The 42,603-nt window shown below is 69.0% G+C and carries 50 protein-coding genes and 1 pseudogene (1 of these 51 cut by a window edge); 29 read left to right on the top strand and 22 right to left on the bottom strand.

Annotation, left to right across the window (positions count from 1 at the left end):
- Positions 1-4 precede the first annotated feature (4 nt).
- From ACFVST_RS15165 to ACFVST_RS15115, 11 genes are all read right to left on the bottom strand, one after another.
- Positions 5-841: a fumarylacetoacetate hydrolase family protein gene (locus ACFVST_RS15165; RefSeq protein WP_390150914.1), complete on the bottom strand. Its 837-nt coding sequence runs from the start codon at positions 839-841 to the stop codon at positions 5-7.
- Positions 838-2,052, bottom strand: a complete 1,215-nt coding sequence (locus tag ACFVST_RS15160; protein ID WP_390150911.1) for an acyl-CoA dehydrogenase family protein — start codon at positions 2,050-2,052, stop codon at positions 838-840. The genes ACFVST_RS15165 and ACFVST_RS15160 overlap by 4 nt, the downstream gene beginning before the upstream one ends.
- Positions 2,049-2,627 (bottom strand): flavin reductase family protein, encoded by a 579-nt coding sequence (locus ACFVST_RS15155; protein ID WP_390150909.1) that lies wholly within the window; start codon positions 2,625-2,627, stop codon positions 2,049-2,051. Before ACFVST_RS15155 ends, ACFVST_RS15160 begins: the two co-directional genes overlap by 4 nt.
- A gap of 33 nt (positions 2,628-2,660) precedes the next feature.
- Positions 2,661-4,121: a purine-cytosine permease family protein gene (locus ACFVST_RS15150; RefSeq protein ID WP_390150906.1), complete on the bottom strand. Its 1,461-nt coding sequence runs from the start codon at positions 4,119-4,121 to the stop codon at positions 2,661-2,663.
- A gap of 72 nt (positions 4,122-4,193) precedes the next feature.
- The gene (locus ACFVST_RS15145) at positions 4,194-4,601 is read right to left on the bottom strand and encodes a RidA family protein (protein ID WP_390150904.1); all 408 of its coding nucleotides are present in this window, start codon (positions 4,599-4,601) and stop codon (positions 4,194-4,196) included.
- 11 nt (positions 4,602-4,612) lie between these two features.
- A complete protein-coding gene (locus tag ACFVST_RS15140; protein ID WP_390150901.1) occupies positions 4,613-6,160 on the bottom strand; it encodes an aldehyde dehydrogenase family protein in 1,548 nt (515 codons plus the stop codon).
- A 57-nt stretch (positions 6,161-6,217) separates the two neighbouring features.
- On the bottom strand, positions 6,218-6,640 hold the full coding sequence (locus tag ACFVST_RS15135; protein ID WP_390150898.1) for a cupin domain-containing protein: 423 nt from the start codon (positions 6,638-6,640) through the stop codon (positions 6,218-6,220).
- Positions 6,631-7,395, bottom strand: coding sequence for a ribonuclease activity regulator RraA (locus ACFVST_RS15130; RefSeq protein WP_390150896.1), 765 nt, complete (start codon positions 7,393-7,395; stop codon positions 6,631-6,633). The genes ACFVST_RS15135 and ACFVST_RS15130 overlap by 10 nt, the downstream gene beginning before the upstream one ends.
- Positions 7,392-8,327: a VOC family protein gene (locus ACFVST_RS15125; protein ID WP_390150893.1), complete on the bottom strand. Its 936-nt coding sequence runs from the start codon at positions 8,325-8,327 to the stop codon at positions 7,392-7,394. The genes ACFVST_RS15130 and ACFVST_RS15125 overlap by 4 nt, the downstream gene beginning before the upstream one ends.
- Positions 8,328-8,424: 97 nt before the next feature.
- Positions 8,425-9,990, bottom strand: coding sequence for a 4-hydroxyphenylacetate 3-hydroxylase N-terminal domain-containing protein (locus ACFVST_RS15120; RefSeq protein WP_390150890.1), 1,566 nt, complete (start codon positions 9,988-9,990; stop codon positions 8,425-8,427).
- Between the two features lie 438 nt (positions 9,991-10,428).
- Entirely contained in the window at positions 10,429-11,334 is a 906-nt protein-coding gene (locus tag ACFVST_RS15115) for a LysR family transcriptional regulator (RefSeq protein WP_390150887.1), read from the bottom strand.
- A 199-nt stretch (positions 11,335-11,533) separates the two neighbouring features.
- Here ACFVST_RS15115 and ACFVST_RS15110 point away from each other — a divergent pair, with 199 nt between their 5' ends.
- From ACFVST_RS15110 to ACFVST_RS15070, 9 genes are all read left to right on the top strand, one after another.
- A complete protein-coding gene (locus ACFVST_RS15110; protein ID WP_390150883.1) occupies positions 11,534-12,019 on the top strand; it encodes a DUF1269 domain-containing protein in 486 nt (161 codons plus the stop codon).
- A gap of 231 nt (positions 12,020-12,250) precedes the next feature.
- Complete coding sequence (locus ACFVST_RS15105) at positions 12,251-13,006, top strand: GntR family transcriptional regulator (protein WP_390150880.1); 756 nt, start codon at positions 12,251-12,253, stop codon at positions 13,004-13,006.
- A 184-nt stretch (positions 13,007-13,190) separates the two neighbouring features.
- On the top strand, positions 13,191-14,057 hold the full coding sequence (locus tag ACFVST_RS15100) for a PTS mannose/fructose/sorbose/N-acetylgalactosamine transporter subunit IIC (RefSeq protein WP_390150878.1): 867 nt from the start codon (positions 13,191-13,193) through the stop codon (positions 14,055-14,057).
- Positions 14,058-14,060: 3 nt separating this feature from the next.
- A complete protein-coding gene (locus tag ACFVST_RS15095; protein WP_390150876.1) occupies positions 14,061-14,903 on the top strand; it encodes a PTS system mannose/fructose/sorbose family transporter subunit IID in 843 nt (280 codons plus the stop codon).
- Positions 14,904-14,909: 6 nt separating this feature from the next.
- Positions 14,910-15,404 carry a PTS system mannose/fructose/N-acetylgalactosamine-transporter subunit IIB gene (locus ACFVST_RS15090; RefSeq protein WP_390150874.1) on the top strand — a complete coding sequence of 165 codons (495 nt, stop codon included), beginning with the start codon at positions 14,910-14,912 and terminating at the stop codon, positions 15,402-15,404.
- Between the two features lies 1 nt (position 15,405).
- Positions 15,406-16,512, top strand: coding sequence for an SIS domain-containing protein (locus ACFVST_RS15085; protein WP_390150871.1), 1,107 nt, complete (start codon positions 15,406-15,408; stop codon positions 16,510-16,512).
- 5 nt (positions 16,513-16,517) lie between these two features.
- Complete coding sequence (locus ACFVST_RS15080; protein WP_390150868.1) at positions 16,518-16,991, top strand: PTS sugar transporter subunit IIA; 474 nt, start codon at positions 16,518-16,520, stop codon at positions 16,989-16,991.
- A 105-nt stretch (positions 16,992-17,096) separates the two neighbouring features.
- The gene (locus ACFVST_RS15075; protein ID WP_390150865.1) at positions 17,097-17,357 is read left to right on the top strand and encodes an HPr family phosphocarrier protein; all 261 of its coding nucleotides are present in this window, start codon (positions 17,097-17,099) and stop codon (positions 17,355-17,357) included.
- A gap of 100 nt (positions 17,358-17,457) precedes the next feature.
- Positions 17,458-17,964, top strand: coding sequence for a hypothetical protein (locus ACFVST_RS15070; protein ID WP_390150862.1), 507 nt, complete (start codon positions 17,458-17,460; stop codon positions 17,962-17,964).
- A 3-nt stretch (positions 17,965-17,967) separates the two neighbouring features.
- On the opposite strand, the gene ACFVST_RS15065 is transcribed toward ACFVST_RS15070, so the two are convergent.
- Together ACFVST_RS15065 and ACFVST_RS15060 are read right to left on the bottom strand one after the other, a co-directional pair.
- On the bottom strand, positions 17,968-18,534 hold the full coding sequence (locus ACFVST_RS15065; protein WP_390150859.1) for a hypothetical protein: 567 nt from the start codon (positions 18,532-18,534) through the stop codon (positions 17,968-17,970).
- A gap of 226 nt (positions 18,535-18,760) precedes the next feature.
- Positions 18,761-19,255 carry a PepSY domain-containing protein gene (locus ACFVST_RS15060; RefSeq protein ID WP_390150857.1) on the bottom strand — a complete coding sequence of 165 codons (495 nt, stop codon included), beginning with the start codon at positions 19,253-19,255 and terminating at the stop codon, positions 18,761-18,763.
- Between the two features lie 123 nt (positions 19,256-19,378).
- Between ACFVST_RS15060 and ACFVST_RS15055 the strand changes: the two genes are divergently transcribed.
- Together ACFVST_RS15055 and ACFVST_RS15050 are read left to right on the top strand one after the other, a co-directional pair.
- A complete protein-coding gene (locus ACFVST_RS15055; protein ID WP_390150854.1) occupies positions 19,379-20,062 on the top strand; it encodes a response regulator transcription factor in 684 nt (227 codons plus the stop codon).
- Positions 20,055-21,497 carry a sensor histidine kinase gene (locus ACFVST_RS15050; protein WP_390150851.1) on the top strand — a complete coding sequence of 481 codons (1,443 nt, stop codon included), beginning with the start codon at positions 20,055-20,057 and terminating at the stop codon, positions 21,495-21,497. Before ACFVST_RS15055 ends, ACFVST_RS15050 begins: the two co-directional genes overlap by 8 nt.
- A gap of 34 nt (positions 21,498-21,531) precedes the next feature.
- Here the strand turns inward: ACFVST_RS15050 and ACFVST_RS15045 are convergent.
- Positions 21,532-22,047 (bottom strand): annotated as a pseudogene (locus ACFVST_RS15045) (sugar-binding domain-containing protein); the annotation flags it as partial.
- Between ACFVST_RS15045 and ACFVST_RS15040 the strand changes: the two are divergent.
- From ACFVST_RS15040 to ACFVST_RS14995, 10 genes are all read left to right on the top strand, one after another.
- The gene (locus tag ACFVST_RS15040; RefSeq protein WP_390150921.1) at positions 21,970-22,902 is read left to right on the top strand and encodes a sugar kinase; all 933 of its coding nucleotides are present in this window, start codon (positions 21,970-21,972) and stop codon (positions 22,900-22,902) included. The pseudogene ACFVST_RS15045 and the gene ACFVST_RS15040 sit on opposite strands and share 78 nt — an antisense overlap.
- Before the next feature lie 34 nt (positions 22,903-22,936).
- The gene (locus tag ACFVST_RS15035) at positions 22,937-23,890 is read left to right on the top strand and encodes a transketolase (RefSeq protein ID WP_390150848.1); all 954 of its coding nucleotides are present in this window, start codon (positions 22,937-22,939) and stop codon (positions 23,888-23,890) included.
- Positions 23,887-24,882 (top strand): transketolase family protein, encoded by a 996-nt coding sequence (locus ACFVST_RS15030; RefSeq protein WP_390150846.1) that lies wholly within the window; start codon positions 23,887-23,889, stop codon positions 24,880-24,882. Before ACFVST_RS15035 ends, ACFVST_RS15030 begins: the two co-directional genes overlap by 4 nt.
- A gap of 9 nt (positions 24,883-24,891) precedes the next feature.
- On the top strand, positions 24,892-25,554 hold the full coding sequence (locus tag ACFVST_RS15025; protein WP_390150843.1) for an L-ribulose-5-phosphate 4-epimerase: 663 nt from the start codon (positions 24,892-24,894) through the stop codon (positions 25,552-25,554).
- On the top strand, positions 25,551-26,423 hold the full coding sequence (locus ACFVST_RS15020) for an L-ribulose-5-phosphate 3-epimerase (protein ID WP_390150840.1): 873 nt from the start codon (positions 25,551-25,553) through the stop codon (positions 26,421-26,423). Before ACFVST_RS15025 ends, ACFVST_RS15020 begins: the two co-directional genes overlap by 4 nt.
- 261 nt (positions 26,424-26,684) lie before the next feature.
- A complete protein-coding gene (locus ACFVST_RS15015; protein WP_390150837.1) occupies positions 26,685-27,260 on the top strand; it encodes a helix-turn-helix domain-containing protein in 576 nt (191 codons plus the stop codon).
- Positions 27,261-27,668: 408 nt separating this feature from the next.
- A complete protein-coding gene (gene pucL / locus ACFVST_RS15010; RefSeq protein ID WP_390150834.1) occupies positions 27,669-28,565 on the top strand; it encodes a factor-independent urate hydroxylase in 897 nt (298 codons plus the stop codon).
- Positions 28,558-29,469, top strand: coding sequence for a 2-oxo-4-hydroxy-4-carboxy-5-ureidoimidazoline decarboxylase (gene uraD, locus ACFVST_RS15005; RefSeq protein WP_390150831.1), 912 nt, complete (start codon positions 28,558-28,560; stop codon positions 29,467-29,469). The genes pucL and uraD overlap by 8 nt, the downstream gene beginning before the upstream one ends.
- Positions 29,466-30,833, top strand: a complete 1,368-nt coding sequence (allB, locus tag ACFVST_RS15000; RefSeq protein WP_390150828.1) for an allantoinase AllB — start codon at positions 29,466-29,468, stop codon at positions 30,831-30,833. Before uraD ends, allB begins: the two co-directional genes overlap by 4 nt.
- 142 nt (positions 30,834-30,975) lie before the next feature.
- A complete protein-coding gene (locus ACFVST_RS14995; RefSeq protein WP_390150825.1) occupies positions 30,976-32,382 on the top strand; it encodes a nucleobase:cation symporter-2 family protein in 1,407 nt (468 codons plus the stop codon).
- Positions 32,383-32,450: 68 nt separating this feature from the next.
- Here the strand turns inward: ACFVST_RS14995 and rpsN are convergent, their stop codons facing one another.
- Positions 32,451-32,756, bottom strand: coding sequence for a 30S ribosomal protein S14 (rpsN, locus tag ACFVST_RS14990; RefSeq protein ID WP_390150822.1), 306 nt, complete (start codon positions 32,754-32,756; stop codon positions 32,451-32,453).
- Positions 32,756-32,992, bottom strand: coding sequence for a 50S ribosomal protein L28 (gene rpmB, locus ACFVST_RS14985; RefSeq protein WP_390150820.1), 237 nt, complete (start codon positions 32,990-32,992; stop codon positions 32,756-32,758). The genes rpsN and rpmB overlap by 1 nt, the downstream gene beginning before the upstream one ends.
- A 61-nt stretch (positions 32,993-33,053) precedes the next feature.
- On the opposite strand from rpmB, the gene rpmG reads away from it, so the two are divergent.
- Genes rpmG through rpmF form a run of 5 tightly spaced genes read left to right on the top strand, consistent with a single transcriptional unit; the run spans position 33,054 to position 35,167 of the window.
- Positions 33,054-33,218 (top strand): 50S ribosomal protein L33, encoded by a 165-nt coding sequence (rpmG, locus tag ACFVST_RS14980; protein WP_390150818.1) that lies wholly within the window; start codon positions 33,054-33,056, stop codon positions 33,216-33,218.
- A 52-nt stretch (positions 33,219-33,270) separates the two neighbouring features.
- Complete coding sequence (locus ACFVST_RS14975) at positions 33,271-33,528, top strand: type B 50S ribosomal protein L31 (RefSeq protein WP_390150815.1); 258 nt, start codon at positions 33,271-33,273, stop codon at positions 33,526-33,528.
- Positions 33,525-34,676, top strand: a complete 1,152-nt coding sequence (locus ACFVST_RS14970) for a GTP-binding protein (protein WP_390150812.1) — start codon at positions 33,525-33,527, stop codon at positions 34,674-34,676. Before ACFVST_RS14975 ends, ACFVST_RS14970 begins: the two co-directional genes overlap by 4 nt.
- A 42-nt stretch (positions 34,677-34,718) precedes the next feature.
- Positions 34,719-34,955: a 30S ribosomal protein S18 gene (rpsR, locus tag ACFVST_RS14965; protein ID WP_390150809.1), complete on the top strand. Its 237-nt coding sequence runs from the start codon at positions 34,719-34,721 to the stop codon at positions 34,953-34,955.
- Positions 34,956-34,996: 41 nt separating this feature from the next.
- Complete coding sequence (rpmF, locus tag ACFVST_RS14960; RefSeq protein ID WP_390150806.1) at positions 34,997-35,167, top strand: 50S ribosomal protein L32; 171 nt, start codon at positions 34,997-34,999, stop codon at positions 35,165-35,167.
- 129 nt (positions 35,168-35,296) lie between these two features.
- On the opposite strand, the gene ACFVST_RS14955 is transcribed toward rpmF, so the two are convergent.
- A complete protein-coding gene (locus ACFVST_RS14955) occupies positions 35,297-36,040 on the bottom strand; it encodes a C39 family peptidase (protein ID WP_390150803.1) in 744 nt (247 codons plus the stop codon).
- A gap of 315 nt (positions 36,041-36,355) precedes the next feature.
- Here ACFVST_RS14955 and ACFVST_RS14950 point away from each other — a divergent pair, with 315 nt between their 5' ends.
- Positions 36,356-36,724 (top strand): hypothetical protein, encoded by a 369-nt coding sequence (locus ACFVST_RS14950; RefSeq protein WP_390150800.1) that lies wholly within the window; start codon positions 36,356-36,358, stop codon positions 36,722-36,724.
- A 55-nt stretch (positions 36,725-36,779) separates the two neighbouring features.
- Here the strand turns inward: ACFVST_RS14950 and ACFVST_RS14945 are convergent, their stop codons facing one another.
- The 4 genes from ACFVST_RS14945 to ACFVST_RS14930 all read right to left on the bottom strand — a co-directional run bounded on the left by ACFVST_RS14945 (position 36,780) and on the right by ACFVST_RS14930 (position 39,618).
- Positions 36,780-36,971: a hypothetical protein gene (locus ACFVST_RS14945; RefSeq protein WP_390150797.1), complete on the bottom strand. Its 192-nt coding sequence runs from the start codon at positions 36,969-36,971 to the stop codon at positions 36,780-36,782.
- Positions 36,972-37,128: 157 nt separating this feature from the next.
- The gene (locus tag ACFVST_RS14940; RefSeq protein WP_390150795.1) at positions 37,129-37,875 is read right to left on the bottom strand and encodes an ABC transporter permease; all 747 of its coding nucleotides are present in this window, start codon (positions 37,873-37,875) and stop codon (positions 37,129-37,131) included.
- Positions 37,876-37,879: 4 nt separating this feature from the next.
- Positions 37,880-38,632, bottom strand: a complete 753-nt coding sequence (locus ACFVST_RS14935; RefSeq protein ID WP_390150792.1) for an ABC transporter permease — start codon at positions 38,630-38,632, stop codon at positions 37,880-37,882.
- Complete coding sequence (locus tag ACFVST_RS14930; RefSeq protein ID WP_390150789.1) at positions 38,629-39,618, bottom strand: ATP-binding cassette domain-containing protein; 990 nt, start codon at positions 39,616-39,618, stop codon at positions 38,629-38,631. Before ACFVST_RS14930 ends, ACFVST_RS14935 begins: the two co-directional genes overlap by 4 nt.
- Positions 39,619-39,666: 48 nt before the next feature.
- Here ACFVST_RS14930 and ACFVST_RS14925 point away from each other — a divergent pair, with 48 nt between their 5' ends.
- Positions 39,667-40,893 (top strand): sensor histidine kinase, encoded by a 1,227-nt coding sequence (locus ACFVST_RS14925; RefSeq protein ID WP_390150787.1) that lies wholly within the window; start codon positions 39,667-39,669, stop codon positions 40,891-40,893.
- Positions 40,890-41,564 (top strand): response regulator, encoded by a 675-nt coding sequence (locus tag ACFVST_RS14920; protein ID WP_390150784.1) that lies wholly within the window; start codon positions 40,890-40,892, stop codon positions 41,562-41,564. The genes ACFVST_RS14925 and ACFVST_RS14920 overlap by 4 nt, the downstream gene beginning before the upstream one ends.
- Here ACFVST_RS14920 and ACFVST_RS14915 read toward each other — a convergent pair.
- Positions 41,544-42,603, bottom strand: partial view of an MFS transporter gene (locus tag ACFVST_RS14915; RefSeq protein WP_390150781.1) — the 3' portion only. It continues 200 nt past the right edge of the window; 1,060 of the gene's 1,260 nt are visible here — the last part of the coding sequence; the start codon falls outside the window, past its right edge — the gene reads right to left on this strand; it ends in the stop codon at positions 41,544-41,546. The two genes, ACFVST_RS14920 and ACFVST_RS14915, sit on opposite strands and share 21 nt — an antisense overlap.

The following is a 42,603-nucleotide window of genomic DNA, read 5'->3' as shown; positions in this document are numbered from 1 at the left end:
GCCTTCATGTCCCCGGGCTCGGGGCGACGATCGGGGTGGAGGTGTGGCCGAGGCCGTCGATGGAGACGGTGACGTGGTCGCCGGGTTGGAGGTGGTGGCGGGGGGTGCGGGCGTGGCCGACTCCGCCGGGGGTGCCGGTGAGGACCAGGTCGCCGGGGCGCAGGGGCAGGATGGTGGAGATGTAGGCGATGAGGTGTTCGGGGGTGAAGAGGAGGTCCGCGATGGGGTGTTGCTGCATGACGGCGCCGTTGACGGTGGTCCGCAGGGTGGCCTGGTCGCGGTCGAACCCGTCCGGTGTCACCAGGTACGGGCCGACGGGGGTGGAGCGGGCCCAGATCTTGCCCTGGAGCCATTCGGTGGTGCGGTTCTGCCAGCCGCGCATGGAGATGTCGTTGGCGACGGTGTAGCCGGCGATATGGCGGTGGGCGTCCGCTGCGTCGACATGGTGGGCGAACTCGCCTATGACGACGGCGAGTTCGCCTTCCCAGTCGAGTTCGGGGTCTTCCGGTACGGCCACCACCGGGTCGTAGGGGCCGGTGAGGGTGTCGGCGAATTTGGCGAAGAGGGTGGGGTGGGTGGGGAGTTCGCGGCCCATCTCGCTGATGTGGGCACGGTAGTTGAGGCCGGTACACAGCACCTTGGACGGGTGGGGCAGCAGGGTGGCGAACTCGGCGGCGGCCAGGGGGTGTTGGGGGCCGCGGGCGTTACGGGCGACCTCCTGCCAGTGGGGGTGGGCCAGCAGGGTGCCGAGGTCGGAGTGGCCGGGAATCTCGGTGCAGGTCTCGCCGTCGATTCTGGCGGCGGAGGTGCGGCCGTCGCCGCGGAGGGTGGCCAGTCTCATCGGTGCGGGTCCTCGGTGCGGTCGGCGGTGGTGGTTTCGGGGAGGTCGAGGTCGAAGAGGCCCCAGTGGGTGCCGGTGGGGAGGGTGCCGGTGAGCATCCGTCCGCAGCGTTCGACCACGGCGTGGGCGGTGCCGCGGTGCTGGGTGCCGGCGTGGCTGTCGCGGAAGAAGCGTTGCAGGGTGCCGTTGCGCATGACCTGGACGCCCGCGAAGCGGTGGACGAGTTGGCTGATCTCCAGTGAGGTGCGGGTGGCGAGGCTGCACACCAGGCGGGTCATGGTCTCCTGCTCGTCGCTGAGCCGGGCCCGGAGTTCGAGGGTCGTCTCGCAGTCCCCCCAGGTCTCCCTGAGCAGGGCCATGGTGCCGCGGATGTGGGAGTAGTGGCGGGCGAACTCCGCGAAGAACTCGTCGCTGGTGAGGGGGCGTTCGGGGCCGCCGGCCCGGTGCCGGGCCAGCAGCCGCAGCTCGTCCAGGAGGCGCCGTCCGACGCCCTGGGACCAGGCGGCCTGGTTGAGGCCGGAGAGCAGGGCGGGGCTGAGGCGGTTGACGGCGCCGCCACGCCGCGCGTTGTCCCGGCCGAGGGCGAAGACATGGGTGTCGGGCACGAACACCCCGTCGGCGGAGTAGTCCAGGCTGGCGGTGGCGCGCAGGCCGAGCATGTCCCAGTTGTCGCTGATGTGGACGGCGGTACGGGGGACGAGGCAGGTGAGTTGCTCGCCGGTGTCCTCGACGGTGACGGGGAGATGGAGGTGGGTGGCCATCGATACGCCGGGGGCGAACTGCCAGGTGCCGCTGACCTTGAGGCCGCCGGGTTCGCGTTCCGCTCGGCCGGCGAATCCGGTGGACTGGCCGGCGACGAGGGGGAGGGTGCCGTCGGTGAAGACCTCGGCCACGGCCTCGTCGCTGAGGTAGATGGCCGCGGTGGCGGTCTCGGCGGCCAGGGCGCGGACCAGCCAGCCGAGGGAGGCGTCGGCGTGGGAGAGTTTCTCGATCACGTCGAGGATCTGGAGCGGGGTCGCTTCCAGGCCGCCGAGTTCGGCCGGCACCATCAGGGCGAGGACGCCGCTGTCCTTGAGCAGTTCCTGCACCGCGGGCGTCGGGCGCCGCAGCCGTTCACTGTCCTCGGCCTCGGCCTGGAGGAGCGGGTGGATGTCCTCCAGGCGTGCCAGGAGTTCGGAGACGGGGTCGGCCGTCCGGGGCGGGGCGGTCATGAGGTGTTCCTCTCCGGCCGGCTGTCCTGCCAGGCGAGGGATTCCCACCGGCCGCGGTAGAACAGCAGGGGTTTGGTGTCGTGTTCGCCGTGGGACAGCACCCGGCCCAGTAGCAGGACGTGGTCGCCGCCGTCGTAGCCGGCCCAGGGGGTGCACTGGAAGTAGGCGAGGCTGCCGTTGATGCGGGGCGCGCCCTCGTGGGTGATCCATTCGATCGGGTCGGCGTCCTGGGGTTTCCCGGCGAACTGGAGGGCGGTGGTCAGCTGGTGGTCGCCCAGTACGTTGACCGCGAAGGGCCGCTCCATGAGGTAGGTCAGTGCGCGCGAGGTGCGTTTGAGGGAGAGCAGGATCAGCGGCGGGTCCAGGGACACGGAGGTGAAGGAGTTGACGGTGACTCCGTAGTAGCCGTCGCCCGACTGGTAGGTGACGGCGACCACTCCGGTGGCGAACTTGCCGAGGGTGTCGCGGAGTTGGCGGGGATCGGAGGAGGGTTTCGGGGTGGCCGCGGCCGAGGGGAGAGGCTTCACCTCGGCCGCGTTCTCATAGAATTCGGTGTTCCACATGACTTCGCTCATCTCAACTCACCTCTCTCGTCGGGGGGGTTGCCGTCAGTGGGCTTCACCGAGGGCTTCCTCGTCGGCGGCGAAGGCGGTGCCGGTGCCCTCGGGCAGTACGCGGCGCAGCACCGGGTAGAGCACGACGGCGACCACGAACGAGGCGAAGAAGCCGAGCTTCATGGTGTCGGTGGCGAGGAGCACGATGCCGGTGGCGGCGGAGACGAGGAGGGTGGTGACGCCGGCCCAGTTCCACATCTCGACGCGCTGCTCAGTGGGGTGGAAGCGGCCCCGTCGGACGAGGTAGTAGTCGGCGATCATCACGCCGCACATGCCGAGGGTCATCGCCCCGAGGTAGGCGAGATAGGTGGTGAACTGCTCCAGGATTCCACCGGCGATCATCAGCAGGGCGATGAGGTTGCCGACCACGACCATCACCGCGCGGCCGGGTTTGCGGCCGGTGAGGGAGTCGACCAGGTTCACCAGGGACAGGGAGCCGGAGTAGGCGTTGACGGCCTGGGCCTTGGCCTGGGCGACGTAGATGGTGAGGAAGCCGATCCAGCCGGCGAAGACGACGAAGAAGGCACCGGTGTTGCCCATCACGAAGGCGCTTCCGGCGGCCGCGGCCTGCTCGGGGCTCAGTCCGGCGTCGCGCCGCATCAGGTAGTCGATGACGGCGGGCATCCCGCCGATGACGACCAGGGAGCCGAGGACGGTCATGATGATGTTCTGCGTCAGCGGGCCGGAGACGGCGAGGATCGTGACGTCGCGCCGGGTGCGGCAGTAGCGGGCGAAGTCGGCGGTGACCAGGGCGATGGTGCCGGCGGTGGCGCCCATCACGGAGATCGCCGCTTCCAGTTTGGCGCCGGCGCCGCCCGGGACCACTCCGGGGTAGCGGAAGACCTGCGCGGGGTCGGCGCCGTCCACCAGGTAGATCTTGACGATCATGTAGGCGGTGACCAGCAGGGTGACCACGATGAGGGCGCCGGTGGCGCGCAGGGCCACCTTGAGGCCGAAGATGGCCAGGCCGATCCACAGCAGGGTGAGCACCCCGTAGATGAGGACGCGGTTGGTCCAGGCGTCGTCCAGCTTGAACATCAGCAGGGTGCCCTCGTACAGCAGGGCGGACTCCACGGCCAGGAAGCCGAGGATCATGACCGCGAAGATGACCGACCCGATGGACGAACCGCGCAGGCCGAAGCCGAAGAAGCGCGAGGTGAGGGTGGACGACATCCCGGTGGCGAACGCCATCGAGCCGAGGGCCTTGCCGAGGGCGACCCCGAGGACGGCGATGAGGAGGCCGGCGACCATGCCCCAGGTGAAGCCGGCGAGGACGACGGTGAGGCCGGCGATGGCGAAGATGACGAGTCCGGTGGCGACGCTCACCGGGCTCAGCGAAAGCTGGTAGCCGCTCTTGCGGTCCTCGGCCGGCACGCTGACCAGCGCGTGGTCCTCCGCGGCGGCGGCGAGTGAGGTGTCGACGGGGGCGGTTTTCCTGCTCGTGGGTACGGACATCTCTGGTCCCTTCACGAAGGTGAGGTCGCCTCTCGGGGCGGGCGGTGCGGCCCGCCCCGGGAGGCGGGTTGATCAGCGGGCGCTGCCGCAGCCCGCGACGGCGAGGGCCTCGATCTCGACGAGGATCTCGGGCTTGGCGAGGGCGGATACCTCGACCAGGGTGCAGGCGGGGAAGTCTCCGTCGAAGAACTCCTGACGGGCCTTCCACACCTCGGTGTTGTTGCTGATGTCGGTGACGTAGATGGTCATCTTGACGACGTCGTCCATGGCGGCGCCGGCCGCCTCCAGCAGGCTCCGGATCTTGCCGAAGACCACCTTGGACTGGTCGTACTCCCGGCCGGTGACGGTCTCCCCGTCGGCGCCGCGGGCGGTCATTCCGGAGACCGTCACCAGGTCGCCGATCCGCAGGCAGTTGGACCAGGTCTTCTCGGCGGGCTCGCGGACCGCGTCGGAGCGGACACGCTGCTTCTGCGCGGTCATCTGGGCGGCCCTCACAGTTCGATCCGGTTGTCCCAGGCGGAGGTTCCGCCCCAGTTCACGCAGACGCTCTGGCGGCGCATAAAGCCCTTCCAGGCGTCCGATCCGGCGGTGCGGCCGCCCCCGGTCTCCTTCTCGCCGCCGAAGGCGGAGCCCACATCGGCGCCGGTGGTGCCCATGTTGATGCGGACGATGCCGCAGTCGCTGCCGCGGGCGGACAGGAAGGTCTCGACATGCGTCAGATCGGTGCTGTGCATCCCGGAGGCGAGTCCCTGGGCGACCCCGTTGTGGATCTCGATGGCCTCGTCCAGGTCCCGGTAGGTCAGTACGGAGACGATCGGGGCGAAGGTCTCCGACTGGGCGATGTCGAAGTGCGGCCGGACGCCGGTGACGATGGCCGGTTCCACATAGAGTCCGGGGCGGTCGATGACCTTGCCGCCATGGACGACGGTGGCACCCTCGCGTTCCGCGCCGGCGAGCACCCTCTGGTACTCGTCCACCGCGTGCCGGTCGATGAGGGGGCCGACGATGGTGTCCCGGTCGCGGGGGTCGCCGATGGTGATCTGGTCGAACGCCTTCTTCATCAGCTCGACCAGTTCGTCCGCGATGCTCTCGTGCGCGATGACGCGGCGGGTGCTGGTGCAGCGCTGGCCGGTGGTGCCGACGACGCCGAACGTGAGTGCACGGGCGGCGAGTTCGAGGTCGGCGGTCTCGTCCACGATGCAGCCGTTGTTGCCGGAGCACTCCAACTGGTAGCGGCGGCCGAGGGTGGCGCCCACGGTCTCGGCGACCTTGTGCCCCACAGCGGTGGAGCCGGTGAAGGAGATCATGGCGATCCGGGTGTCCTCGACCAGCTTCCCGGCGATGGTGTCCTCGGGGATGAACAGGGAGAACACTCCCTCGCAACCCAGCTCCGCGGCCGCCCTGTTGACCAGTTTCTGTACGGCGACGGCGGTCAGCGGCACCTTGGGGCTCGGCTTCCAGATCACCGTGTTCCCGGCGATCGCGGAGAGGAACCCGTTCTGCGCCCACACCGCGGCCGGGAAGTTGTAGGCGCTGATCAGCCCGACGACACCCAGCGGCAGCCACTGGTCGTACATACGGTGCTCGGCGCGCTGGGACTGCTGGGTGGAGCCGTACAACATGCGGGCCTGGCCGGCCGCCAGGGTGGACATGTCGACCGCTTCGCGGAGTTCGCCGCGGGCCTCCATGGTGGACTTGCCGGTGTCCAGGGCCACCACGGCGGCCAGGCTGTCGATGTTCTCCTCGATCAACTGGCCGATGCGGCGCACGAATTCACCGCGGCGCGGCGGCGGCACCATCCGCCACCGGCGCTGGGTCTCGACGGCCGCGGCGACCAGCTTCTCGTAGTCCTCGGCGTCCGAGGCCGCGATCCGGCCGACGGTCTCACCGTCGGCGGGGCACTGGGCCTCGATGATCTCGCGTCCCTCGGTGCTTCCCCAGCCGGTCGAGTCCGCGTAGGTGCCGGAGTGCACCCGGTCCAGGCCGAACTCGGCGAGCACCCGGGGGGTGTCGAACAGCGGGTCGGTGCTTTCGCTCATCATCGCTTTCCCTCAACGTCGGGCATCGGGCGGGCAGTTGACGTACGGGCCGGCGCCTCACTCCTGGGCAAGGAAGTCCCCGATCGTCTCGTCGGTGTGGTACTCGGGCTTCTCGTAGTAGTGCGGGCCGTCGTAGATCTCGATGAGCACGCTGCGCTCATGCGCCAGGGTCGGGCCGTGCGGGTGGTCCTTCGGGTTCATGTAGAAGGAGCCGGGGCGCAGCCGCAGGCCGGAGTCGGTGTACTCGTAGTCGCCTTCGAGGCAGTACATGAACTGGTTGGAGGCGTGGGTGTGCCGGGTGGGGATGGTGCCGCCCTGCTCGTATTCCAGGAGGGCGATACTGGCGCCGGTCTGCGGGTTCTTGTACAGGAAGTACTGGCGGAAGCCGTAGTCGGGGTAGTCGATCCACTGCGCCTCGCCGAGGTCGGCGGCGTGGATGAGGACTTCGAGTGACGCCATCGTCCCGGGGGTTATGTCCACGGTTGCTCCTGTCCGGGGCGGCCGGCGGCCACCCATGTGTCGTATTCCGTGCGGCTCTCCGGTGTGGCCGGGAAGAGCCCGTGGAGGGGCCGGCCGCGGCGGATCTCCCGGGCCGCGAACTCCTCGTAGGCGGTGGTGTCGGCGGCCTCCGCGGCGATGTCCGGGGCGAGTTCGCGGGGGATGACGGCGACGCCGTCGCTGTCGCCGACGATCACGTCGCCGGGGTAGACGGCCACTCCCCCGCAGCCCACGGGTTCGTCGAGGGCCACCGGGTGCAGGGCGACGGGGGTCGCCCGGGGCGCGTTGTCCCGGTGGTGGCACGGCAGGCCGGTCTGCCGGATGGCGGCCGAGTCGCGGTAGCCGCCATCGGTGACCGCACCCGCCACACCGCGCTGTACGAGCCGCGCCGCCATCAGGTCGCCCAGGGAGGCGCCACCGGTGCTGCCGAAGGCGTCGATGACGAGGACCGCGCCGGGCGGGCACTCCTCGATCGCCCGCCGGTGCAGGTTGCTGCTGCTGGCGTAGTTGGCGAGGGTGTCGAGGTCCTCCCGCGCCGGGATGAACCGCAGGGTGTAGGCGGGGCCCACCAGTGGTGGCTGGCCTTCGGTGAGCGGCCGTACTCCGGTCATCAGGACGTTGCGCAGTCCACGCCGGAGCAGCAGGTTGGCGACGGTGGCCGAACCGGCCTGCGCCAGTTGCGAGTTGAGGTCCTCCGGCAGAGGTGTGCCGCGGTCCGTGTCCGCCGCGCCGGTCATTGGAAGAACTCCAGGGGCGGGCGGTTGCCCCACTGGGTGGTGTCGCTGGCGGTGCCGTTGAACTTTCCGGGCCGGTGGCCGGCGTCCACCACGTCGCCGTCGGTGTAGTGCTCGATCCGGAAGCCGAAGGGGTCCTTCCAGTAGTCGAAGATCTGGCTGCCCAGCAGGTGGCGGCCCACGCCGACGTCGAGGCGGTATCCCTGCTGGAGGAGGTAGTCGTGGGAGGACATCACCGCGTCCATGTCGGTGACCTCGAACGCGCTGTGGTGGACGCCCACCCAGTCCGACTGGAGCACCAGCATGAAGTGGTGGTCCACCAACTGCTCGCCCAGGTCCAGCCGTACGAAGGTGCCCACCACGGGGCCGTCCTGGCCGGGTGGCAGGAAGTGGTCGGAGGGCAGGAAGTTGAAGCGCTCTTCGAGCCAGGCCATGGTCGCGTCGTGGTCGGTGACATGGAGGACGAAGTGGCCGAGGCGTGCGATGGTGCACGGTGCGACGCTCTGGCGGACCGGGGTGTGCACCCGGTTCTTGTCGCGGATGTTGTTCATCGCGAAGGGTGCGCGGTCCGGGAGCGGCTCGGCCTTGCGGCGGCCCCAGATCGCCCGGATCTCGATGCCATCGGGCATGGCCATCACCACCTCGTGGCCGCCGCCGGGCTCGGTCGACTCGCGCACCGGGGACGATCCCGGTTTGGCGGCGAGTTCGACCAGGTCCTCCCGGGTGGCGACCTCGATGGAGGCGCCGACGAAGCGCTGCCGGTCGGCCTTGCGGGTCACATGGATGTGGTGCTGGGTGCCCGTCCCCCGCATATACAGGGTCCGGTCGTCGCTGCCCTCGGCCCTGGTCATACCGAAGGCGGTCAGGAACTTCTCCATCACCGCGAGATCCGGTGCCTCGTAGGTGACTTGGGCAGCATCGATTGCCGTGGCCACGGTTCCTCCTGTGGTGGGTGTGCGCGCGGCGGCTGGCGGAGAGACCACCGCCGCCGGATGGTCCGGGGCCCCTCTCGTCCGGGAGCCGCGCCGGGGGTCAGCGCTTGAGGATGCTGACGTCCTCGGGGCCGTGCAGATCGGGCACGGTCCAGCCGTCGAGGTCGTACTCGTCCATGGCGCTCTGCGCGAAGTCCTTGCAGTAGTCGAGGAGTCCGCTGCCGCGGGCGCCGAAGAGGTTGGTCTGCCGGGTGACGTCGTTGCTGCCGATGTAGTTGATCTCGTACAGCTCGTGGCGGGCGCCGAACTCGGTGCCGATGGAGTCCCAGAGCATCTTCATGACCTTGACCCGCTCCTGGGCCTCGATGCCGCCGGTGCCCCGGAGGTAGGTGTCGAGGTAGCCGCGGATCTCGGGGGTCCTGAAGTCGTCGGCGTGGGAGTTGAGGTAGATCAGCCCGCTGGCGACGACCTGCTCGATGATGTTCTTGATCTTCGGCATGGCGAGCTGGTTCATCACCCGGTACGCGCCGGCGAACTGCTGGTCGGGCTGGATCATGCCGCCCTTCCACGGCACGGAGCTCTTGGCCATCGCGTCCGACAGCGCCCAGAAGGTGTTGCGCCAGGCGATGACCTCGCCGAGCTGGGACATGACACCGTGGAACTGGCCGGCTCCGGTGACGTCGAGGGCGCGGGCCAGCAGGCCGACCAGGAAGTCCATCTTCACGGCGAACCTGGTGCACCCGTGCAGGGAGGCGCGCTCCAGATAGCCGGAGTGGACGTTGTACTTGTTGGCCTGCTCCAGGTCGTTGTAGATGAAGGTGTTCTCCCAGGGGACGAACACGTCGTCGAGCACCAGGATGGCGTCGTTCTCGTCCAGCCGGCTCGACAGCGGGTAGTCGAAGGGGCTGCCGAGGACCGCGGCACGGTACTCGTTGGAGGTGCGGCAGATCAGCTTCACCCCGGGGGCGTTGGTGGGCGTGATGAACACCGGCGAGAAGGCCGGGTCCTGCACCGCGACCTGCCCCACATGGCCGACGAAGGTGTGGTGGGTCAGGGCCGAGCCGGTGGCCACCACCTTGGCGCCGCTGACGTGGAAACCGGCGTCGGTCTCCCGGGTGACGCGGATGAACACGTCCTTGCCCGCGTCCGCGCCGAGTCCGCGGTCCACCGGGGGGTTCATGATCGCGTGGTTGATGTACCAGGTCTTCTCCTGGGCCTTGCGGTACCAGGCGCGGGCGTTGTCCTCGAAGCCGCGGTAGAACTCGGCGTTGGCGCCGAGGGTGCCGAGGAAGCAGCCCTTGTAGTCCGGTGAGCGGCCCATCCAGCCCCAGGCCAGCCGCTGCCACTCGACGATGGCGTCACGGGCGGCGACCTGCTCCTCCACACTCGTCGGTGCCCGGTAGAAGCGGTGGGTGAAGCCTCCCCACTCGGTGGGGGTGGCGAGGACGTCCTTGCGGGCCGGGTCGTGCAGGGCGTCGTACATGCGGGCGATCATGCGTGCCGAGTTGCGGAAGGCGGGGTGCTGGGCGATGTTCTCCACCCGCTCCCCGTAGATCCAGACCTCGCGGCCGTCGTCGAGGCTTTCCAGATACTCGTCCCCGGTGAACGGGATGTAGTCGCGGCTGGCAGGGTCAAGTGCCGACTGATTCACGCTTCCCACCTTCATTGGCGCAGCCCCTTTCACCCACGGGGAAAGGGAGTTGCCGCCGGTTCGTGCAGTCAATACGCGAGCAGCGATCCGCGGGATTTCCCCTCCGAAGCTGCCTACGGCGTCGAATTGCGAGGAGAGTGGCACCGCCTTCATCCCAAGGCAATAGTCCCGGAACAGTTCTTGGGGCGGTGTACGGCGACGGGTGATCACCGGCCTGTGGGCTTCGGGGCCATGCGTATGCCTTGACCTGGTGATTCATGCCCTTGACGAGCAGGTGGGAACAGCCCGAAACCAGCTAAATGTGATCCAGGTCACATGATTCTCGCCCTATTTAACGATCCGTTCACCTGCCTTTTCGCGGGCCTTTCATACACGCTTCAGCAGGGGGGACCATAGCTTCATGTATAGCGTTCACAGTCGCCTATACGTCTTCGGAAAGCTGTCGAGACCACTTCAGAATGCGTCCTTGCGGCGACGGGTCGCGATCGTCCTGGTCGCCTCGATCCAGCGCTCCATCAACGGCGTCACCTCGCTGCCCTTTCGCCACAGGAGGGTGGACTCCATGGGGGCGAGCCACCGCGGAGGTTCCAGCAGCGCCACCGAACCGCTCTTCTCCGCCATCCGCTGCGTCACCGGCGCCACACCGAGCCCTGCGGCCACAAAAGCCACCGCGGTCTGCGGGGTGGACACCTCCAGCACCTCGAAGGAGGGATCGTCCGAGAGCGCGCCCTCCACCACCTCCGGCATCCCGGAGAACGCCGAGAGCCGGTACGGCAGGATCCAGCGGCCCCACCCCCGCCCGTCGGGATGGCGCTCCTCCGCCCGGTAGTGGGGCACCGCCAGCTTCAGCCCGATCCGCCCGATGGGGTCCCAGTCGCAGAAGTCGGCCACAAAACCAGCGAACTCCCCGGCCCCGAACGGGATACAGCCCAGATCCAGCCGCCCGTCCCTGATCCCCTGGACGATGACATCGGGGGTGACATCGGTAAGGCTGACCCGGGCACCCGGGGCCACCTCCAGGAACTCGGCCAGCACATCGGCGGCGAACTCGTTGATGACCATCGGCTCCACACCGACCCGCAGATCCCCCACCGCGCCCTGGCCCATCAGCTTCAGCGTCTCCACCGCGCGGTCCCGCTCGGCGACCAGGCTCCCGCCCTTGGACAGCAGATAGAGCCCGGCCCGGGTGGGATGCACCCCCTTCGCCGTCCGCTCCAGGAGACGCACCCCCAACTCCCGCTCCAGCCTCGCGATCGCATGGCTCACCGGCGGCTGCGTCATGTTCAGGTTCTTGGCGGCCTGCGACACCGAACCGGCCTCGACCACGGCCTTGAAGTACTCAAGCTGACGAAAGTCCATACGCCCCGCCTCCCACGGCCCATGCCCTCCTCCTCGAAGTATGCGGGTCAGCGCGGAGGCCCGGGCACACCGTACGGCCGGCGCGGGGGCCGCGGAAGGGACGGGAATGCAGCGGCCGCGCCCCGGAGGTTTACTGAAACGGGAGGTTCACCGAAAGGCAGCCGCCACCGCAGGCGCGCCATCGACTCTGGAGGTTCTTGTGGCCACGTTGACCGTGTGGAAGTTCGACACCCCCGGCGGCGCCGAGTCCGTCGAGAGCACACTGCTCCAGTTGCAGAAGCAGGAGCTGATCAAGGTGGTGGACGCGGCCGTGGTGAGCTGGCCGCAGGACACCGCGAAGCCGAAGACCCGGCAGTTGCACAACCTCGCCGGAGCCGGCGCCCTGTCCGGCACCTTCTGGGGGATGCTCTTCGGCCTGCTCTTCCTGATGCCGCTGCTCGGCGCCGCCATGGGGGCCGCAGCCGGTGCGCTCGGCGGGAAGATGGCCGACGTCGGCATCGACGACGACTTCATCGAATCCGTCAAGTCCCAAGTGACGCCCGGGACTTCGGCACTGTTCCTGATGTCGCAGGACGCGGTGGTGGACCGGGTCCGGGAGGCGTTCCCCGCCGGCCACTCCGAGCTGATCAGCTCCAACCTCGACCGGGAGCAGGAGGCGAAGCTCCGCGAGGTCTTCGCCCACTGATCCACCCGCCGACCCCGAGGCCGCCCCATGAGGCGGCCTCGGGGCTGTCGGGCATCGCTTCCCGCTCCGAGAACCGGCTGAAAAGTGACTTTCGAGTAGACCCTTGACTGTGAAGCGGCACGTGGGGATTATCAGCCTTGAACTTGTCAGACATCCGGATGGCCAGCAGGCGAAGTTCCGGCTTCGACTGTTCGTCTATGATTCCGGGGACACCTGGAGGGGGTGCAGATCGTGACAGCGGTTCAGCCGCGCCTGGAGCGTCGTTCCATGGCGCAGCAGGTGCGTGACGACCTGCGCGGCAAGATGCGGAACGGCAAGCTCTCCGCCGGCTCCCGCCTCCCCTCCGAACCGGAGAGCTGCGACATATACGGAGTCTCCCGCGCCACCGTCCGAGAGGCCTACCGGCTTCTGGAACAGGAAGGGCTCGTCGAAGTCCGCCGCGGGTCCGGACGTTTCGTCCTCCCCGGGGCCGGCGTCCTGGTGCAGGGCTCCGTCAACCTCGTCCAGTCCACCACTGCGATCCTGAGCGATCTGGGCTACGAGCCCCAGATCCAGTTGATCGGCACCACCGAGCGCAATCCGCTCCCGGAAGAGGCCGCCGTCTTCGGTCTCAGTGGCAAGGACACGGTGCTGGAGGTGGAGCGCGCCTATGTCAGCCACGGCGAGCTCCTGACCCACGCCATCAACGTCTTCGACCTCGGCCGACTGCCCAAGCCCGCCGAGGAGATGGAGTGGACGAGTTCCGTCGCGGAGGCGTTCGCCGCGGTCGGCCGGGGAATCTCGGCGGGGTTCACCGACATCTCCGCCACCCTGCTGCCCGAGCGCCTCGTGGAACGCTACGCGGTGCCACCGGACACGGCATGGCTCCGGTTCAACGGTCCCCTCTTCGATCAGCAACGCCGCCCGCTGTGGTGGTCGTACGAGACATGGCGTAGCGATGTCCGTGTGCTGCGGGTCGTCAACCGGCGTGATCCGGACACCGTTTAACCACCTGCACAACCGCCTGCCGCGGTAACGAGGCGTCGTTCCTCGGCCGCACGGTCCCCCTGCGCGGGGACCAGTACATCCGCATATCCCCTACCGCGATTCACGCTCGGCGCCCCCTCCGAGTGCGGTCCCTCACTGCCCGAACTTCCTCAGCCTCCATCTCTTCAGAAACGAGGGGAGCCTCATGACCCTTACTCAGGCGATCCTGATCGGCCTCGTCGCCGCTCTCACCCACCTAGACGGTGGCTGGCTCGGAGAGATGAAATTCCGAGAGCCGATCATCACGGGCTTCCTGGTCGGTGTCATCCTCGGTGACGTCTCCCACGGCCTGGTGGTCGGCGCCGCTTTGCAACTCATGTGGATGGGCGTCACCGGTGTCGGCGCGGCGCCGAAAATCGATATCGGGGTGGGCGGCACCATCGGTGCGGCGGCGGCCCTCACCTCGGGCGGCAGCATCTCCAGTGCGGTGCTCTTCGCGGTACCGATCGCGGTGCTGATGCAACTCGTCAACACCCTTATGACATCTGCTTTCTCGGCCTTCATGCCGCTGGTGGAGCAGAAGATCGAACGCCTTGACATCAGGGGAATCATAGGAATCCACTACCTGTGCGGACTGATCTCCGCGCTGGTGTACTTCGTTCCCGCGGCCCTCGGAATGTATCTGGGCACCAGCAGCATCAAGACGGTCGTCGACTCGATTCCGGGCTGGGTCCAGTCCGGGCTCACCGGAGTTGCCGCGGTACTGCCGGCGCTGGGTTTCGCCATGCTGCTGGACGTCATCATGACCCGGAAGCTGATTCCCTTCCTGATCCTGGGATTCGTCCCCGCGGCCTTCGTGGGGCACAAGCTCACCATGGTGGGAATCGCGGCCATCGCCATCGCGATCGCCCTGATCATGTACTCCATCTACACCGACCTGCAGATCGGTCAGACCCCCGCTTCGGCGAAAGCGTCGGGACCGGGATCGGAGTCGGCACCGGAATCCGGCTCACCTGCCCTCGCCACAGCCAACGCCTCGGCCTCGGACCCCGACAACGAATGGGAGGACTGACCCATGACCGAAGTGGCTCAGGAATCTGCCGTCCGGACCCTGCCCAAGAAGGAATTCCGCAGCATCTTCTGGCGCAGCTTCTCCCTGCTGGGATCCTTCAACTTCGAGCGTATGCAGGGCCTCGCCTTCCTCTACGCGATGCTTCCGTCGCTGAAGAGGATCTACCGTGGTGACGACGAGGGGCTCAAGAGCGCCATGTCCCGCCACCTCGAAACGTTCAATATGACGCTGGCGCCGTCGCCGCTGGTCATGGGAACGGCCGTGGCCATGGAGGAGAAGGCGAAAAGCGACTCGGCGTTCGACCCCACGGCCATCAGTGCCGTGAAGGTCTCGCTGATGGGCCCGCTCTCGGGAATCGGCGACACGTTCTTCTGGGGAATCTTCCGTATCCTCGCCGTCTCCCTGGCCATCGGCTTCGCCGAGAACGGCAGCTTCCTCGCCCCGATCATCCTGCTCGTGGTGTTCAACATCCCCAATTTCCTGACCCGTTGGTACACCCTGAAACTGGGGTACAGCCAGGGGCAGGGAATCATGCGCTCGATGGGCAGCGCGAACACCATGCAGCTCTTCACCTACTGCGCCGGAATCGTCGGCGCCATGGCCATGGGCTCGATGACCGCGCTCTGGGTCACCATCAACTCGCCGCTGAAATTCACCATCTCCAAGAACAAGATCGTCATCCAGGACTATCTCGACCAGGTGTTCCCGGCGCTGCTGCCCATCGCCTTCACCCTGGGCATTCTCTGGATCCTCAAGAAGCGGCTCCCGGTCATGGCGGTCATCGGAATCATCATCGCCGTCGGGTTCGTTCTCGGGTCCCTCGGCGTCATCGCAGGGGCGGAGTGATCCGGCATGGCCATCGTTGAAGTACGCATCGACGACCGCCTCATCCACGGGCAGGTGTCCAATCTGTGGGTTCCCCACTTCTCGGTGGAACGCCTCCTGGTGGTGGACGACGCCGTCGCCGTGGACGAGGACCGCAAGGCCGTACTGCGCTTCGGCTGCCCACCGCAGTGCAAACTCTCCGTCTTCGGTGCGGAGAAAGCCGCGGAGAAACTCTCCCGCCGTATCGATGAGGGAATCCGCGTGATGATCATCGCCGCCGGCCCGATCCCGCTCCTGCGTATGCAGGAACTCGGCTACCCGCTCTCGGCCATCACCGTGGGCAATATGTCGCGGCGCGTGGGCACCCGGCAGGTCGCCAATCTGGCCTATGCGAACGACGAAGAACTGGCCGCCTTCGCGAAGCTTCTGGAATCCGGGGTCACACTCGCTTTCCAGCCCACCCCCACCACCCGCCGGGAAGACCTCACGGCGGTTGTCAACCAGATACAGGAAGGACACTGACGTGTCAGCAGAAGCCGAAATCCAGCAGACCGTGCTGGGGAACATAGGCGATCAGCAGGAGATGCTCCAGGCCGCGTTCGACGCACGGGACGAGTTCATCGCACCGTTCCTTGAGGCGTTCCGGGCCGGACCGGTCTCACGTGTGGTGTTCCTGGGCTCCGGCACGTCCTACAACGTCTCCACCCTGGCCGCCTCCCTCTTCTCCCGCGTCGCCGGAGTCGAGGGCGTGGCCCCCTACCCCACCGAGTTCACCCACTACGGCGCAGGCCTCGACCCGGCGCACACCGACCCGTCGTCCATCCTCTGCGTCGGCATCAGCCAGTCCGGTACGTCGATCTCCACCTGCGAGGCGATCGAGCACGCGAAGAGCAGCGGCTACCGCACCCTCGCCCTCACCGGAGACACCACCAGCCGCATCACCACCATCGCGGAGACGGTCACCCCGCTCCTCGTCGGTCTGGAACTCACCGGGCCCGAGACCAAGGGATACACCGCGTCCGTACTGACCGTGTACCTCTGGGCCTTCGCCGTGGCCAAGGAGACGGGCGCGCTCGACGCCGCGGAGGCCGACTCGGGGATCGCGGCGGCCGGTGAGGTCGCCGCCCAGTTCAAGACGGTGATCCGGGAGGCGGAGGAGTGGTACGACCGCAACCGCCCCAGCCTGCTGCACAGTTCGCGGCTGAACATCCTCGGCTACGGCGCCGACCACGCCACCATGCTGGAGGGTGTGCTCAAGGTCGCCGAGATGCTGCGCGTCCCCACCATCGGCAATCTGGTCGAGGAGCATGTCCACGGGCCGACGATGGCGCTGAAGTTCGACCATGCCACCCTCTTCATCGGCTCGGACGAGGCCGAGTTCGAGCGGATGGTGAGCATCCGCGACGCGATCGGCGAGCACGCTCCCGGCGCCCACATCATCACCTGCCGCGACTTCGACGGTGCCGACGACCGGGACCTCGTCTTCTCCGTGAAGGCGAACACCTATCTCGCACCGCTGCTGTACACGGTGCCGTTCCAGTTCCTGGCGGCGAAGGGCGGCGCCGATGTGTTCATCGACACCAATGTGAACCCGATCCCGATCCGCTTCGGGCACTACAAGGACGAGTGAACCGTATGGGGAACCAGAGGGAGGGCACGCCCGCCGCGGCCTCCTGCGGCATCCTGGTGACCGGCCACGGCCGGTTCGCCGACGGGCTGGTCAGCGCCGTCGAGGTCATCATGGGCTCCCAACAGGGCCTGTACGCAGTCGACTTCCCCGAGACGGACACCGCCGCCCAACTGCGGGAGAACCTCGCCGGCGCCCTGGACGGGCTGCGGGAGTACGACACCGTCGTCGCCTTCTGCGATCTGCGGGGCGGGTCTCCGTTCAATGTGATGCTGGAGCTGCGCGGCGGCAGGAACGGTGTCGAGCTGTTCTACGGCGCCAATCTGCCGCTGCTGCTGGAATTCATCGGCAAGCGGGGCGGCGGGGAGCCACTGGCGTCGCTGATCGCCTCGGCCGGTGCGGACGGGCGCTCCGGACTCGACCGGTTCGAGGAACCCGCGACGGACGACGCACCCTCCGATCCGGACGACGACTGGGCCTGAACCCGAACCCGTTGCGGGCGGTGGACCCGGATCCGCCGCCCGCAACGGCACACCGCCACACCACCACACCACCCTCCCAACTCACCTGACACCGAAGGGAGTTCCATGAGAACCCGCACAGTCATCGTCGGATCCGCCTCCGGACTGCACGCCCGCCCCGCGCGCGTCTTCACGGCGGCCGCGGCCGGTACCGGGGTCCGGATCGCCAAGGGAGACACCGAGCCCGTCGACGCCTCCAGCATCCTGCGGGTGATGACCCTGGGGGTGGCGCACGGTGACGAGGTCACCCTCTCGACAGAGGGCGCCGACACGGCCGCGCTGGACAGCCTGGCGGAGCTCCTGGCGCGGGACCTGGACGCGGACTGACCGGCGCCGGACCGGCAGCGGAGGTCAGGCCCGCTGCCGAACTCCCTTGTGCCACAGCCGGGTTGGCGGGCCGCGCGGGCCGTTCGCGTACCGTGGTCCGATGGGAAACGAGTTCGGTGGCGGTGGGCGGTGTCTGTACCTGTCCAACGGCGGTACCGAGGTGTTCGTCGAGGTGCTGATGCTGGCGGTGTCCGATCTCGCCGAGGACGAGTGGGACCACCGCTTCGCCGCCCTGCTGAGCTGGCAGGACCAGAGTGTGATGGGGCGCGGCACCGTCGGCTTCGACCTGGGGGACATCGACTGGGGCGAGTCCCCGGTGGAACGTGCCCGGTCGAAGGAGTTCGTACTCCGCGCCATCACGCTCGCGCTGAGCCGCCACCGGTGGGACGAGTTGGGCTATCAACCGCCCTTCGCCCAGGACTACTTGCTCCAGTTCAGAGCCATGGTCGAGTCCTTCACACCGGCGGACGGCTCCTCCTCCGGCAGCGGTTTCCCATCGCCGGAGGAACGTGCGATCGCCTCCTGCGCACGGCATCGGATCCTCAGCGCGCTCCCCCACTGGGAGGGCTGCATCCGCTGCCATCAGGTGTCCGCGGCCGTGTCGTGACCGTCAGGAGTCGAACCACCAGTAGCGCGTCTTGTGGTCCGAGTGATCGCTGTTGATCTCGTTGCCGTAGCGAGCGCACCACACATGGCCGTCGGTCTTGGCGCAGGCCCGCATATAGCGGTTCTTCACGTCGCTGCTGCTGTGCACATACGCCTTGGAATACACGTCCTTGTCACCGGACTTGGCGCTCCGGGAGCCGCAGGGGACCCAGTTCTTGCCCTTGGAGTGGCTGATGTCCACCCACACCCGATCGCCCTTGCGGGCGTGCAGCAGATGCGCGGCGGATCGGTCGGTGAGGTTCCCGGTGGCGAGTACCAGTGTCCTTCCCCGGACCTTGGTGTAGCCGTTGTTGTACTTCTCGGTGTCCTTGCCCATCCAAGAGCGTGGCCAGCCCACGCTGCTGTAGGCGTGGTAGCGGCACTTGGCCGCCGTCGCCGAGGAAGCCGTGGTGGCCGCCCCCTGTTCCTGTGACGGCGAGGCCGGTGCCGAGAACGGACTTGAGGCCCCCGTACCAAGAACCATGGCTGTCGCGGCGAGTGCCGTCGCGGCGACAGGAATGCGTCGGTTCATGTCTCCTCCAGTGCTGTCCGCACGGTGTGCGGTGCGGTCCAGACTGGTGTGGGGACGCGGTCGCAGGACAGGCATTTCGGGCTGTGCCGAAACCCAAAGGCCAACGGAGGCAGGGGTGTTGGGCCTTCCGCAGTCTCCAACTCCCCGCGGCCCCCTCGGCCCCCGGCACCGGCCGCCGTGTGTCGTTGGCGGCCGGTGCCGAGGGTGTGTGGAACGGCCCCGGAGGTCAGTCCTCCCCGCGGTCGCCACCGCGGTCGTCATGGCCGTCGTGGCTGTCGTGGCTGTCATGGCCCTCGTGGCTGTCGTCGGGGCCGGCCTCGGTGACCTTGCCGGTGGTGGCGTCCACCGTGACCTCGTGCTCGGTGCCCTTGGTGTCGGTCACCTCCACCTCCCAGACGGCCTTGCCGTGCTCGTCGTCCAGATCGGCGGAAGTCGCCGTGCCCGGGACGGACTTGGTGGCGGTGTCCACGGCCTGCTTGATGTCGACCTTGGCGGACTTGAGCAGCGCCGCGTCGCCCGCGTCGCCCGCGTCGTCATGGTCCCCGTGGTCTTCGCCGCCCGTTCCCGCAGTGGCGCCGGCAGTCTTCTGCGCGCCGCCGCGGCCGTGGTCCTCGCCGTAGGCGGCGGTCGTCGCCGCTGCCCCGCCGAGGACCACGGCGGCTGCCAGCACCACGGTGGCGGTGCGGCGGCGGCCGGCGAGTGTCTGCTTGAGCGAGTTCATGATCAGGCCCTTTCTGCCCCGGGGACGGTGCCGTCCCGATGAGGACCACCATCGCCGAACGACCCTGAACGCAAGCTGAAGCCACCTGAAGATCGCTTCAGAAAGGTCTGCGACTCTTGCACCATGCGCCTGCTGATCGTGGAGGACGAAATACGCCTCGCCGCCGCCCTCGCCAAGGGCCTGGGCGCCGAGGGGTACACCGTGGATCTGGCGCACGACGGTGTCACCGGTCTGCGTCTCGCCCAGGAACGCGACTACGACCTGATCGTCCTGGACATCATGCTGCCCGGCCTCAACGGCTACCGGGTGTGCGCACAACTGCGCGCCGCCGGGCATGACACACCCGTTTTGATGCTCACCGCGAAGGACGGCGAGTACGACGAGGCCGAGGGTCTGGACACCGGCGCAGACGACTATCTGACCAAGCCGTTCTCCTATGTCGTCCTCCGGGCCCGGATCCGGGCGCTGCTGCGTCGCCGCGCCGCCGCGCCCCGGGCACTGCGGCTCGGAGACCTGCTGATCGACCCGGCCGCCCAGCGGGTGGAGCGCGCCGGTACGGCCATCGCGCTCACCGCGAAGGAGTTCGCCGTACTGGAGCACCTCGCCCGGCACGCCGGCCAGGTGGTCTCCAAGGCGGACATCCTGGGCCATGTCTGGGACTTCGCCTACGACGGCGACCCGAACATCGTGGAGGTCTATGTCAGCGCCCTGCGCCGCAAGATCGACGCACCGTTCGCACGGCACTCCATCACCACCGTGCGCGGCGCCGGATACCGGATGGACACCGAAGGGGGGCACGATGCCTAGGCTCTTCGCTTCCGTACGGGCGCGCGCGGCGCTGGCGTCCACCCTGGTCGTGTCCATCGCGCTGGTGGCGGCGGGGGTCCTGGTCGTCACGGTGCTGCGGCACAACCTCACCGGCAGGGCGAGCCTCCAGGCGGAGATCGCCGCCCGCACCGTGGCAGGTGCCCCGGCCGCGCTCGACGGCACCTTCAAGTCGCTCGACCTGCCCGACGACGAGGACCACCCCGTCCAGGTGGTCGACGCGGCGGGCCGGGTCGTCGGAGCGAGTTCAGGGGTGCCCGCACACCGGCCGATCGGCCTCTTCGCGCCGGCGCCCGGCAGCGGCAGAGCGGCCGCGGATCACGCCGACGGCGACGACAACCCCGGCGATGACGACACTCCCCGACGCGGCAAGGTCGGCACGGACACCGACCACAAGACGCTCACCGTGCGCATCGGAGACGAGACGCACACCTACCGGTTCGCCGCCGTGCACGGTACGACACACGACGGCCACACCTACACCGTCTACGCCGGGGCCTCCCTGGACGAGGAGCAGGGCACCCTCGACCAGGTCGTCCGTACGATGCTGATCGGCCTGCCGTTCCTGCTGGCGGTGGTGGCGGGCGTCACCTGGCTGGTCACCCGGCGGGCGCTGAAGCCGGTGGAGGGGATCCGCGCCGAGATGGCCGAGATCACCGGGAGCGGCCATCTGGGGCGGCGGGTGCCCGAGGGCGACACCCGCGACGAGATCGCCCGCCTCGCCCGCACCACCAACGAGACCCTCGCCGCACTACAGCGGTCCGTGGAGCGCCAGCACCGCTTCGTGGCGGACGCCTCCCATGAACTGCGCAGCCCCATCGCCTCCTTGCGCACCCAACTCGAAGTGGCCCAGCAGCACCAGGGGCTGCTCGACCTGCCCGACGTGCTCCATGACGTCGTACGCCTCCAGCAACTGGCCGCCGATCTGCTGCTCCTGGCCCGTCTGGACGCCGGAGAGCCACCGTCCCACTCGCGGGTGGATCTGACGGCCGTGGTGCGGGAGCACATCGGGCAGCGAGGCGACGCGGAGGGTGCCGCCCCGGCGGTGCGCCTGCCCGAGCGACCGGTCCAAGTCCTGGGAAATCGCGGCCAGTTGGCCCGCCTGTTGGGCAATCTGGTGGACAACGCCCGGCGCCACGCGGCCACCACCGTCACCGTGGAACTCCGCACGGACGGCCCCGACGCCGTACTCACCGTCTCCGACGACGGCCATGGCATCGCCCCGGCCGACCGGGAGCGGATCTTCGAGCGGTTCGTCCGCCTCGACGAGTCCCGCAGCCGGGACGACGGGGGCGCCGGGCTCGGCCTGGCCATCGCCCGGGACCTCGCCCAGCGGCACGGCGGCACCCTCACCGTCACCGACGGCCCGAGCGGTGGCGCCGCGTTCGTCCTCACCCTCCCCCGCACCCCGAACTGACCGGCGCGGCACGGCAGTTGGCTCCCCGGCCCGCTCAGTCGGGGCGGACCCGTCGGCCGGCCGCGGCCTCGGGGAGGTGGGCGAGGGCCTGGGCCGCGTCGATGTCCACCACCAGGGCGTCGATACAGCCGCGGCGGAGGGCGGCCGCGATGGCGGGTGCCTTGACCGCTCCGGCCGCGACGGCCACCACCAGGGGGATGCGGTGCAGGGTGTCGGGTTCCAGGCCGATCACGCGGCTGTCGAGGTCGGTGGGGATCTTCTCACCGGAGGCGTCCACGAATCGTCCCAGGAGGTGGCCGACGGCGCCGTGGCGGTGCAGGGCGCGCACGGAGTCGCGTGACACGAGGCCGTTGAAGACGCTGGCCGGGTTGCGGAAGCCGGAGCCGATCCCGATCACGGCCACCTCGACGGCCACCTCGACGGCCACCTCGACGGCGGCCGCGTTGCGCGGGGTCCGCGCGATGTCCGGGTTCTGCTTGATGTCCCGGGCGACCCGCTCGGTGCGCGCGAGCAGCGGCGCCACCAGTACGTCCGCGGTTCCGTCGTAGGCGCAGGCGAGGCGAACGTCCTGGCCGGACTGGCCTCGCTGGGCTGGCGGTCGAGCTGGTTCAGCGCCCTCCCGCGGTCCCCGATGGCGCGGCGGGTGGAGAGCAGGCTCCGCTCCTTCGGGGTGGACCTCTCCGGGGTGGTGCGGCGCGACGAGGGCCGCCTCGGCACGTACCACGTCGAGTACGGTGCGGCGCCGCGCCCCACCCAGGTCTACTTCGACCGCAAGGACACGGCGTTCACCAGGATGACGGTCGCCGATGTCGACTGGGACGGCCTCCTGGACACCCGGATCATCCATCTCACGGGCATCACGGCCGCGTTGTCGCCGTCGGTGCTGCGGATCCTGGCCGAGACGATGGACCGTGCGGCGGGCGCCGGGGTGCCGGTGGCGTTCGATGTGAACTACCGGGCCACCCTCTGGTCGCCCGAGGAAGCGGTGGCCGCGCTGCGCCCCTTCATCGAGCGCGCCGAGATCCTCTTCGTACGCAGCGACGATCTGCACACCCTCTTCGGCTGCGGGCCGGAGCCCGAGGGTGCGCTGGAGTGTGCGCTGTCCCTGACGAAGGCCCGGTATGTCGCGGTGACCTGCGGGGACCTCGGGGTGCGGGCCTCGCTGGACGGTCAGCAGGTGAGTGCTGCGGCCCGGCCGGTCCAGATCGTCGACCGGTTGGGAGCCGGCGACGGTTTCGCCGCGGGCTTTCTGCACGCCTGGCTGGACGGGCAGGTCGCGGCGGCGCCGGAGCACGGTGCCGCGATGGCCGCGCTCGCCCTCGCCCAGGAAGGCGAGCAGGTGGTCACCAACCGCGAGGAGCTGGCCGCGGCACGCCTCAACTCCGGCCAGAGCGTGCACCGTTGAGCGGCCACCGCCCCTTCCCTCAAGGAAAGTGCTGATGACGAACACCGAAGAAGCAACGACGACCCAGGCGGAGCGGGCGGACTGGGTGGCGGCGGCGAACCTGCTCGCCCGCCGAATCCGGGCCCGCGCCCTGGAGCTGACGATCCTCAAGGACGGCTGCTATCTGAGCCAGGCCCTGTCCTCGGCGGAGCTGCTGGCCACCCTCTACACCCGCGTACTGAAGCTGGCCGACCTGCCCGGACCACTCCCCTCCGAGCCGTTCACCGGTGTGCCCGGCAGTGCGCGACCCTCCCCGTCCGGTGGCCGGTTCCACGGGGAGCGGCTGCCGGACGGGGACCGGTTCCTGATCTCGCCCGCGCACTACGCGGTGGCGATCTACACGGCGCTGGAGTGCGTCGGACGGCTCGCCCCGGGGGCGTTGGAGAGTTTCAACACCGACGGCAGCACGCTGGAGATGATCGGTGCGGAGCACTCCCCCGGTTTCGAGCTGACCACCGGCTCCTTCGGGCAGGCGCTGAGCCAGGCCTCCGGTATCGCCTTCGCCCGCCGGCTGCGCGGGGAGACGGGGCGTACCGCGGTCTTCATGTCCGACGGGGAGCTTGAGGAGGGGCAGACCTGGGAGGGCGTACAGGCGGCGGCGTTCTACCGGCTCGACTCGCTGATGCTGTTCGTGGATGTCAACGGGCAGCAGGTGGACGGGCTGACGAAGGACGTGATGAACGTGGAGCCGGTCGACGCCCGCTTCGCCTCCTTCGGCTGGGAGGTGCGGGTGGTGGACGGACACGATGTGGCGGCCATCGCGGAGGCCGCGGAGCAGAAGTCCGCCGACGGGCGCCCGCTGGTCGTGCTGGCGTACACCGACACCGCCCGCGGGATGCCGTACCTCAACTCCCGTAAGCCGCACCTGCATTACGTCCGCGCCAAGGACGACGCCGACCGCGATGCCTTCGAGAGGGCGCTCGCCGAGCTGAAGGAGGGCCTCTCGTGATCGAGAAGCAAGTCCACTCCCGGAACATCGTCCGGTGGGCCGCCGACAAACCCGAAGTCGTGGTGCTGTCGGGCGACTTGACCGGCTCCACCGAGATCGCGGAGTTCAAGGCCGCATATCCGGACCGGTTCTTCAGCCTCGGGATGGCCGAGCAGAACATGCTGAGTTGGGCCGGCGGCATGGCCCGCGAAGGGTTCGTGCCCTATCTGCACACCTTCTCGGTGTTCCTCGTCCGCCGCCCCTACGACCAGCTCGCGATGTCGGTGGCCTACCCCGCTCTGCCGGTGAAGCTCATCGGGTTCCTGCCGGGCATCATGACCCCGGGCGGGGTGTCCCACCAGGCCGTGGAGGACATCTCCCTGATGCGGGGCCTGCCGAACATGACGGTGCTCGAAGTGGGGGACGCGGCGGACGTCGAGTCCGTGCTGGACGTCGCCCACGGGGTGGACGGGCCGGTGTACGTCCGGATGCTGCGCGGCGCGCTTCCCCGACTGTTCGACGGGCCGATGGAGTTGGACCGGGTGCGGCATCTCGCGGACGGCGAGGAGGTGACGCTCTTCTCCAGCGGCATCTGCACCCAGGAGGCGATCCGCGCCCGCCAGGTGCTGGAGCGCGCCGGGGTCTCGGTCACCCACCGGCATGTCAGCACCCACAAGCCGTTCACCGACCCGGCGATCGAGGACGCGATCCACGCGGCGAAGTCCCTGGTGGTGACCGTGGAGAACCACAGCGTCATCGGCGGACTGGGCACCGAGGTCGCCGAGCGGATGGCGGAGACCGGCGCCGGTGTGCCACTGCTGCGCATCGGTATCCCGGACACCTTCGCGCACGGTGCGAGCGCCGAATACCTGATGGACAAGTACGGCCTGAGCGCGCCCCGGATCGTGGCACGGGTCGCGGCCGCCCTGGGCCGCGAGATCGACGTCCCCGACGGCCTCGCACACTCCGACGTCACCATCGACATCGGCGCCGAACAGCTCGAAGCACTCTGAGGAGCATCCATGCTGGACGAACTCAAGCAAGAGGTGTGCCAGGCCAACCGCGACCTGCTGGCCGCCGGTCTGGTGGTCGGCACCTCGGGCAATGTCAGCGGCCGGGACCCGGAGTCGGACCTGGTGGTGATCAAGCCCTCCGGAGTCGCCTTCGACCTGCTGCGCCCCGAGGACATGAGCGTGGTCGACCTGCACGGGAACATCGTCGGCGGCCCGCACAAACCCTCGGTCGACACCGCCTCGCACCTCTACGTCTACCGGGAGCGCCCGGACATCCGCGGTGTGGTGCACACCCACTCCCCGTATGCGACGACGTTCGCCCTGCGCGGGGAGCCGGTTCCGGTGCTCACCACCACCCATGCCTGTCTGTTCGGTGGTCCCATCCCGATATCCGGCTATGCGGTGATCGGCGGGGAGGAGATCGGGCGCCAGATCGTGGAGCATGTCGGCGACGGCACCTCCGTACTGCTGCGCTCGCACGGTGTGTTCACCATCGGTACCGACGCACGGCGGGCCCTGCGCGCGGCCGAGTACACCGAGGAGTGCGCCCAGGCCGCGCATCTCGCCATGCTCCGCGGCTATGTCGAGGCCCTGCCGGCGGATGTGGTGAGCGCGGCCCGCGAGTGGTATCTCACCGACTACGGTCAGCGGCCGGTCGGGGCCGGGGCATGATCCGGCGCCACGGGCGGCACAACCGGTGCGGTGTCTACGAGAAGGCCCTGCCCCCGGGGACGCCCGCCGAGACCTCGGCGCACGCCGCGCGGGCCGGGTTCGACTTCGTCGAGATGGCCCTGGACGAGTCCGCCGAGCGGTTGTCCCGCCTCGACTGGACCGGCCCCGAGCGGGCCCTCGTACGCCGCCAGGTCCAGGACGCGGGCGCGCCCATCGAGACGCTCACACTCAGTGCGCACCGGAAGTACCCGTGGGGCAGCGCGGACCCCGAGGTGCGGGCGCGGGCGGCGACCCTGGCGCACGAAACCATCGGTCTCGCGGCGGATCTGGGCGCCGGCTGCGTCCAGATCGCCGGGTACTTCACCTACTACGAGCCGGCCACAGCGACCGCCCACGACCGGTTCATCGAGGGGCTCACCACGGCGGCCCGCTACGCCGCCGAGCGTGGTGTCGTCCTGGCGCTGGAGAACATGGACGGTACGGACGTCGTCAGCGTCCAGGACGCCCTGTCGGTCATCAGGGAGGTCGACGGGGTCCGCCTCTATGTCGACGTGGGCAACCTCGCCGGGAACGGACTGCCGGTGGTGGAACAGCTCGCGACGGCCCTGCCGTACGCGCACGCGGTCCAGCTCAAGGACGCCCGCCCCGGAGAGTTCCGCCGGGTCCCGTTCGGTGCGGGCACCGTGCCCTTCCGGGAGGTCCTGACGTTTCTGCACGACGTGGGGTACACGGCGCCGCTCTCGATCGAGATGTGGAACGACGAGGGCGACCCCGCACTCGCCGCCGGTGCACACGCCTGGTTCGAGGCGCTGCACAGTGAACTCGCGGAGCAGCGGGCGGGGAACCACGGTTGTACCTGCGGACATTGAGGCGTCGACGCCCAGGACTCCGGAGACACCCTAGGACCGACCCTCAACATCCCTTCGGAGGACGGTAGTTGGGCATTCACTGCGGCCTTGGTGTGATCACCTGCGTGGGGCGGACGCTGTCGATCACACCGAGGCCGCAGAGGTGCTTCCGCCTCGGGCCGGTCGGGCGAGCCGCGCTCGTACGGGCCCACGGTACGGGCGTCGAGATCACGCGATAGATTGTGTGTACACGGTATTGATCCGTTCCCCGGGAGGCGAGTTGTGCAAGAGGTCGACGACGACCGCCTCGGCGTGCTGGTCGGCAACGAGGTAGCCACGCGGCGCCGAGCAGGCGGGATGTCGATGCGTGAGCTGGCCGCGCGCGCGGGCATCAGCCAGCCCTTCCTCAGCCAGATCGAGCGCGGGGCGAGTATGCCGTCGATGACCACGGTCTATCGCCTCGCCCGCGCGCTGGGTGCGACGCCGGGCGATCTGCTGCCGGTGCCGGAACGCGAGGTGACCGTGGTGCGGGCCGGGGAAGGCCGCAGGCTCCCCATCACCGAGTCCTCCGCGCACACCGGGATCCGGGCCCTGCTGCTCACGGACTCCAGCAGTCTGACCGTGCTGGAGTACACGCTGACCGGCGACGACGTCATCGACGAGTGGTACCAGACCGCAGGTGAGAGCGGCCTGTTCGTGCTGGAGGGGTCCGTCGCCGTGCACATCCAGGCCGGGTCCACGTTCAAGCTCATGAAGGACGACTTCATCCACCTGCCCGCCGGGACCTTCGACCGCTGGTCGCTGCTGGGCAGTACGCCGGCCCGGGTGCTTTTCGCGTTCAGCGCCACCCGCTCCTGACGCCGCCCGTCAACTCCCTTCTCCGGAACCGAAGTTCGGACACTTCAGCCCTCTCCCGGGAGGGCCGGCAGTCATGTCCTGATGCTGCGCGCCTACTCGACTGCCGGACCCATGACCGCCCACCCGATAGCTGTCATGCATGAAACTCTTGACCCCAGCTATCACCCCCCGTACTCTGCTGCTCAGTGGAAGCGGTATTCCACGGTCCTATTCCAGATTCCAGCCATTCACCGAGGCTGCGGCAGCGAACCCTGCGCACCCGGCCGCGAGCGGGCAAACCCAGACGCCCATCGCACCTTGAGTGACCGGACATTCCCCCCCCGCAAGCCGCGTCATCGAACAGCGGCCAAGTGTGCGTGAAACGCATTCAGAACGTGCCGCACCTATGCGCCGTACGGAGGAGAAGAAGTGACCTCGACCGCCCAGAGCAGCGCCGCCGTGACCGATTCCCGCGCCGACGCCTCTTTCGACATGGGACATATGGACTACGGAAAGTCCGATATCCGCCTTGTGCGCGTCTACCGCGAAGGCGACCGGCAGAGCTTCCGGGATGTCCGTGTCGACGTCCTGATCGAAGGCCGGATCCGCCAGGGGTACACCGAGGGCGACAACACCGACTGGATGTCCACCGACACCATCCGCAACGGCGTGTACTTCGTCGCGGACCAGGGGTTCGAAGGCAGCATCGAGGAATTCGGCAAGGATCTGGTACGCCACTACGTTTCCACCGGACCCCTCAACGAATTCGCGACCGTCAAGATCACCGAGAAGCTGTGGGACCGCTTCCCGGGAAACGACGGCGGCCACGACCACGCTTTCGTACGGGCGGCCGGACTGCGGACGGCTGTCGTCAAGGGTGATGGCGAGAACTTCCAGGTCGACGGCGGCATCACGGACCTTCAGGTCTTCAAGACCACCCAGTCCGGATGGGTCGGATATCTGAAGAACAATCTCACCACCCTGCCCGAGACCACCGACCGCATCCTCGCCACCGCGGTCACCGCGGAATGGAGCTACAGCGAGACGGGCGCAACGGACTACGACAGCATCTGGACCGGCGTCCGGGACCAGATCATCGAGTCCTTCGGCGACCACTACAGCTTCGGCGCCCAGAACGACATCTACCTCATGGGAAAGGCGGTCCTGATGAAGTTCCCCTCGATCTCCCGCATCCACTTCTCCCTCCCCAACCTCCACCACATCGAGTACGACGTATCGCGTTTCGGCCGGGAGAACGCACGCCGTGTGTACCACGCCACGGCCGAGCCGTACGGCCTTCTCCAGGGCGAGGTAGTCCGTGGCTGACCATCCCAATTCGACCGCGGACACGGCGAGTTCCGACGACGCCCTCTCGATCGAGGAGGTCAACGACCTCACCGGCCAAGGCTTCCTGGAACTCTTCGGCAGTGTCTACGAGCACGCGCCGTGGGTCATGGCCGACGCATGGCGGCACCGCCCCTTCGCCCACCGGGACGAGTTGTACTTCGCATCGGCTCTGGCCATCGACGCGGCGCCCCGTCAGGAGCGTCTCGACATCGTCGCCGGGCACCCCGAACTCGCCCGGCCGGATCTCAACGAGGGCACACTCACGGCCTCTTCGCAGCATGAGCAGAAGAGCGCGGGACTCCTCGACATCGCATCAGCCGCCAAGGAGGAACTGAACGACCTCGCGGAGGAGTACCGCGCTCGGCACGGCTTTCCCGGAGTCGTCTGCGTGCGGGAACACACGCAGACCGAATCCATCGTCCGTGAAATCCGCTGGAGAATCGGACGTTCCACGCGCCAGGAGTTCCGGACATCACTGGACGAAGTGAAGAAGATCGCCCGCCGGCGTATCCACTCACGGGTCCTCCCCCCTCCGGATCACGGCGGATATCTGACCACGCATGTACTGGACACCGCGAACGGAACACCCGGCGCCGGTCTCGGATATGACGTCTTCGCCGTGCGGGACGGACAGAGTGCTCCGTTGTGCAGCGGCTACACCGACAGCGACGGCCGGTCCACCGGGGCGGTTCTGTCCGCGGGGAATTTTCAGCCCGGAGAGTACCGGATCACCTTTCGCGTGGCGGAGTACTACGGCGACGGATTCGACCGCAGGTACTTTCACGAAGTCCCCTTGCAGTTCGTCGTGGACCGGCCGGAGGAGCACTATCACGTCCCGCTGATCGTCTCGCGCTGGGGATTCACTACCTACAGGGGATCATGATGGGCGAACCGGTATTCACCATTCGTGGCGCACATGTAGTGGACGGTGACGGGGTCGCGGTACGTGATGTCGTCGTCGAGGGAGGTCAGATCGCCGAGATCGGCGTGGAGGTGACCGCCCGGGGCGAGACCGTGGACGGCCACGGAATGCATCTCATAGCCGGAGTCCTCGACTGCCACGTCCACTTCAACGACCCCGGGCGGGCGCATTGGGAAGGGTGGGCCACCGGCAGTGCGGCCGCGGCTTCCGGTGGCACGACCACGGTCCTTGAAATGCCCTTCAACGCGCTGCCGCCCACAGTCGACCGGGAGTCCTTCCACGCGAAGGTGGACGCCGCGGACGGTCGAAGCCTGGTCGATTTCGGACTCTTCGGCGGAATGCACGGCGGGAATCTGACCCGGCTCGAAGAGCTGTCCGACCTCGGTGTGGCCGGTTTCAAGGCCTTTATGTGCGACACCGGTCTCGATGAGTTCCCCGGTATCAGTCCCGACGAACTCTTCAAGGGAATGCAGATCTGCGCCGGGCTGGGCCGGACCGTTCTGGTGCACGCCGAGACGCACGCCCATCCGCCGGCCGCCGACGCACCGCCCGGGTCGGGGCTGGAGCAGATACGCCGCTATCTCGCGGCGCGGCCGGCCGAGACCGAAGTGGACGCGGTGCGCTCCGCGATCGACATGGCCGAAGCCTCCGCCGCACGCCTGCATATCGTCCATGTCTCGGCCGAGGAGTCCTTGCACGCCATCCGCGCAGGACGGGCGAAAGGCGTGGATGTGAGCGCCGAGACCTGTCCGCACTACCTCTCGCTCGAATCCGGCGATGTGGAGCAGCTCGGTGCCGTCGCCAAATGCTCCCCGCCGATCAGGGACCACGAGAATCAACAGGCGCTCTGGGCCGGGATATCCGAAGGCGTCCTCACCATGGTCGGCTCCGACCACTCCCCTGCCGGGCCGGCGGAAAAACTGGAGCGGCCTTTCGAAGAAGCCTGGGGAGGAATCGCCGGCTGCCAGTCACTGCTGGCCAACATGCTCACCCGGGGCGTGCACGAGCGGGGCGTGGCTCTGCCGACGGTGAGCGAACTCCTGGGACGTGCCCCCGCACACCGCTTCGGTATTCCGTCGAAGGGCGTGCTGGAAATCGGCGCGGACGCCGACCTGGCCCTGGTCGACCTCGACCGCACCTTCACCCTCAAAACCGCTGACCTGCGTTACCGCCACGCGATGTCCCCCTACGTCGGAATCTCTTTCCGAGGGGCCGTCGTACGGACGTGGCTGCGGGGGCGTCCGCTGGTGGTCGACGGGACCGTCGACAAGGCGGCCGCCAATGGCCGGTTCCTTCCTGCAACTCCCTTCGGAGTTCCCCAGTAGTCGCGCACCTCTGCTGTGACTGCACTCGCTCCTGATCACCGCGACAAGAGATTCGCGTACGACCCGTGCTGCGCAGCGGCGTAATCCTGCGGGCACCCTGTTCGGCCGGGACATGATTCCGGCTCCGTTATGAGGAGGTGTGATGCGACGAGGAAGTTTCACCGGCACTGGTGCCGGAGCAGGACGGGTACGCGCCCCCGAGGACACGGTGTATTCGTTCTGGCAGACACTCGCCTACGGAACGCAGCATATTCTGTCGATGTACGGGGGCGTGATAGCGCCTCCCATCATCGTCGGGACGGCTGCCGGTCTCAAAGCCGGGGACATCGCCCTGCTGCTCACGGCAGGACTCTTCGTCTCGGGTGTGTCAACCATGCTTCAGACGCTGGGTATTTGGAAGTTCGGTTCGCGTCTGCCGGTGGTCCAGGGGATCTCCTTCATCAGCGTCTCCTCCATGACCGTGATCGTCTCCGACGACGGAATGCCCACACTCTTCGGAGCGATCATCGTGGCCGGCCTGATCGGACTTCTGATCGCGCCGCTTTTCGGTACGGTGCTGAGGTTCTTCCCGCCGGTGGTCACCGGGTCGATCATCGTGGTCATCGGGATCTCCCTGATGCCCGTCGCGCTGACCTGGATCCAGGGCGGACAGGGAGCTGAGAACTTCGGCTCCCTGTCGAATCTGGGGCTCGCCGGAGCCACCTTTCTCGTGATCATGCTTCTGAGCCGTCTGTTCCAGGGCGTCGTCTCCCGGCTTTCCATTCTGCTCGGCATCGCCGCCGGGACGGTCATCGCCGGTCTCGTCGGCAAGGCCGATTTCGGCTCCATCGGCGACGGGCCGCTGGTCTCCTTCCCGAGCATTCTTCCGTTCGGCGCCCCCGAGTTCAGGATCAGCGCCATCGTGACGATGACCATCGTCGCCCTGATCATCATGATCGAGACGGCGACAGCGGGAATCATCACCGTCGGCGAGATCATCGGAGCCGAGGTCGACTCGGAACGCGTCGCCTCCGGGCTGCGGGCCGACATGCTCTCCACGGCGGCGGCGCCCGTGTTCGGCGCATTCCCGGTGGGGGCGTTCGCGCAGAATGTCGGCCTGGTGGCGTTGACCGGTATCAAGAGCAGATATGTGGTCGCGGCCGGCGGGGCCGTGATGATGCTGCTCGGTTTCCTCCCGGTCGTGGGACGTGTGGTGGCCGCAATTCCCTATCCGGTACTGGGAGGCGCGGGGATCGTACTGTTCGGGACGGTCGCGGCGAGCGGTATCCGGAGTCTGGCGACCGTGAAGTTCGAGGGGAATCTGAACCTCGTCCTTGTCGCGGCGACGCTGAGTGTCGGCATCATTCCGCAGCTCGCACCGGATTTCTGGCACGCGGCTCCCAGTTGGCTGGGCGTGGTCCTGCACTCCGGTATCACCTCCGCCGCGGTGCTGGCGGTCGTGCTGAACCTGTTCTTCAACCAGTGGAAGTGGCGCTCGGAAAGCTCCGGCTCGGCCGACCAGGCGGAGTCGGACACAAGGGTGGAACCCGCGGATCACGCCGCGATGTGAACCCCGTGCCGGACGAGGAAATCCGCCGCCGGAAATCGGCGGCGGATTTCCTCATTGCCGTCGGGGACTTACCAGGACGACTTCGTCACCCCGGGCAGGTATCCGGCATGGGCCTGTTCGCGCATCCTGACCCGGGAGAGGCCGAAGTGGCGCAGATGGCCGCGGGGGCGGCCGTCCACGCTGTCGCGGTTGCGTACCCGGGTGGCGCTCGCGTCACGGGGCTGGCGGCCCAACTCCGCGCGTGCGGCGGCCTTTTCGTCGTCGGTGGTCTGCGGGGAGGCCAGGACGGACTTCAGTTCGGCGCGCCGCTCGGCATAGCGGGCCACGATCTGCTTCCGCTTCTCGTTCTTCGCGATCTTGCTCTTCTTCGCCATCAGACACGCTCCCCGCGGGCTCGGATGCGGGCGACGGCGGCTTCGATGCCGATGGCGTCCACGGTCTTGATGCCACGGGCGCTCAGCCGGAGGCGGACGTGCCGCCCCTCGCTGGGCAGCCAGTAGCGCTTGCGCTGGATGTTGGGGTCGAAGCGGCGCGAGGTGCGCCGGTGTGAGTGGGAGATCTTCTTGCCGAAGCTCGGCTCCGCGCCGGTGAGCTGGCAGCGAGTGGACATCAGGTCTGGGCCTTCCTGTAGCGCCTATCGATAATGGAAATCATTGTCGTATACTAGCCGCATGGCTCGCAACGAACTACGCCCGATCATCAAGCTCCGCTCCACCGCCGGTACCGGCTACACCTACGTGACCCGCAAGAACCGGCGGAACGACCCGGACCGGCTGGTGCTGCGGAAGTTCGACCCCGTCGCCGGCCGCCACGTCGAGTTCCGCGAGGAACGCTGAACGCCGGCCTCCCCCAGCGGCCCCACCCCGAACGAGTACAGGAACACACCTCATGAAACCCGGAATCCACCCCGCCTACCGGCCGATCGTCTTCCGTGACAAGGCCGGTGGCTTCGCCATGCTGACCCGCTCGACCATGTCCAGCGACAAGACCGTCGAGTGGGAGGACGGCAACACCTACCCGGTGGTCGATGTCGAGATCTCCTCGGCGAGCCACCCCTTCTACACCGGTACCGCGCGCGTCCTGGACACCGCCGGCCGAGTCGAGCGCTTCGAGCGCCGCTACGGACGGGACGGGGCCCGCCGATGACCTTCGAGGGGCCGATGCCCGTGGTGATCGTCGGCGGTCTGCACGCCGAGGCCCGCCGGGGCACGGTCGAACAACTGCTGCGCGAGGTGCCCGACAGCGTCGCCCTCCACCACGACCTGTCCGGCGGCCCCGCGCGCACCGTGCGCCGCAGCGTCCGCGACGCCACCGGCATCACCGACCTCGGGGACACGCCCCTGGTCAACGACTGCGCCTGCTGTGCGCTGCGCGAGGACCTGGTGCCCGAGCTGGAGCGGCTGGCCGACGGCCGCCTCACCCGCCTCGCCGTGGTGGAGCTGTGGGACTCCGTGGAACCCCGCGGTATGGCCGAGGTCATCGCCGCCCACGGCGACTGCGGCTTCCGGCTCACCAATGTGCTGACCGCCGTGGACCCCGCCCTCGTACTGCCCTGCCTGGCCAACGGGGACGACCTGGCGGAGGCTGGTCTCGCCGCGGCGCCGACGGACCAGCGCACCGTGGGCGACACCTTCGCCCGGCAACTGGAGTACGCCCCCGTCCTCGCTCTGGCCGACGGGCCCGCCATCGGGCTGGACGACCTCGCCCTGTTGCGTCAGCTCCACCCCACCGCGCGTCAAGTCCCCATCGAGTCAGGCCAGTTGGGCGCCGTCGCGGTGGCGGGCTTCGATGTGGACGCGGCCGCGGCAGCGCAGCACCCGGCGTGTGCGCGGCTCCCGCAGGACAGCGACGAGGCGGGGGTCCGCACGCTCGTCTGGCAGCGCCGCCGCCCCTTCCACGCCGGGCGGCTCTATGAGGCGCTGGAGGACCTGTGCTGCGCCGCGGTCCGCAGCCGGGGCAGGTTCTGGCTGGCGGACCGGCCGGACAGCCTGCTCGCCTGGGACGCCGCCGGTGGCGCGCTCTGCGTGGAGAGCGCCGGCCCGTGGATGGCCTCGCTCCCGGACGCCGCCTGGGAGTTGATGCCCGCCGAGCGCCGTACCGCGGCCGCGCTGGACTGGCACCCCGAGCACGGCGACCGCTGCCAGCACCTCGTCTTCACCTCACCCGACCTGGACCGGGCGGGCCTGCTCTCGCTGCTGGACTCCTGCCTGCTCACCGACGACGAGCTGGCGTACGGACCCGCGGCCGCGCACCGGCCCACCGGGTTCGACCAGCTCCTCGACATCGCCGTCTGACCCCGTAACCACCGAACCACCCGATCCACCCAGGAGGTCTCCATGCCCCGCCCGGCCAGGGCCGTGCTCGCGCAGCGGAAGCGGCGGAATCCGCTCGACGCCGCCGGCATCACCTACATCGACTACAAGGACACCGACCTGCTCCGCAAGTTCATCTCCGACCGCGGCAAGATCCGCAGCCGCCGGGTCACCCGCGTCAGCCGGCAGCAGCAGCGGCAACTCGCCACCGCCATCAAGAACGCCCGCGAGATGGCCCTGCTCCCCTACTCCGACCGCTGACCCGCACACCACAGTCGCTAACCGAGAACGAGAGGACCCCCATGGCCGTCCCCAAGCGCAGGATGTCCCGCAGCAACACCCGTCACCGCCGCGCCCAGTGGCGTGCGAACACCCCCGCACTGGTACCCGTCACCGTCGAGGGGCGCACCCATCTGGTGCCGCAGCATCTGCGGAAGGCGTACGAGCGCGGTCTGCTGCGTCCGGAGGGCTGACGCGGTGTGCCGGGCCGGGGGCTGCCCGGCCGCGTCCTTACTCGGCGCTCGCGCGTACGGCGGTGCGCTCCCTGGCCTGGGGAGTGCACCGCCTCAACTCGCAGTGTCCACCGGCGAGTTGGCCACCGGTCAGGCGGAGTAGCCCTTCGGCGGGATCAGGGTGGCGAGCTGGGAGAAGTCCAGCCAGTAGATCTGCCAGCCGTTGAAGGAGGCGGAGTCGGCGATGAGCACGGTGTTGTAGTCCGTGTCATAGCCGATGACCGTGAAGTAGTGGTAGATGGTCTGGTCCGAGGGATAGCCGGGGGGCTGGTTGCCGGGGGGTGCGACGATGTTGGCGACGACCGCGTAGTTGTTGTCGATGTCCGCCGTCACGTCCGACCACAGCAGGTTGATCTGGTCCTGGCTGGGCGGGTCGTTCGGCATATAGCGGGTGTAGTACTCCCCCGCGTCTATACGGGAGTTGAGGACCGCGGTGACCTGGCTGATGTCGTCGGTGCCGCCGGTGTGGGTGCCGAGTTCGGCGGCGAGGGTGGCCTGGCTGGGGGCCGCCACCCGGGCCGAGAGGGCGCAGCGGGTGGCCGCGGGGCCGCACCAGTAGCCGGTCTCCTGGACCTGGTACTCGACGGAGAGGACGTGCTCGCCCTTGGTGTGCACCTCCTTGGTGCGCAGCGTGGGGAACGCGGTGCGGACGCGGCCGACGGTCTCGGTCTCGACCTGGATGCCGTTGGGGTGTGCGGGGCTGGGCGGCAGCGGGGCGATCTGGCGGCCGCGTCCGGCGGCCCGTGCGGTACCGGCGGCCTGTGCGGTGCCGGTGGACAGGAGTGCGCCGGTGGCGCCGAGCGCGAGTGCGCCAGCGAATGCTCTTCTTCGCATGTTCGGCTTCCTTCTTCTGTGGGGGGAGCCATGAGCATGACATATCGAAGAAGCGGTAGGGAGGGGGCAATCGGCCGACCGACTGTGCTGCTGCCCGTCAACGCGCCGTCTACACCGGCCGGTTGCGACCGACCGAAAGCGCCCAGCGGGTCGCATGACGGGGATGCGACATACGACGGCGGGACCGTTGAGAGCGTACGGTGGTGGCCGCTCTCGGCGACGGGGCATCGAGGGTTCCGTGGTCCTCGCGCTGGGCGACGGCCACCGGCTGGCCCGTACGCTGATCCCGCTGCTGTCCTGCGGGGGCGGGAGGCGGTGCGGGGTGAGGACGCGCTGGTGGTGTGCACGGCGGGGCGCCGCGGCGGGACGCTCGCCAACCGCTTCCCGGTGACCGTCCAACTCGCCGCGGACGGAGGGAAGTCGACCGTAGGCGCCCTGCCGCGGCTCTCCGCTCTCGACGGCTACGGGGCGACGGGACGGTGGCTGGTGGCGGCGGAGGTTCGGCGGGACGGGAAGGTGTTCCGTACCTATGACGCGCGGGGCCGGCAGGTGGGCGAGGCGCTGCCCGGTCGACTCCATGCGGTGGACGGACGGTACGCGGTGTTCACCCGGGGCGAGTGTGACCGGACCGGGTGTGCCCTGGCCGATTACCTCGCCAAGTCAGGCCGGTGGAGCGGTAGTTGAGCAGGTAGCCGCTTCGGCCCCGGTGGGTGGGTGTCCAGGGTCGTCGTCACACCGCTCAGGAGCCCAGATACATCGCGGCCATCTGGAAGGCGATGACCGGCATGGCCCGTGCGGGCCGGTCGGCGGTGAGCGCCTTCTGGAGTACCGGCACACCGGCCCACCCCGCCGCACCCCAGAGAGGCGCTGCGGACAGCCACACCGCGGGCGGCGCCGTCAGCCAGAGCGTGCCGAAGCTGAGGGCGAGCACCAGCGGGAGGGCGATCAGCAGCGGTGTCGGCCGAGGCGGTCGAGCGGTCCGCCGATCAGTGCGGCACCGGCGACACCACCGATCTCCCACGCCCAACTCCGGGTGCTCATAGCCGCGTGGGGGTCGTCAACCCGACCACCGGCTGTACGCGGCCCGGCTACCGGAGTTTGACCCTGCGGAGCACCACGAGGGTGAGTGCGACGGCGACCGCGGTCAGGGCCAGTGCGGTCGCCAGCAGCGGTAGGGCGTCGCCGGTGGTGAGACCGCCCGAGCCGGCCAGTGCGGTCGAACCCAGGTTCAGGGCACGGGTGTTGAGGGCCTGGGGCAGGACATGGCTGAGTGGCCGGAGTCCGTCGGAGGTGACCGAAGCGATGCCCACCACGCAGCCGAGGACGCACAGGGCGACCGGTGCGGCGAAGGACTTCAGCAGCAGCGACAGCATTGACTGGATAGCGACCAGGGGCAGCGCGGCGACCACGGAGAGGCACCCCACGAGCGCGAACCGCCAGGGGATCGCCCCGTCTAGCCGCAGGATGAGGCTGCCCGAGACGAACGTGCCGACGACCAGCACCAGTTGCATGAAGGCGACCGGCACCGCGATCACGGCGATCTTCGCCAGCACCAGCCGGATCGGGCGCCGGGTCGAGGTGAGCAGCAGGTTGAAGTTGGTGCCGCGGTGCTCCATCCGCCAGGCGGTCGCGGCCAGCAGCCCGATACCGGTGGAGAAGAACAACAACCCGTAGAACAAGGTGACTTGGGAGGTGAAGGACGCCCAGCCCGAGTCGAGGGCGTCGGTGTGGTTGCCGAGGTTGACGGTGCCGGTCGTCACGGCCAGCAGCGGCAGGATCAGCGCGATCAGCCAGGTGGTGGAGCGCTTCAGTTTGACGAGTTCTGCGGAGAACACCGCGTTACCTTTCCAGTCGGTCCAGACGGCGGGTGACCTGGGCGAACACCACGCCGACCAGGAGCAGGAAGCCGGCGATCCACCCATAGGGCGGGGAGGTGTGCACCACGTCCGCGTCCTGCTGCCTGGCGTGGGAGATGACGGCGTAGTAGCCCCACGGGATGATCCGGGAGGTGGCACCCGGCATGAGGAGGGTGAACACCGCGAGGAAGGCGCCGAGCATTCCGACGCCGACGCTGACGAGTTGGTTCTCCACCACCGAGGCGAGCCAGATGTGCAGCGCCAGGAACGCCGTGTCCACCAGGAACAGCAGTGCCGTGTAGCCGGCCCAGGGGCCGAGGTCGAGCGGGGTGCGGATACCGGCCAGCGCGCCCGCGCCGAGGACCAGCAGGCTCTGCACGGCGACGGCCGGCGCCAGCACCAGGCCGAGCGCGGCGAGCTTGGCGCGGCAGAGGGTGCCGGGTGTGTGACCGGCGGTGGAGGCGAGCGTCCAGCCGGCGCCGGAGTGCTCGATATCGGTCTGCCGGCTGGCGAGTACGGCGACCAGGATCGGCGAGGTCATCGCGGACATCATGGTGTAGGTCAGCAGCAGCCCCGTCCACGGTGCCGCGCCTGCGTCGTGGAAGGTGTCCCGGGTGCTGCCCGAGAACAGGGAGGTGCTGGAGAGGGCGGCGACCGCGGCGACCAGCACCGCGAGGATGGGGGCGGTGCGCAGGCGGCGCATCTTGCGGAACTCCAGCCGGATCGCGCGCCTCACAGCCGCCCTCCGCGCCCGGTGAGGTCCATGAACACGTCTTCCAGGCTCTGTTGGACCCGCCGCACCTCGTGGATGGGGACACCGGCGACGGCCAACCGGTGCACGATCCGCGCGGTCTCCTCCTTGTCGATGCCGCTGATCCGGATGCCGTCCCGGGTGGGGGTCGCGGTGATGCCCTGGGCGAGTGCCGTCTGCGGGTCGGGGGTCTCGATGACCAGGTCGGGGATGGAGTGCCGGAAGAGTTCGTCGCGGGTGCCCTGGAAGATCAGCCTGCCGCCTGCGAGGATGCCGAGGACACTCGCCATCCGGTCGATCTCGTCCAGCAGATGGCTGGAGACCATGACCGTGATGCCGCGCCCGGCGAGCTGCACCAGCAGGGTGCGGATCTCCTCGATCCCGGCCGGGTCCAGCCCGTTCGTCGGCTCGTCCAGTACCAGCAGTTCGGGGTCGCGGGCCAGGGCCATCGCGATGCCCAGGCGCTGCTTCATGCCCAGGGAGTAGTTGCGTACGAGTTTGTGCTGGTGCTCGGCGAGTCGCACGGTGGCGAGGGCGTGGTCGATCTGTGCGGTGGAGAGGTCCAGCATGTCCTGGACGATGCGCATGTTCTCCCGGCCGGTGAGGTGCCCGTACCCGGGTGGGGCCTCGATCATCGAGCCGATGGAGGGGAGCAGTTCGGTGCGGGTGGTGCGGGTGAGGGGGCGGCCCAGTGCTTCGATCTCGCCGCTGGTGGGCTGGGTGAGGCCGAGGATCATCTTCATCGTGGTCGACTTGCCGGATCCGTTGGGGCCGAGGAAGCCGTAGACCACACCGTGCGGGACACGCAGGTCGAGGGAGTCGACCGCGGTGTGGTCCTTGAAGGTCTTGGTCAGTCCGCGGGTGGTGACGGCGGCGCTCATCGGCGCCTGCCCTGGGTGGTGTGCATGGCGTCCACCCTGGTCGGCGGGGGCCGACGGCAGATCGTGCCACGGGATGGGGCCGGAGGTCATACCACGGCATGATCTCCGCGGTGGGCGGGTGCCATAGCGTCGGAACGCATGGAACCCTTCGCACGCACACCGGCCGCGGACCGGCTTCCGGTGCGGCTCCGCGACCGGCCCGGGGTCCTCGACGCTGCCCTGGCGGTGCTGCTCCTGCTGATCGGCGCGATCAGCAGGCCCACCCTGTCCTTCGCCACCGGGCCGCACACCGTGTACACCCTGGTCGTACTCGGCTGCACCGCCGCGGTCGTCCTCCGCCGGATGCTGCCGCGCCTCACGCTGGCGGTGACGGCGGTACTGCTGCTGGTGCACCTGTTCCCGGCCGGTGACCCGGGGGTGTTCGCCGCGGTGATCTGCGTCCTCGCCGCCTACACCACCCAGACCCAACTCGCCCCGCCCTGGCGCTGGTTCTACCTCCTCACGGTGTACGGCGGTGCGGTCACCGCCGTACTGGTGTCGCCGCTGCCGTCGGCGGACGTCGGTCCGCGGGACCGGGCGGTGGCGGCCGGTGTGGTGCTCGCGGTGCTGACGGTGGCGGTACTGGCCGGTGTGGTGCGCCGGCAGCGGCGGACCAGGTACACCCTCGCCGTGGAACGCGCGCGGGAACTCGAAGCGCGGCAGGGTGTCGAGCGGCGCCTCGCCGCCGTGCAGGAGCGCACCCGTATCGCCCGGGAGATGCATGACATCCTCGGCCACTCCCTCAACGCGATCGCCGCGCAGTCCGAAGGTGTGCGCCACATACTGCGCACCGACACCGGGCGGGCGGACCAAGCCCTCGCCGATATCGGCCAGTTGAGCCGCCGCGCCGTGGACGACGTACGGGATCTCATCGACGTCCTCCGCACCGACGAGGACGGGCGCACCGCCCCGGAGACGGCCATGCGTCCCACCCCCGCGCTGCGCGATGTGCCGGATCTCATCGCCTCCCTCCGGTACACCAGGGCGCCCGTCAGACTCCGGGTCGACGGCGAACTCGGCCTGGTACCGGGGCAGGTGGGGCTGGCCGCCTACCGGATCGTGCAGGAGGGCCTGACCAACGCGCTCAAGCACGCCGACGGCGCCCCGATCACCGTCCGCCTCGACGTGGAGCACCGGCAGGTACGGGTGACGGTCCTCAACTCCCGTGCCGCCAACGGTAGATGCCCCGATGCGGCCGAGGGTGGGCGCGGGATCGTGGGTATGGAGGAACGTGCCCGGGCGCTGGGCGGGAGTGTGGACACCGGGCCCGATCCGTCGACCGGTGGATGGCGCGTCACCGCGGTGCTGCCCTGGACCCGATCGTGATCACGATCGGTCTCGCGGACGACGAGCCGCTGTTCACCGCCGGAATCGCCATGATCCTCGACGCCCAGCCCGATATGCGCGTCCACTGGCAGGCCGTCGACGGCGCGGACGCCATCCGCCGGCACGACCGGGACCGGCCCGACATCGTGCTCCTGGACATCCGGATGCCCACCCTCGACGGCCTCACCACCACCCGCCGCCTCATCGACGACGGCACCCACAGCAAGATCATCATCCTGACCACGTTCGACGCCGACGAGCATGTCCTCACCGCCGTCGAGTCGGGCGCCGCCGGATTCCTGCTGAAGAACACCCCGCCCGAGCAGTTGGTCACCGCGATCCGCACCGTGCACAGTGGCGACGCCGTCATCTCGCCGGGCCCCACCCGCAGGTTGTTCGCCACCTTCCGGCACCGCCCCACCGCACCACCCCCGCCCGGCGCCGGCACCCGCGCCGCCGCCGGGCTCACACCACGGGAGTGCGAGGTCCTCGCCCTGATCGCCGAAGGGCGCACCAACCGCGAGATCTGCGAGGAACTCTGGCTGTCCATGCCGACCGTCAAGACCCATGTCGGCAACCTCATCGCCAAGACCGGCTCCCGGGACCGCGTCCAACTCGTCCTCTTCGCCCTCAGAACCGGTGTCGCCTCCCTACCCGACGCCCTCGGTTGAAGCCCGGCGGCGCAGCGACCAGACGATCGCGTAGACCAGGGCGAACCCGGCCAGCAGTCTGGTGGTGCCGGGGATGCCGATGGCCGCGGCGAGCGGGGCCACCGCGAGAGCGGACACACCCTGGAACGCGGAGGCGAGACCGAGGGCGAGTGCGATGACCCGTCCGCGGATGTGGTCGGGGGTGGCGACTTGGAGCCCGTTGATGACGAGGTTGGCGCACATCCCCACTCCGATGTGCCCGACCACCGCCGCGGCCATACCGGGGCCGAGTGCCGTGACCTGCGCCAGGACGAGATAGCCGCAGCCGAAGACCGCCAGCCCGGCACCCGCCGTGCGCACCCTCCGCCGCATCGACCCCGCGACCAGCCACCGTCCGGCGAAGGTACCGAGTACGGCCCCCGCACCCTGGGCCAGATACATCGCCCCCACACCGGCGTCACCGACATGGAAGCGGTCGAGTGCGTACCCCGGCAGCAGGCCGACGACGCCGTAGGCCAGGCGCAGTCCCAGCGTCAGCCACAGCAGTGCGGCGACCACCGGGGTGGCCCGGACGAAGGTGCGGAGTTCGGCGGTGTCGGCCCGGATGCGGATGCTGCGGGTCGGCGCCGCCTCGGACAGCGGGCGCTTGATGCGCGCGATGAGGAGTGCGGAGGCCGCGAAGGACGCACCGTCGACGAGGAGGGTGACGGTGGGTCCCCAGACCGCGGTGACCACACCTCCCAGGCCCGCTCCCACCAGCAGGCCCGCCGCGTACAGGCTTCCCAACGCGGCCTGCGCCAGGGGGAGTTCGCGCCGGGTGACGAGATTAGGCAGGGCGGTCTCGGGGATCGGGGCGGCCATGGACGCGGTGACGGAGAGCCCGGCCAGACAGCAGAGGGCCAGTGCGACGGACCCGGTGTGGAAGGCGGCCAGCAGTCCGACGACGGGGAGGAGCGCGCCCAAGTCGCAGGCGATACGCAGGCGTTGGCGGTCGAACCGGTCGGTGAGCGGGCCGATCAGCGGTAGTAGCACCACCCCGGGCAGCGAGTTGACGGCGAAC

The sequence above is a fragment of the Streptomyces sp. NPDC058045 genome (assembly GCF_042885635.1).
Lineage (GTDB): Bacteria > Actinomycetota > Actinomycetes > Streptomycetales > Streptomycetaceae > Streptomyces.
The sequence above is the reverse complement of the archived record's forward strand: the minus strand, read 5'-3'. Positions and strand labels throughout refer to the sequence as shown.

What these genes read in the sequence shown, in the direction of transcription:
- ACFVST_RS15165 (WP_390150914.1), bottom strand. Translation starts at nt 841, where the DNA reads ATGAGACTGGCCACCCTCCGCGGCGACGGCCGCACCTCCGCCGCCAGA.
- ACFVST_RS15160 (WP_390150911.1), bottom strand. Translation starts at nt 2,052, where the DNA reads ATGACCGCCCCGCCCCGGACGGCCGACCCCGTCTCCGAACTCCTGGCA.
- ACFVST_RS15155 (WP_390150909.1), bottom strand. Translation starts at nt 2,627, where the DNA reads ATGAGCGAAGTCATGTGGAACACCGAATTCTATGAGAACGCGGCCGAG.
- ACFVST_RS15150 (WP_390150906.1), bottom strand. Translation starts at nt 4,121, where the DNA reads ATGTCCGTACCCACGAGCAGGAAAACCGCCCCCGTCGACACCTCACTC.
- ACFVST_RS15145 (WP_390150904.1), bottom strand. Translation starts at nt 4,601, where the DNA reads ATGACCGCGCAGAAGCAGCGTGTCCGCTCCGACGCGGTCCGCGAGCCC.
- ACFVST_RS15140 (WP_390150901.1), bottom strand. Translation starts at nt 6,160, where the DNA reads ATGAGCGAAAGCACCGACCCGCTGTTCGACACCCCCCGGGTGCTCGCC.
- ACFVST_RS15130 (WP_390150896.1), bottom strand. Translation starts at nt 7,395, where the DNA reads ATGACCGGCGCGGCGGACACGGACCGCGGCACACCTCTGCCGGAGGAC.
- ACFVST_RS15120 (WP_390150890.1), bottom strand. Translation starts at nt 9,990, where the DNA reads ATGAAGGTGGGAAGCGTGAATCAGTCGGCACTTGACCCTGCCAGCCGC.
- ACFVST_RS15115 (WP_390150887.1), bottom strand. Translation starts at nt 11,334, where the DNA reads ATGGACTTTCGTCAGCTTGAGTACTTCAAGGCCGTGGTCGAGGCCGGT.
- ACFVST_RS15100 (WP_390150878.1), top strand. Translation starts at nt 13,191, where the DNA reads ATGACCCTTACTCAGGCGATCCTGATCGGCCTCGTCGCCGCTCTCACC.
- ACFVST_RS15095 (WP_390150876.1), top strand. Translation starts at nt 14,061, where the DNA reads ATGACCGAAGTGGCTCAGGAATCTGCCGTCCGGACCCTGCCCAAGAAG.
- ACFVST_RS15090 (WP_390150874.1), top strand. Translation starts at nt 14,910, where the DNA reads ATGGCCATCGTTGAAGTACGCATCGACGACCGCCTCATCCACGGGCAG.
- ACFVST_RS15080 (WP_390150868.1), top strand. Translation starts at nt 16,518, where the DNA reads ATGGGGAACCAGAGGGAGGGCACGCCCGCCGCGGCCTCCTGCGGCATC.
- ACFVST_RS15075 (WP_390150865.1), top strand. Translation starts at nt 17,097, where the DNA reads ATGAGAACCCGCACAGTCATCGTCGGATCCGCCTCCGGACTGCACGCC.
- ACFVST_RS15070 (WP_390150862.1), top strand. Translation starts at nt 17,458, where the DNA reads ATGGGAAACGAGTTCGGTGGCGGTGGGCGGTGTCTGTACCTGTCCAAC.
- ACFVST_RS15065 (WP_390150859.1), bottom strand. Translation starts at nt 18,534, where the DNA reads ATGAACCGACGCATTCCTGTCGCCGCGACGGCACTCGCCGCGACAGCC.
- ACFVST_RS15060 (WP_390150857.1), bottom strand. Translation starts at nt 19,255, where the DNA reads ATGAACTCGCTCAAGCAGACACTCGCCGGCCGCCGCCGCACCGCCACC.
- ACFVST_RS15055 (WP_390150854.1), top strand. Translation starts at nt 19,379, where the DNA reads ATGCGCCTGCTGATCGTGGAGGACGAAATACGCCTCGCCGCCGCCCTC.
- ACFVST_RS15050 (WP_390150851.1), top strand. Translation starts at nt 20,055, where the DNA reads ATGCCTAGGCTCTTCGCTTCCGTACGGGCGCGCGCGGCGCTGGCGTCC.
- ACFVST_RS15035 (WP_390150848.1), top strand. Translation starts at nt 22,937, where the DNA reads ATGACGAACACCGAAGAAGCAACGACGACCCAGGCGGAGCGGGCGGAC.
- ACFVST_RS15025 (WP_390150843.1), top strand. Translation starts at nt 24,892, where the DNA reads ATGCTGGACGAACTCAAGCAAGAGGTGTGCCAGGCCAACCGCGACCTG.
- ACFVST_RS15020 (WP_390150840.1), top strand. Translation starts at nt 25,551, where the DNA reads ATGATCCGGCGCCACGGGCGGCACAACCGGTGCGGTGTCTACGAGAAG.
- allB (WP_390150828.1), top strand. Translation starts at nt 29,466, where the DNA reads ATGATGGGCGAACCGGTATTCACCATTCGTGGCGCACATGTAGTGGAC.
- ACFVST_RS14995 (WP_390150825.1), top strand. Translation starts at nt 30,976, where the DNA reads ATGCGACGAGGAAGTTTCACCGGCACTGGTGCCGGAGCAGGACGGGTA.
- rpsN (WP_390150822.1), bottom strand. Translation starts at nt 32,756, where the DNA reads ATGGCGAAGAAGAGCAAGATCGCGAAGAACGAGAAGCGGAAGCAGATC.
- rpmB (WP_390150820.1), bottom strand. Translation starts at nt 32,992, where the DNA reads ATGTCCACTCGCTGCCAGCTCACCGGCGCGGAGCCGAGCTTCGGCAAG.
- rpmG (WP_390150818.1), top strand. Translation starts at nt 33,054, where the DNA reads ATGGCTCGCAACGAACTACGCCCGATCATCAAGCTCCGCTCCACCGCC.
- ACFVST_RS14975 (WP_390150815.1), top strand. Translation starts at nt 33,271, where the DNA reads ATGAAACCCGGAATCCACCCCGCCTACCGGCCGATCGTCTTCCGTGAC.
- ACFVST_RS14970 (WP_390150812.1), top strand. Translation starts at nt 33,525, where the DNA reads ATGACCTTCGAGGGGCCGATGCCCGTGGTGATCGTCGGCGGTCTGCAC.
- rpsR (WP_390150809.1), top strand. Translation starts at nt 34,719, where the DNA reads ATGCCCCGCCCGGCCAGGGCCGTGCTCGCGCAGCGGAAGCGGCGGAAT.
- rpmF (WP_390150806.1), top strand. Translation starts at nt 34,997, where the DNA reads ATGGCCGTCCCCAAGCGCAGGATGTCCCGCAGCAACACCCGTCACCGC.
- ACFVST_RS14955 (WP_390150803.1), bottom strand. Translation starts at nt 36,040, where the DNA reads ATGCGAAGAAGAGCATTCGCTGGCGCACTCGCGCTCGGCGCCACCGGC.
- ACFVST_RS14930 (WP_390150789.1), bottom strand. Translation starts at nt 39,618, where the DNA reads ATGACCTCCGGCCCCATCCCGTGGCACGATCTGCCGTCGGCCCCCGCC.
- ACFVST_RS14925 (WP_390150787.1), top strand. Translation starts at nt 39,667, where the DNA reads ATGGAACCCTTCGCACGCACACCGGCCGCGGACCGGCTTCCGGTGCGG.